The organism is Streptomyces sp. NPDC002888, assembly GCF_042888465.1.
GTDB lineage: Bacteria > Actinomycetota > Actinomycetes > Streptomycetales > Streptomycetaceae > Streptomyces.
Map to the genome: position 1 here is coordinate 261,195 of NZ_JBIAPU010000003.1, position 57,671 is coordinate 318,865.

Annotated in this window: 43 protein-coding genes; 20 read left to right on the forward strand and 23 right to left on the reverse strand. The window is 69.8% G+C overall.

All coding sequences use genetic code 11. The features are described 5' to 3' along the window. Positions 1-37 precede the first annotated feature (37 nt). The 4 genes from ACFYWX_RS06735 to ACFYWX_RS06750 all read right to left on the reverse strand — a co-directional run bounded on the left by ACFYWX_RS06735 (position 38) and on the right by ACFYWX_RS06750 (position 2,730). A complete protein-coding gene (locus tag ACFYWX_RS06735; protein ID WP_389422888.1) occupies positions 38-655 on the reverse strand; it encodes an RNA polymerase sigma factor in 618 nt (205 codons plus the stop codon). 143 nt (positions 656-798) lie between these two features. Beyond that, on the reverse strand, positions 799-1,671 hold the full coding sequence (locus ACFYWX_RS06740) for a hypothetical protein (RefSeq protein ID WP_389422889.1): 873 nt from the start codon (positions 1,669-1,671) through the stop codon (positions 799-801). Further along, positions 1,668-2,114, reverse strand: coding sequence for a hypothetical protein (locus tag ACFYWX_RS06745; RefSeq protein ID WP_389422890.1), 447 nt, complete (start codon positions 2,112-2,114; stop codon positions 1,668-1,670). Before ACFYWX_RS06745 ends, ACFYWX_RS06740 begins: the two co-directional genes overlap by 4 nt. Positions 2,115-2,331: 217 nt before the next feature. Then, positions 2,332-2,730: a hypothetical protein gene (locus ACFYWX_RS06750; protein ID WP_389422891.1), complete on the reverse strand. Its 399-nt coding sequence runs from the start codon at positions 2,728-2,730 to the stop codon at positions 2,332-2,334. A gap of 213 nt (positions 2,731-2,943) precedes the next feature. On the opposite strand from ACFYWX_RS06750, the gene ACFYWX_RS06755 reads away from it, so the two are divergent. Further along, positions 2,944-3,438, forward strand: a complete 495-nt coding sequence (locus ACFYWX_RS06755) for a DUF1877 family protein (RefSeq protein WP_389422892.1) — start codon at positions 2,944-2,946, stop codon at positions 3,436-3,438. Between the two features lie 138 nt (positions 3,439-3,576). Here ACFYWX_RS06755 and ACFYWX_RS06760 read toward each other — a convergent pair whose 3' ends face one another. Next, positions 3,577-4,131, reverse strand: a complete 555-nt coding sequence (locus ACFYWX_RS06760; protein ID WP_389422893.1) for a hypothetical protein — start codon at positions 4,129-4,131, stop codon at positions 3,577-3,579. A 110-nt stretch (positions 4,132-4,241) separates the two neighbouring features. Beyond that, positions 4,242-5,861 carry a glycoside hydrolase family 20 protein gene (locus tag ACFYWX_RS06765; RefSeq protein WP_389423066.1) on the reverse strand — a complete coding sequence of 540 codons (1,620 nt, stop codon included), beginning with the start codon at positions 5,859-5,861 and terminating at the stop codon, positions 4,242-4,244. Positions 5,862-6,054: 193 nt separating this feature from the next. Between ACFYWX_RS06765 and ACFYWX_RS06770 the strand changes: the two genes are divergently transcribed. The 6 genes from ACFYWX_RS06770 (at position 6,055) to ACFYWX_RS06795 (ending at position 11,019) form a co-directional block, all read left to right on the forward strand. After that, on the forward strand, positions 6,055-6,609 hold the full coding sequence (locus tag ACFYWX_RS06770) for a 2-oxo-4-hydroxy-4-carboxy-5-ureidoimidazoline decarboxylase (protein ID WP_389422894.1): 555 nt from the start codon (positions 6,055-6,057) through the stop codon (positions 6,607-6,609). Positions 6,610-6,858: 249 nt separating this feature from the next. Next, a complete protein-coding gene (gene sdhC / locus ACFYWX_RS06775; RefSeq protein ID WP_389422895.1) occupies positions 6,859-7,239 on the forward strand; it encodes a succinate dehydrogenase, cytochrome b556 subunit in 381 nt (126 codons plus the stop codon). Between the two features lie 5 nt (positions 7,240-7,244). Beyond that, positions 7,245-7,727 (forward strand): succinate dehydrogenase hydrophobic membrane anchor subunit, encoded by a 483-nt coding sequence (locus ACFYWX_RS06780; RefSeq protein WP_389422896.1) that lies wholly within the window; start codon positions 7,245-7,247, stop codon positions 7,725-7,727. A 19-nt stretch (positions 7,728-7,746) separates the two neighbouring features. After that, a complete protein-coding gene (gene sdhA / locus ACFYWX_RS06785; RefSeq protein ID WP_389422897.1) occupies positions 7,747-9,501 on the forward strand; it encodes a succinate dehydrogenase flavoprotein subunit in 1,755 nt (584 codons plus the stop codon). Beyond that, the gene (locus ACFYWX_RS06790) at positions 9,501-10,280 is read left to right on the forward strand and encodes a succinate dehydrogenase iron-sulfur subunit (RefSeq protein ID WP_389422898.1); all 780 of its coding nucleotides are present in this window, start codon (positions 9,501-9,503) and stop codon (positions 10,278-10,280) included. Before sdhA ends, ACFYWX_RS06790 begins: the two co-directional genes overlap by 1 nt. Before the next feature lie 142 nt (positions 10,281-10,422). Then, complete coding sequence (locus ACFYWX_RS06795; protein ID WP_389422899.1) at positions 10,423-11,019, forward strand: Uma2 family endonuclease; 597 nt, start codon at positions 10,423-10,425, stop codon at positions 11,017-11,019. A 21-nt stretch (positions 11,020-11,040) separates the two neighbouring features. Here ACFYWX_RS06795 and ACFYWX_RS06800 read toward each other — a convergent pair whose 3' ends face one another. The 3 genes from ACFYWX_RS06800 to ACFYWX_RS06810 all read right to left on the reverse strand — a co-directional run bounded on the left by ACFYWX_RS06800 (position 11,041) and on the right by ACFYWX_RS06810 (position 12,980). Next, positions 11,041-11,589 carry a Uma2 family endonuclease gene (locus ACFYWX_RS06800; protein WP_389422900.1) on the reverse strand — a complete coding sequence of 183 codons (549 nt, stop codon included), beginning with the start codon at positions 11,587-11,589 and terminating at the stop codon, positions 11,041-11,043. Positions 11,590-11,746: 157 nt separating this feature from the next. Continuing rightward, on the reverse strand, positions 11,747-12,364 hold the full coding sequence (locus tag ACFYWX_RS06805; RefSeq protein ID WP_389422901.1) for a Uma2 family endonuclease: 618 nt from the start codon (positions 12,362-12,364) through the stop codon (positions 11,747-11,749). Positions 12,365-12,428: 64 nt separating this feature from the next. Next, complete coding sequence (locus ACFYWX_RS06810) at positions 12,429-12,980, reverse strand: ATP-binding protein (RefSeq protein ID WP_389422902.1); 552 nt, start codon at positions 12,978-12,980, stop codon at positions 12,429-12,431. Positions 12,981-13,217: 237 nt separating this feature from the next. On the opposite strand from ACFYWX_RS06810, the gene ACFYWX_RS06815 reads away from it, so the two are divergent. Further along, complete coding sequence (locus ACFYWX_RS06815; protein ID WP_389422903.1) at positions 13,218-14,069, forward strand: helix-turn-helix domain-containing protein; 852 nt, start codon at positions 13,218-13,220, stop codon at positions 14,067-14,069. Between the two features lie 10 nt (positions 14,070-14,079). Further along, positions 14,080-14,268: a DUF397 domain-containing protein gene (locus ACFYWX_RS06820; RefSeq protein WP_389422904.1), complete on the forward strand. Its 189-nt coding sequence runs from the start codon at positions 14,080-14,082 to the stop codon at positions 14,266-14,268. Between the two features lie 290 nt (positions 14,269-14,558). Here ACFYWX_RS06820 and ACFYWX_RS06825 read toward each other — a convergent pair whose 3' ends face one another. From ACFYWX_RS06825 to ACFYWX_RS06835, 3 genes are all read right to left on the reverse strand, one after another. Further along, a complete protein-coding gene (locus ACFYWX_RS06825) occupies positions 14,559-14,972 on the reverse strand; it encodes a hypothetical protein (RefSeq protein ID WP_389422905.1) in 414 nt (137 codons plus the stop codon). Between the two features lie 133 nt (positions 14,973-15,105). Beyond that, a complete protein-coding gene (locus ACFYWX_RS06830; RefSeq protein ID WP_389422906.1) occupies positions 15,106-15,969 on the reverse strand; it encodes a hypothetical protein in 864 nt (287 codons plus the stop codon). Continuing rightward, complete coding sequence (locus ACFYWX_RS06835; RefSeq protein WP_389422907.1) at positions 15,966-23,159, reverse strand: polymorphic toxin-type HINT domain-containing protein; 7,194 nt, start codon at positions 23,157-23,159, stop codon at positions 15,966-15,968. The genes ACFYWX_RS06830 and ACFYWX_RS06835 overlap by 4 nt, the downstream gene beginning before the upstream one ends. Before the next feature lie 386 nt (positions 23,160-23,545). Between ACFYWX_RS06835 and ACFYWX_RS06840 the strand changes: the two genes are divergently transcribed. Further along, positions 23,546-27,004 carry a DNRLRE domain-containing protein gene (locus ACFYWX_RS06840; RefSeq protein WP_389422908.1) on the forward strand — a complete coding sequence of 1,153 codons (3,459 nt, stop codon included), beginning with the start codon at positions 23,546-23,548 and terminating at the stop codon, positions 27,002-27,004. A 242-nt stretch (positions 27,005-27,246) separates the two neighbouring features. Here ACFYWX_RS06840 and ACFYWX_RS06845 read toward each other — a convergent pair whose 3' ends face one another. Then, the gene (locus tag ACFYWX_RS06845; RefSeq protein ID WP_389422909.1) at positions 27,247-27,507 is read right to left on the reverse strand and encodes a hypothetical protein; all 261 of its coding nucleotides are present in this window, start codon (positions 27,505-27,507) and stop codon (positions 27,247-27,249) included. 13 nt (positions 27,508-27,520) lie between these two features. After that, positions 27,521-34,657 (reverse strand): polymorphic toxin-type HINT domain-containing protein, encoded by a 7,137-nt coding sequence (locus tag ACFYWX_RS06850; protein ID WP_389422910.1) that lies wholly within the window; start codon positions 34,655-34,657, stop codon positions 27,521-27,523. Positions 34,658-35,125: 468 nt separating this feature from the next. On the opposite strand from ACFYWX_RS06850, the gene ACFYWX_RS06855 reads away from it, so the two are divergent. From ACFYWX_RS06855 to ACFYWX_RS06875, 5 genes are all read left to right on the forward strand, one after another. Next, on the forward strand, positions 35,126-38,584 hold the full coding sequence (locus tag ACFYWX_RS06855) for a DNRLRE domain-containing protein (protein ID WP_389422911.1): 3,459 nt from the start codon (positions 35,126-35,128) through the stop codon (positions 38,582-38,584). Positions 38,585-38,691: 107 nt separating this feature from the next. Beyond that, positions 38,692-39,102 (forward strand): VOC family protein, encoded by a 411-nt coding sequence (locus tag ACFYWX_RS06860; RefSeq protein WP_389422912.1) that lies wholly within the window; start codon positions 38,692-38,694, stop codon positions 39,100-39,102. 96 nt (positions 39,103-39,198) lie between these two features. Further along, positions 39,199-39,603 (forward strand): hypothetical protein, encoded by a 405-nt coding sequence (locus tag ACFYWX_RS06865; protein ID WP_389422913.1) that lies wholly within the window; start codon positions 39,199-39,201, stop codon positions 39,601-39,603. After that, the gene (locus ACFYWX_RS06870) at positions 39,600-40,094 is read left to right on the forward strand and encodes a thiol-disulfide oxidoreductase DCC family protein (RefSeq protein ID WP_389422914.1); all 495 of its coding nucleotides are present in this window, start codon (positions 39,600-39,602) and stop codon (positions 40,092-40,094) included. The genes ACFYWX_RS06865 and ACFYWX_RS06870 overlap by 4 nt, the downstream gene beginning before the upstream one ends. A 9-nt stretch (positions 40,095-40,103) precedes the next feature. Beyond that, positions 40,104-40,844, forward strand: a complete 741-nt coding sequence (locus ACFYWX_RS06875) for a TetR/AcrR family transcriptional regulator (RefSeq protein WP_389422915.1) — start codon at positions 40,104-40,106, stop codon at positions 40,842-40,844. A 48-nt stretch (positions 40,845-40,892) separates the two neighbouring features. Here the strand turns inward: ACFYWX_RS06875 and ACFYWX_RS06880 are convergent, their stop codons facing one another. The 3 genes from ACFYWX_RS06880 to ACFYWX_RS06890 all read right to left on the reverse strand — a co-directional run bounded on the left by ACFYWX_RS06880 (position 40,893) and on the right by ACFYWX_RS06890 (position 44,193). Then, the gene (locus tag ACFYWX_RS06880) at positions 40,893-42,446 is read right to left on the reverse strand and encodes an ABC transporter substrate-binding protein (protein ID WP_389422916.1); all 1,554 of its coding nucleotides are present in this window, start codon (positions 42,444-42,446) and stop codon (positions 40,893-40,895) included. 222 nt (positions 42,447-42,668) lie between these two features. Continuing rightward, entirely contained in the window at positions 42,669-43,937 is a 1,269-nt protein-coding gene (locus ACFYWX_RS06885) for a metallophosphoesterase (RefSeq protein WP_389422917.1), read from the reverse strand. Positions 43,938-43,953: 16 nt separating this feature from the next. Then, complete coding sequence (locus tag ACFYWX_RS06890) at positions 43,954-44,193, reverse strand: SCO4848 family membrane protein (RefSeq protein ID WP_389422918.1); 240 nt, start codon at positions 44,191-44,193, stop codon at positions 43,954-43,956. 181 nt (positions 44,194-44,374) lie between these two features. On the opposite strand from ACFYWX_RS06890, the gene ACFYWX_RS06895 reads away from it, so the two are divergent. Then, the gene (locus ACFYWX_RS06895) at positions 44,375-45,691 is read left to right on the forward strand and encodes a D-alanyl-D-alanine carboxypeptidase family protein (RefSeq protein WP_389422919.1); all 1,317 of its coding nucleotides are present in this window, start codon (positions 44,375-44,377) and stop codon (positions 45,689-45,691) included. Here the strand turns inward: ACFYWX_RS06895 and ACFYWX_RS06900 are convergent. The 4 genes from ACFYWX_RS06900 to ACFYWX_RS06915 form a co-directional block, all read right to left on the reverse strand. Further along, positions 45,645-46,565: a YihY/virulence factor BrkB family protein gene (locus ACFYWX_RS06900; protein ID WP_389422920.1), complete on the reverse strand. Its 921-nt coding sequence runs from the start codon at positions 46,563-46,565 to the stop codon at positions 45,645-45,647. The genes ACFYWX_RS06895 and ACFYWX_RS06900 overlap by 47 nt on opposite strands. Beyond that, positions 46,553-46,987: a GtrA family protein gene (locus ACFYWX_RS06905; protein ID WP_389423067.1), complete on the reverse strand. Its 435-nt coding sequence runs from the start codon at positions 46,985-46,987 to the stop codon at positions 46,553-46,555. Before ACFYWX_RS06905 ends, ACFYWX_RS06900 begins: the two co-directional genes overlap by 13 nt. 179 nt (positions 46,988-47,166) lie before the next feature. Continuing rightward, a complete protein-coding gene (locus ACFYWX_RS06910; RefSeq protein ID WP_389422921.1) occupies positions 47,167-48,144 on the reverse strand; it encodes a decaprenyl-phosphate phosphoribosyltransferase in 978 nt (325 codons plus the stop codon). Further along, positions 48,137-48,664: a phosphatase PAP2 family protein gene (locus ACFYWX_RS06915; RefSeq protein WP_389422922.1), complete on the reverse strand. Its 528-nt coding sequence runs from the start codon at positions 48,662-48,664 to the stop codon at positions 48,137-48,139. Before ACFYWX_RS06915 ends, ACFYWX_RS06910 begins: the two co-directional genes overlap by 8 nt. A 133-nt stretch (positions 48,665-48,797) precedes the next feature. Between ACFYWX_RS06915 and ACFYWX_RS06920 the strand changes: the two genes are divergently transcribed. From ACFYWX_RS06920 to ACFYWX_RS06935, 4 genes are all read left to right on the forward strand, one after another. Continuing rightward, a complete protein-coding gene (locus ACFYWX_RS06920; protein ID WP_389422923.1) occupies positions 48,798-50,159 on the forward strand; it encodes an FAD-binding protein in 1,362 nt (453 codons plus the stop codon). Continuing rightward, on the forward strand, positions 50,156-50,911 hold the full coding sequence (locus ACFYWX_RS06925; RefSeq protein WP_389422924.1) for a decaprenylphospho-beta-D-erythro-pentofuranosid-2-ulose 2-reductase: 756 nt from the start codon (positions 50,156-50,158) through the stop codon (positions 50,909-50,911). Before ACFYWX_RS06920 ends, ACFYWX_RS06925 begins: the two co-directional genes overlap by 4 nt. A 138-nt stretch (positions 50,912-51,049) precedes the next feature. Further along, positions 51,050-51,466, forward strand: a complete 417-nt coding sequence (locus ACFYWX_RS06930) for a CU044_2847 family protein (RefSeq protein ID WP_389422925.1) — start codon at positions 51,050-51,052, stop codon at positions 51,464-51,466. Continuing rightward, positions 51,453-55,808 (forward strand): trypsin-like peptidase domain-containing protein, encoded by a 4,356-nt coding sequence (locus ACFYWX_RS06935; protein ID WP_389422926.1) that lies wholly within the window; start codon positions 51,453-51,455, stop codon positions 55,806-55,808. Before ACFYWX_RS06930 ends, ACFYWX_RS06935 begins: the two co-directional genes overlap by 14 nt. Positions 55,809-55,816: 8 nt before the next feature. On the opposite strand, the gene ACFYWX_RS06940 is transcribed toward ACFYWX_RS06935, so the two are convergent. Both ACFYWX_RS06940 and trpS read right to left on the reverse strand, forming a co-directional pair. After that, positions 55,817-56,398: a 2'-5' RNA ligase family protein gene (locus tag ACFYWX_RS06940; protein ID WP_389422927.1), complete on the reverse strand. Its 582-nt coding sequence runs from the start codon at positions 56,396-56,398 to the stop codon at positions 55,817-55,819. Positions 56,399-56,583: 185 nt separating this feature from the next. Continuing rightward, complete coding sequence (trpS, locus tag ACFYWX_RS06945) at positions 56,584-57,597, reverse strand: tryptophan--tRNA ligase (protein ID WP_389422928.1); 1,014 nt, start codon at positions 57,595-57,597, stop codon at positions 56,584-56,586. Between the last annotated feature and the right edge of the window lie 74 nt (positions 57,598-57,671).

A 57,671-nucleotide genomic window follows, 5' to 3' on the forward strand; every position in this document is an offset into this window, starting at 1 on the left:
GATCCCACTGATCCATACGGTCTGCCGCCGTCACCGTTCATTTCGACTCCCCCAGCGTCCGCGGGGCGTCATCCGTCACACTCTCGGCGCCCAGTTGGCGGGCGAGCCGCTTCAGGCCCCGGTGTGCGGCGGTGCGGACCGCGCCGGGGCGCTTGCCGAGCACGCGGGCGGCGGCGGGGCCGTCCAGGCCCACGACGACACGCAGCAGCACGGCCTCGGCCTGGTCGCGCGGCAGCCCGCGGACCAGGTCCAGGGCCCGCTCGGTGGAGAGGGACTCCAGCGCCTGGTCGTGGGTGCTGTGCGGGCCCGGCAGCTCCAGCAGGTCGGACTCCAGCGCCGACGCCCGGGGCCGTACCCGCTGGCGGCGCAGGTGGTCGAGCGCGCGGTGTCGGGCGATGGTCGCCGTCCAGCCGCGGAAACCGGCGCCGTCCCCCTTGAACCGCCCCAGGTCCCGGGATATCTCCAGCCAGGCGTCGGAGGCGACGTCCTCGGCGTCGTCCCCGACGAGACCGCGCAGATAGCCGAGCAGCCCCGGCTGCACGATCCGGTACGCGACGGCGAACGCCGACTCGTCGCCGTCCTGGGCTCGCTCGACCGCCGCGCCCAGTTCCCCGTCGTACGCCTGCGCGCGCCGGGGTTGCCCTCCCTGGCCCAAGACTGTCCTCGTTCGTGCGGTGGTCGGAGCGGGGTCGTGGCGAGTCGCCGGTCGTGCGACACGTTCCGGCCGTGTCCACGCCCCCACGGTCAACAGCGTCGGGCCCGTCCGAAGTGTCACAGCGCCTCAGCCTCCACTCCGCCTCATCCCCGCCCCACGCCGTCCAAAAGGGCGACTCCGCCGGCGTACGCCCCCTGGTTCCGCTCGGTCACCTCCTGGCTGTAGCGGATGCCTCCGCCGCCGTACGGGACGAGGAAGACGCACCGGAAGGTGTGCGAGGTGATCCGGTACGTGGAGGGGTCGAGGACCAGCGACTCCTCGGCGCTCTCCACGGTGATCCGGGCGTCCGGCGCGGCCACCCCGTTCGCGCGCAGCTGCTTCAGGGTGGGCGCGAGTTCGCGTACCGCCCTGCGGACGACGCCGCGCTCGCGCACCGCGGGCAGCGCGGCCTTCGCCGTACGCACGCGCAGTTCGACCCCGCCGCCCGAGGTGACCAGCGAGACCCCGCCGCCGGGCGTGTCGTCGCCGGTGTACGTCCGGAACGCGTCGAGTACGGCGACCGGGTCCTCGACCTTGTTCGCGTACTCGGGATCGGTGAGGGGCCCGTGCCGCCAGGTTCCGGTGCCGCCCTCCTTGACGTAGGCCGTGCCGTCGACGACGTAGATCTCCTCGGGGCTGTCCGTGCCCTCGCGGTGGGTGGTCCCGGTGGAGTGGAGCGCCCAGGGGCTGCGGGTGGTGCGGTGGACGGTGGCGGCGTAAGTGGCGGCGTTCTCCTGGCCCTGCGCGAGCAGTGCCTCGCGCCCCCGGACGGCGAAGGTCCAGCCCTTCTCGCCGGCCGTCGCCCGCTCGGCCCGGGCGAGGAAGTCCGCGGCGGTCCGGGGAGCGGCGCCGGGCCGTGTGCTCGCCTTGGCGGCCGTGGACCCGACGGGTGCGGCGGCCGCGTCCTCCTGCCCGCCTCCGGAGCATCCGGTCAGCGTGGCGAGGAGGAGGCCGGCCACGGCGACACGGGGTCTCATTCGACCACTCCCTGGGCCAGCGGCCGCCGGGGTCTGCCGTGCAGGGTGAGGTAGAAGGTCTGGAGGGAGTCCTCGGGTACGCCCGAGTCGAAGCGGTTGAGGACCCGGCCGAGCGGGTTCCAGACCCGGCCGTCGGGCATGCGGACGCCGACCGGCCGGCCGAAGTAGGCGCGCTGGTCGGCGTCGAAGTCCACCCACGCCGCCCCGGCCCGGCGGACGAGCACCTCACCGACGTACGCCCCGAGGCCGAAGAGCGTCTCGCGTGCCCGCTCCCGGTCCGCGTCGCCCTTGCGCAGCCCGTCGATCAGGAAGTCGACGACGCGCAGGCTGGCCACGGAGTAGTCGAGCGGAAGCCTGCTGCGGGCGGTGACCCGAGTGACGAACGCCGTCGCGAGACGGCGCATCTCCCTCGCGCACGTCACCCGTCCGTCCGCGTCGTCCATGCCGGACCCACCCCTCCACTCGGCACCGGGGGCCCGGTACGGCCTCCCCCCGCTGCCTAAGCGGATGCGGTCCCGCAAACATCACTCGTCACGGGCGTATCGAACGCCACACGGTGGCGCCCTGCGCCCCCGAGCCGCCGTCAGCCCCGCTCCGTGCTCGCCGCCGTCAGGCCGCACCGCGCTCGCCGCCGTCAGGCCCGCTCCGCGCTCGCTGCCGTCAGGCCCGCTCCGCGCTCGCCGCGTCCCGGCACATGAGCCGCAGCGAGCCGTGGCCGCCGAAGCAGCGGCGGGCCTCGTCGACGGGGTCCCACAGGCGGCCGTCCGGGGTGCGGACCCAGTGGTCGCCGCCGGTCGCCCACCACTCCGCGCCGGTCTCGCGGACGATCACCTCACCGGCGTACGCGCCGAAGCCGCGCAACACGTTCTGCAGGGCGGCGGCGGGCGTTCCCTCGTGCCGCAGCTGTTCGATCATCCGGTCGACGCGCCACAGACTCTGCGCCGAGTAGTCGAGGCGCACCCGCGCACCCTCGCGCATCGTCGCCACCGCGTCCGCCGCCCACCGCACCGGCTTCGTCGCCGCGTGGGGCCGGTTTGCCTGCGGGGCCCTCTCGCTCATCGTCCTCGTCGTCGCACTCGTCCCAGTGGTCATACCCGTGGTCATACAAGGAAAAGCGAGGTCAGCGCGGCTTGCGTCACGGGAATCCGGCCGTTGCCCGAGACCGGCGCAGGATTGCCCCACGTCCGCCGCACGACCGACACAAGACCCTTTCCAGCAACGGGGTTTGCCCTCGAAGTGATACTTCGGCGCTCCCGTGCGCTCCTTTCACCGATGAGCATGTACTTCCATCTCCGGGCCGTACCGCCACCGGCGCTCCGCAACAGCGCGCCCTGGTTGCAGAGGCTGTTCGAGGACGACTGGGGCACCGTGCGCGAGCGGGTCGGCCGGCACCGTGAGGAGGTGCTGGACAAGGGCTACCTCGACCACGAGCTCCTCTACGCGGGCGCTCCCCCGGACCACGTCCCCGACGGACCGCGCTCCCACGTCGTCCTCGGGGGCCGCTCGGTGCTCCACCCCGACCGGCAGCTCCCGCCGTTCCTCATGCTGACCGCGGCCCAGGTGGCCCGGGCCGCCGCGTTCCTCACCTCGGCCGACTTCGAGGAACTCTGGCGAGCAGCCCGCCCCGCCCTGGTCCCCCGCTACGGCGGCACCGACACCGAGGACCAGACCCACGGCCTCTTCGAGGGAGCGCACAGGGACCTGACGGCGTTCTACGCGCGGACGGCGCACTACGGGGACGCGGTGGTGAAGTGGCTGATGATCTGAGGTGAGTCGGGGTGGGTCGGAATGAGGGTTATTGGCAGATCTGTGCCACCCCGGGAGTAGAAACCCCAGGTGGGGGCGATCGGAGGCCGGCCCACATCCACCACTTCCCCCCCCGCCCCCCCGCTTCGCCCGAACGTCTCAGCCGCGGCCCCGTGCCCTGCGCGAGACGACCGCACGTAGGACTCGGCGGCCCTCCGTGGAGACCTCCAGGGCGCGGCGCAGGCCGGCTGCTCCGTGGCCTGCCAGGACTTCGAGGACGGTGACCTGGCGGCGGAGTTCGGCGGCGACGAGCGGGGGCATGCCCTCCGTGCGGCCCTCGCGGCAGGCGTCGACCGGGGAGGCGGTCCTGGCCGGGTCGAGCAGCCGGTGGATCTGGAGGGAGGCGACGGAGCAGGCGTCGGCCCACATCCGCACACCCTCGGCGGACCGGACGTCGGGCGCGGCGGCGAGCATCCGTCCGGCGAGCAGCGCGGCCTCGTCGGCGGTGCCCTCCACGGGGTCCAGCTTGCCGCGCACCTGCCGAAGGAGCTCTCCCCAGTCGGCCGTGTCGGATCCGTCCGCGAGGCTCCCCCAGAGCGGCCGCAGCACCTCGTCGTCCCCGCCCAGCAGGGGCACGCACCGATCGAGACAAGCCAACCCGCTCGCGGCCAGTCCACGGTCGTCAGCCTGAGCGATGAGATCCACCAGGCTCATCCACGCCTCCCTCACCGGGGCGCCGTCGGTTGCGGAGCCCGCACTTCCCCTTACTGCGTGCGACGGCTCCTCAATGTCACAGTACGTTTTCGGACAGCGCAGCGTTCAGTTCAGCCCAGCCTGTTCGCCAGTGCCTTGAAGTCCGCCCAGGGAAGCGGCGGCGTCCCGGAGTCCCACAGCTTCTGCACGGTCGCCCGGAGCGGCATCCGTATCCCGGCCGCCACCTGGTCATGGGTCTGCGAGTTCGCGAGGTCGCACCAGACCGAGAAGGACCCGCCGAGTATCTGGTCGTCGTAGCGGGACGACACGGCGACGTTCCCGCGCAGCACGCGCGGCGTCCACTGCTCGTAGATCCGCTGCCCCGTCGGATAGACGAAGGTCTGGGGCTCGCCGAGGACGTAGTACAGGTACTCGTCGTTGTAGTTGATCACCTGTCGGCCCGCGTCCAGGTACTCCACGGGCGGCCGCGCCCCGATCTCCTTGCCCGTCCAGTACGCGACCTTGAGGTCCTTCGCGGGCTGCACGGACGTCCCCCGGAAGAAGCCGTCGTTCCAGGCCCGTATCGAGCGGTCGTGGGCGCGGACGGTGTCGGCGCGGTCGTTGAGCCAGCCGGTGGTGAGGTCGGCGACGCCGGCACCGGAGCCGTACTTCTCCCGCGCGGCGGAGGCGAGCTGAGGGAAGGACGCCTCGGGGTTCGACACGACGAGCGCCTGGTACTCGTCGCCGCCCAGGTGCCACTGCCCGCCGGGGAAGAGACCGGCGAACTCGTTCAGCAGGTCGTCGACGATGTCGGCGGACGCGCCCTTGGAGATGTCGATCGCACCCTGCACCGCACCGCCCTGCACGTTGCGCAGTTGCAGGTCCGGGTGGGCGGCGATCACCGCACCCAGGTGACCCGGCGAGTCGATCTCCGGCACGACGGTGATGTGCCGGGCGGCCGCCAGCGCGACGATCTTCTTCACCTGCGCCTTGGTCAGGTGATCCCTGGACACGATCTCCGGGTGCGTGTCGGACTGGATCCGGAATCCCTGGTCGTCCGAGAAGTGCAGGCCGAGCTGGTTGAACTTCAGGTCGCCCAGCTCCCGGACCCGGTCCTCGATCCAGCCCGCCGTGAAGGGCTTGCGCGCGATGTCCAACGTGAAGGCCCGCTGCGGCTTCGCCGGCTGGTCGCGTACGACGCCCTCCGGGGCCGTACCGCCGCCGTGCACCTCCTGCTTCAGCGTGCGGGTGCCGTAGAAGACCCCGGCGTCGTCCGGCGCGCTGATGGCCACCCGCCCGCCGCGCACGGTCATGGAGTACGACTCCGGGTTCGCGCCCTCGTCGTCGTTCAGAGCCAGCCGTACGTCCCCGGCGCGCGCGTCGTCCTTCTCGCCCTCGTACTTCATCCCCAGCTCACCGGCGATGAGCCGCCCCTCGTCGGCGAGGTCCTTGTCGCTCACGACCACCCGGTGACCACTCGCCGGCCGCCACCCCGGCCCGCGCGCCGGGGTGTGGGCGCTGACGGCGGGTATGGTCCGGGGCGTCTTCGACAGCGCGTACGAGCGTGTGGGGCTCGGCGTCGGACTGGGCGCCGCCTCGGGCGGGGCGGCGGCCGAGGGAGCCGACGGAGCCTGCGAGGGCCGCGGTGCCGCCGAGCCCGCCGGCACGCCCTCGTCGCCCGAAGCCCACACTCCGAGGCCGACACCGAAGGCGGCGACTGCGGCCCCGATGACCAGCGCCCTCCGCTGCACGTTCTTCTCCGGCGCCCGGCGGCGCCTGTGCCGGCTCACCATGCCAACCTACGACCGAGTCGACCGAAGGGTGTCCACCGCACGTTCTGAAACTCTTCCGTTCGGGTGAAATTTGGATATCCGTCGGACACGACGTGACCATTCTCGATAACGTGACATCACACCTTTCACACTCTCCCCTGCCTAAACACACGTGACGCGAGGACCCACGCTGCCTGCGCACCTTCCCGGCCGAGTAGCCGTACCCGCGCTACCCGAGCAGAGCCGCTGCACACCGTCCCCGAAATCGCTGGACGCGTTCAACTCCGCACCCGCCGACGCGGCCGTGCGCACCCTCCTCACCTGCCTCCGCAGCCCGAGCTGGGCCCACCGCATCTCCGACCACCGCCCCTACCCCGACCCGGAGTCGCTCCTGGCCGCGTCGGACGAGGCGGCATACGACCTGACCTGGGGCGACCTGTCGGAGGCGTTGGCAGCCGAGACCCTGCCCCCGCTGCCGGACGACGCGTACGGCGCGGCCCACATGGCCCTGAACGCGGCCCAGGCGGCATACGAGGCCAGATTCGGCCACGCGTTCGTCATCTGCCTGCACGACCTCCCCCCGGACGAGGCCCTGGACCACATCCTCGGAGCCATCCGATCACGATTGGCAAACGATCCGGAGGAGGAGCGAGTGGTAGCGGCAGAGGAGCTCCGCCGCGCTGCAAGAGGACGCCTGCTGGACCTGCTCAGGGGCGCGGGGCTGTGACATGTGCGGCTCCGCCGCGGGGCGCGACCAGCCACAACGGCCCGCACTCGGCACATAACGGAACACCCCACCCCAGAAGCCGCCCCCACTCCCCCATCCGCGTGCCAGTTTGATCACACAGGTAGGCCCGCTGTAAGCGCTGCAGGCAACCGTCGCTACGATGCTGGGGGCCGGTGGACCGTACCCGGCCGGGCCCGACCGACAGCACAAGCCGGCGCGGCCCCAATCCCCGCTCCCGGAGGGACTTCCGTGCCGGCTGGAACGCTGTACCGCGGCCGGGAAGGAATGTGGTCCTGGGTGGCTCACCGAGTCACCGGCGTCCTCATCTTCTTCTTCCTGTTCGTACACGTGCTGGACACCGCTCTCGTGCGTGTCTCCCCCGAGGACTACGACAAGGTCGTAGCCACGTACAAGACGCCGATCGTGGCCGTGCTGGAGTACGGCCTCGTCGCCGCCATCCTCTTCCACGCACTCAACGGCCTGCGCGTCATCGCCGTCGACTTCTGGTCGAAGGGCCCGCGCTACCAGAAGCAGATGCTCTGGTCCGTCGTAGGCCTCTGGGTCGTGCTGATGATCGGGGCGATCTACCCCGTCCTCGGCCACGCCGCTCGTGAAGTGTTCGGGAGCTGAGACTGATGGCCACCACTGAAACCACCGCGTCCGGGATCGGCCCCGTCGAGGGCGGCACCGGCTACTCCGTCGACAACCCGGCGCCCTTCATCGAGGCCCCGCGCAAGCGGACCAAGAAGACGCCGAAGTCGACCCGGGGCAACTTCGAACTGGCCGCCTGGCTGTTCATGCGCCTGTCCGGTGTGGTGCTCGTCGTCCTGGTCATCGGCCACCTGCTGATCCAGCTGGTCCTGGACGGCGGCGTCTCCAAGATCGGCTTCGCCTTCGTGGCGGGCCGCTGGGCGTCCCCGTTCTGGCAGGTCTGGGACCTCCTGATGCTCTGGCTCGCGATGCTGCACGGCGCCAACGGCCTGCGCACGGTCATCAACGACTACGCGGAGCGCGCGAACACCCGGCTGTGGCTGAAGGGCCTGCTCTACACCGCCACGGTGTTCACCATCCTGCTGGGCACGCTGGTGATCTTCACCTTCGACCCGAACATCCGCTAGGCACGGGGTTGCGAGAATCATGAAGATCCACAAGTACGACACCGTCATCGTCGGCGCCGGTGGCGCCGGTATGCGCGCGGCCATCGAGTCCACGAAGCGCAGCCGCACCGCCGTGCTGACCAAGCTCTACCCCACCCGCTCCCACACGGGCGCCGCGCAGGGCGGCATGGCCGCCGCGCTGGCCAACGTGGAGGAGGACAACTGGGAGTGGCACACCTTCGACACGGTCAAGGGCGGTGACTACCTGGTCGACCAGGACGCCGCCGAGATCCTGGCGAAGGAGGCCATCGACTCGGTCCTCGACCTGGAGAAGATGGGCCTGCCGTTCAACCGCACCCCGAACGGCACGATCGACCAGCGCCGCTTCGGCGGCCACAGCCGTAATCACGGCGAAGCGCCCGTCCGCCGGTCCTGCTACGCGGCGGACCGCACCGGCCACATGATCCTCCAGACGCTGTACCAGAACTGCGTCAAGGAGGGCGTGGAGTTCTTCAACGAGTTCTACGTCCTCGACCAGCTGATCACCGAGGTCGACGGCGTCAAGAAGTCGGCCGGTGTCGTGGCGTACGAGCTCGCGACCGGCGAGATCCACGTCTTCCAGGCGAAGGCCGTGATCTACGCGTCCGGCGGCACCGGCAAGTTCTTCAAGGTGACGTCGAACGCGCACACGCTGACGGGCGACGGCCAGGCGGCGGTCTACCGTCGCGGGCTGCCGCTGGAGGACATGGAGTTCTTCCAGTTCCACCCGACCGGCATCTGGCGCATGGGCATCCTGCTGACGGAGGGCGCCCGCGGTGAGGGCGGCATCCTCCGCAACAAGGACGGCGAGCGCTTCATGGAGAAGTACGCGCCGGTCATGAAGGACCTCGCGTCCCGAGACGTGGTGTCCCGCTCCATCTACACGGAGATCCGCGAGGGCCGGGGCTGCGGCCCCGAGGGCGACCACGTCTACCTGGACCTCACGCACCTCCCGCCGGAGCAGCTGGACGCCAAGCTCCCGGACATCACCGAGTTCGCCCGCACGTACCTCGGCATCGAGCCGTACACGGACCCGATCCCGATCCAGCCCACCGCGCACTACGCGATGGGCGGCATCCCGACGAACGTCGAGGGTGAGGTCCTGTCCGACAACACGACCGTGGTCCCCGGCCTGTACGCGGCCGGCGAGGTCGCCTGCGTGTCGGTCCACGGCGCGAACCGCCTCGGCACGAACTCGCTCCTGGACATCAACGTGTTCGGCAAGCGGGCCGGCATCTCGGCGGCGGAGTACTCGCAGAAGGCGGACTTCGTCGAGCTGCCGGAGGACCCGGCGGAGCTCGTCGTCTCGCAGGTCGAGCACCTGCGCAGCTCGACGGGGACCGAGCGGGTGGCGGAGCTCCGTCGCGAGCTGCAGGAGACCATGGACGCGAACGTCATGGTGTTCCGCACCGAGCAGACGATCAAGACGGCGGTCGAGAAGATCGCCGAGCTGCGCGAGCGCTACAAGAACGTCGCGATCCAGGACAAGGGCAAGCGGTTCAACACCGACCTCCTGGAGGCGATCGAGCTGGGCAACCTGCTCGACCTGGCCGAGGTCATGGCGGTGTCCGCGCTGGCCCGCAAGGAGTCCCGCGGCGGTCACTACCGCGAGGACTACCCGAACCGCGACGACGTCAACTTCATGCGCCACACCATGGCGTACCGCGAGGTGGGCGACGACGGCAGCGAGACCGTCCGCCTGGACTACAAGCCGGTCGTCCAGACCCGCTACCAGCCGATGGAGCGTAAGTACTGATGGCAACCCCGACTCTGGACAAGGCGGACGCGGCCGGCGCACCCGAGCCCGGCTTCGCCGACTCCCCCTACATCACCGTCACCTTCCGGGTGCGCCGCTTCAACCCGGAGGTCTCGGCAGAGGCGACCTGGGAAGACTTCCAGCTGGAGATCGACCCCAAGGAGCGCGTCCTCGACGGCCTCCACAAGATCAAGTGGGACGTAGACGGCACGCTGACGTTCCGCCGCTCCTGCGCGCACGGCATCTGCGGCTCCGACGCGATGCGCATCAACGGCAAGAACCGCCTCGCGTGCAAGACGCTGATCAAGGACATCAACCCCGAGAAGCCGATCACGGTCGAGCCCATAAAGGGCCTCACGGTCCTGAAGGACCTGGTCGTGGACATGGAGCCGTTCTTCCAGGCGTACCGCGACGTCATGCCCTTCCTCATCACGAAGGACACGAACGAGCCCACGCGTGAGCGCCTGCAGACGGCCGAGGACCGCGAGCGCTTCGACGACACGACGAAGTGCATCCTCTGCGCCGCCTGCACGTCCTCGTGCCCGGTCTTCTGGAACGACGGCCAGTACTTCGGCCCCGCCGCCATCGTCAACGCCCACCGCTTCATCTTCGACTCGCGTGACGAGGCCGGCGAGCAGCGCCTGGAGATCCTCAACGACAAGGACGGCGTGTGGCGCTGCCGCACGACCTTCAACTGCACGGACGCCTGCCCGCGCGGCATCGAGGTGACGAAGGCGATCGCCGAGGTGAAGAGGGCGCTGATCACGCGCCGCTACTGAGGTCGTTCTCCTCGTACGTCCATGAGGGCCCCGTTTCCCGGTTTGTCACCGGGGGCGGGGCCCTCGGGCGTGCCGGTTCCCATTCGGGTGAGATGCCGTCGGCAGAGCCCTGCTCCAGACGGCCCGCAGGGAGGATGCCCCCATGCCGACACCGCGACCGGACCGCCCTCTCATCACCTGGGCCGACTGGCTCATGGAACGCAACCCGGGCCACCGCTTCGAGATCATCGACGGCGTGCTGGTGGTGACCCCACCGCCGGACGCCCCGCACGCAGAGGTTCTGACGGACGTGATGGTCGCGTATCTACGCGCTGAGATGGACGGCTCCAAGGCCGACGTCGTCCAGAAGGTCGCAGTCTGGCTCCCGACAGGTCCGGAGGACTACGCCATTCCCGACCTGTCGGTCGTGGACGCCGACATCAACGCCCACATGGTCGAGAACAACTGCTACGCCCCTTCCTGCTTCCGGCTGGTCCTGGAGGTCACCTCGGAGAACCCCGACCTGGACCTCCGACACAAGGCGCGCGCGTACGCGGTCGCCGCGATTCCGGTCTACGTGATCGTCGATCGCAAGGACGAACTCCTCCACATCCTCACAAGCCCCCTCACGGACCGGTACGACAGCCACCAGGTCTACGCCGCCGGCCAGTCCGTCTCCCTCCCCGACTCCATCGGCGCCAAGGTCACCCTGGACGTGGCCGAGATCCTCAAGACGGGTCGGCCGAAGACGAACGGCTGAGCCGTGGGCCGGCTTCGGGGCTCAGGCGGGGTCGTTCTCGCGGGCTTCGATGGCGAACTCAGACGTGTCGAGCTCGAAGTCAAAGGGGGCAGGGACGTGCAGGGGCCGCCCGAAGGGCACGTTGGTGCGGGAGCGGTACCCCTTGGGGGACGGATCCCAGAAGGCGGAGATCTCCTGGACCTTCATGTCGAGCAGAAGGTACACGGGCACGACACGGCCGTAGGTGTCGAGCTTGTCCAACCAGTCGACGTCCTTGGTGGAGTCGGAGGTCAACTCGGCGACGAGGGAGAGCGCCGCGCCGTCGGCGTGCCTGCCGTCGGTGTTGAAGGCGGCTTCGTCGGCGACGTGGAGATCGGGGCCGAACCCACGTTCGGACTGAGGGAAGGTGAAGAGAAACGGTGCCACGTCGACGTCGTGCCCGTCCGGAACATGGAACTCCAGCTGGCGCCGCAGCGACTTCATCACCCTCTTGCAGCGCAGCTTCGACCACGCCGACACGACGATCTTCCCTCGGATGAGCTCGGCCTTGTAGCCGGCTGGTGTGTCCATCTCCTCGACGATCCGGAGCATGTCCCCAAAGGCTCCGGGCTGAGCAGCCTCTATGACAGTCGGACGCTCGGCCATGACGGTCACCACGCTCCTCCACTGATTACAGAGCGTGTCGCGTTCCCACGATAGCGCCGGGCACGGACAGCCGCCCGGCTCCCAGGCCCCTCGCCGACGTGGTTCAGGACTCGGCTCCGCGCCGATTGATCGCTGTCAGGTCGACCTCGATGTCGAAGGGCACGGACACCTTGAGCTGATCGTGGAAGATCCCGGTGAGGCCGTAGGACTTGGTGGCCGGGTCCAGTTCGTAGACGTAGACGACGGGGAGACCGTTGTCGTCCTGCTCGACCCGCCAGAAGTGACGTACGTCGGCTGCCGCGTACTTGCGCGGTTTGACTTCCCGGTCGCGTTCTCGGGAGTCGGCCGAGACCACTTCGACGGCGAGGACGATGTGCTCGGGCTCGTACCAGGTCTGGTCGGGACCGGTGACCGCCCCCACGGAAAACACAACGATGCCCGGCTCAGGCCGGTTCTTGGCATCCAGCCTGACCGTCATTTCTCGGTCGACATCAAGATGGTCCGGAGCCTGCGCCAGGAGCGCGTTGTCCAGCAGGCGCAGGGTGCGCGAGTGGAACGCGGTCTGCGGACTCTTGAAGACGAGACTCCCGTCGATCAACTCCGTGTGCGGCGGGAGGCCCTGAATCCGGTCTAGGTCGTCCGCGGTCCAGCCCTCGGGAGGCGGAATCGGCCAACGGTACGCCAGCTCGTCGTCCAGCCCCTCGTCGGATCCCGCGCTCATCGGTGCTCCATGGGACGGAGTCTCGCCAGTCGGTTCGGCATACCCAGGGGAAATGACAGCCGCCTCACCTCAACGAGTGATCCGGCGACACGCCCCTCACGGCAGTGCGGTGGTGGACGGGGACGGGTACGGCGGCGAGGCCGTCCGCCAATCCGCCACCTGACCGCGACCCGACCTCGCACCACAGCAGCTTGCCGCCCCGCCCGAAGAGATCGCCGCCGAGCGGATAGCCACCCCATGCCTCCGCGTAGTGGCAGACGAGGAACAGCCCACGCCCACCGTCGGCTTCCGCCGGGACGGGGCGGAGAGGGCCGGACCTCTTGTCGAAGGGCGGCGGAATGTGCGGGTTGGAATCCCAGACGCTCACCCGTAGTCGGGTATGTGACAGTCCGCGCAGTCGGAGGGTCGCGGGACCGGTGGAGTACCGATAGGCGTTGGTGACCAGCTCGGAAGCCAACAACTCGGCCGTGTCCTGCACTTGGGACATGCCGTGTCCGGCAAGGACGGCTCTGAGGGTGACGCGGGCGATTCGGGCGGCCCGTGGATCGTGCGGGAGTTGGAGCGCGTATGCCCATGTTGAGCCCTCTTCGCACTCCGACGTGGATACGGTGACCATGAACGCCTCCTGCGGTGGGGGGACTTGGTTCGCTCGAGGGCCCGGACTGGTGGTGGCAGTGCCGCGCATGTGAGGTGTGGCGCGGTGCGCTTCCGGGGTGTCGGCGGGGCCAGTTGAGCGGCTTGGTCATCACCGTAGACTGGAATCACTGAAGGTTTTGCACCGATAAGCAAAAGGTTCAGGGATTTACCTCGTGCGGGTGACCGCCCCACCAGGTGTACGGAACGGAGCGAGGACATGGCGCCACGAAGCGTCCCCACCGCACGCCGCCTGCGCATCGGCATCGAGCTACGCCGGCTGCGGGAGCGGGCCGGCATGACCGCCGCCGAGGCCGCCCGCTCCCTGGGCACCACTCAGGCACAGGTCAGCAACATCGAGGCCAACCGCTTCGGCATCAGCGCGGAACGCGTGCGCACCCTGGCCCACATCTATGGCTGCACGGACGAACCGCTCGTCGACGCCCTCGCCGACATGGCAGCCGACCGGACACGCGGCTGGTGGGAGGAGTACCGGGACACCCTGCCACCCCGCCTCCTGGATCTGGCGGAGCTGGAGCACCACGCCACCGCCTTGCGCGTCACCCAGGTCATCAACATCCCCGGCCTGCTCCAGACCCCCGAGCACGCCCGCGCGCTGTTCCGCGGGGCCGTCCCGGCCCTGCGCCCACACGAGATCGAGTACCGCATCTCCCACCGCATCAAGCGCCAGGCCGTCCTCCACCGCGAGGCGCCACCGCCGTACGTCGCGATCGTGCATGAGGCTGCTCTGCGTATGCAGTTCGGCGGCCGCGAGGTGGCCAAAGCCCAGCTGGAGCACCTTGCCGAGGTCAGCGAGCAGACAAACGTCAGCGTCCGCGTGATTCCCTTCAACGGCACCTCGTTTCCCACCACGGGGCACGCTGTCGACTACTTCCACGGTCCGGTACCGACACTCGACACCGTCGAGGTCGACACCGCCCACGGCAGTGAACTGGTCGATGCGATCGGACAGTTGGAAAAGTACCGTCTGGTCCTGGACCGCATGGAGGCCGTCGCCCTGAAACCCTCCGCCTCCCGCGACCTCATCCATCACATCGCCCAGGACATCTGAGGAACGAGACATGACCAATCAGAACTGGCAGAAGTCGTCCTACAGCGAGGAGGGCTCCGCCTGCGTCTACCTGGCCTCCACCCCCACCGGGACAATCCTCCTGCGCGAGAGCGACTCCCCAGAAACCATCCTCACCACCAATCCCCGCCAGATAGCCACACTGATAGCCACACTGAGATCCGAACACCACGTTCACTAGCCCCGCAGAACGACTCACAGCCGCTCAGCACATCCCGCACCACTCGGTGAAAGTCTGCCACCTGGGGCGCTAGAGCACCTCGGGACCTGACGCGTTACCCGGGGCGTGCAGCGCGCTTCAGCGAACCCATCTCGCTCGCATCCCCTTAAACCATTTGCCTTCACTTCGATATCGACACCCTCGGCACCGCGCGCGGCAGCCGGGAGACCACCGAGACGGCACGCTCCGGCGGCGATGAACCGCCACCCTGCGCCGCACCCGTCCACTGACGTTGCCGTCAACTACTGCCGTCACCAGCCCCAGAAGCCCCGCCAGGCACAGCCTGGCGGGGCTTCAGATTTGCGTATGCAGGTGAGCCACTGACCCCCGATGGACTCGCGGAACCGTCGCACCTGAGAGGTGGTCGTAGACCACCCAGAAACTTTATTTCCGTCCTCGTCAACCAAACTCCGAGCTTCCACATAGCACCAAGGCTCTTGCGGATTGAACTGTTCTTCGAGGCCGTCCAGGAAGATGATCGAGTTTTGCACGTAGACATCTTCCCTTTCCCGGTAAATAGGCCAGCAGAAGATGAAGTTAGCGGTCTCCGGGTCCGTGATCGAGGAGATGAGGCACGAGGTCGAATACTTACTCGCCTCAAGCTCCTTCAGGGCTCTCTCCCAACTTCGAGAGTAGTCACCCACCGTCCAGAAGCTCAGGCCCATCGGGAACGATTCCGAGAAACCCCCGACTGTAACCCTACCGGCAGCCTCGGAAGCCGACGAGACGCCACCCTCCGACGCGGGATCACCGATCACTTCGATCGCGAATCGGTTATTCCTTGAGATAGCCCCCGCCTCACCCCTCGCCAGGGCTCTCCCACGCCGCTCTGACTACGCCGTCTGAATCCGGCACCACGGCGCACCACCCAGCCAAGACCACATCCGCCAGCATGAACGACAATCCCCTGTCCGTTACTTCGGCGAGACTACCGGCCCCCCCTGGGTGGGCGCGGTAAATGAGCTGGCCAGGCGTGAGCGGGGCTTCGAACGCAGTGAAATCTTCGTCCAATAGCCCCGCGTCGAGCCGCAGGTCCGGGTTTGCGACAACGCAGAGGAGCGAGCGAGGCCGTACAGCCTGCGCCACCTCCGCTACATTTCCCGCAGTCACCCGGAACCATCGGCAGCCGTAAGCACCGTGCGCCCAGCGCTCACACAAGAGCACTAGCCCATCGGCCGCCGCTCGAACCGAGCCCCAAAACTCGTCATCCACGACGTCATCGACAAGGCTTGGCTCCTCCTCAGGATCCGGTTCCGAGGCGCGCCACTCAAGAGACAGGTTGTCGCCAGCGAGCCCGGTAAGCGAATTGGCTACCGCTGGATCCATTGAGAGATGGATCGCCCCATCCCATCCCGACTCGACGCGAAGCCGCCCCGGTGTGACGAGTCGGCAGTACGGTCCGAACCCAGCCGCCATCCGCTCAGCGAGATCTATCGCCTCCGCCGGGTTGGCCTGCATCCCGTTGCGGAGCCTCCAGTACCGGTCAGGGAGCGGTTGGCTGACCAGCAACTCACTGACCTCAAGACGGTCAGCTCCGCATTCCTCGATCACCACGTTGAGCAACCTCCGCAAATCCACCGCGTAGGCACTCCAGGCCGGCGCCTCCGCCAGGGAGGCTCGCACATGCTGGTCGCTCGGGCTGACGACAAGCTCGGCTGTCATTTGGCTAGCCACTTGAGACCCAACACCTCTCCTGTCGGGGATACATCCAGCCCATACGTTCCGTCCCGAGCCGAGTCCTTCGTCGACTGGAAAGGATTACGGAAGCTGGCACCCTTGAATACCGCCTGCTTGTTATGCCCGGTCCGATCATAGGTGATATACCGAGGTTGACCACCTCCAACCTTCTTGTTCTCCCAAATTGGGGCCCCGCCTGCAGACTTCATTTTGGTCTTCGTGTACCCCAAAAAATTCGCAACATCGTCAGACTGCGCACGCGTGAGCGAGTTGCAGTTGCTGTTGTGAACGAGTACCGGCGTCTGACCAGCGAGTACATAGTACGTGTGCAGGTCGTCAACCGTGAGGTTGTACGTGCGGGCGTGCTTGGTGAACGAGCGGTTTGCCGTGACGATGACCGTCTCGCCGTCATCCGTTCGCAGGGTCATGCCCGGCTTGAGCTTTCCGGCCGGGACCCAGTCGTGTGCGGACGGGGACCAGAACGGATGCTCGTGGGTAGCCGTGAGTTTCTCGATGCCTTCGTCGGTGGCTATGGAGAGCTCGTTGAAGTGCTTGTCATCCTCGGTGATGATGAGGCGGGTGACCTTGCGGAGGCCGGTCTCACCGGTCTCCGGGTCGGTGGCGAGGACTTCGTCTCCCGGCTTGACGTCCTCGATGTCCTTGGTCTTTCGGTCGGCCATCAAGACGTCGGTGCCGGCCAGGAAGCACTGGGTGCATGAACCCCATTTGACTTTCCCAGCCCGACTCGCGCCGAGGCGAGCCAGTATTGCCTGGAATCCCACGTTTCCGCATATGGGGCAAGTGTCAACTGCGTCAATGCTGTCGACATGCTTCCAACCGCCGTAGAACTTGCGGAGTGCGCCGCACTCGTCAATCGCGCTGGTGCCTGAGGTGCATCGCTCGCGGAAATAGAGCTCCACCATGAGCTCATAGCTGAGATCGCTGAAGTAGACCTTGTTCGTCTGGAGCTGACCGATGCTTGGAAGTTTCTTCTGGTACTCCTGGTAGATCCTTTTCGGAGGCAAGGCAGGCTTACCGTCACCGAGGTCAACGACGACGGAGAGGCCTCCGCCACCACCACCGCCACCGCTCCCGCTCCCGCTCCCGCTCCCGCTCCCGCTGTTCGGTGTGCCGCGTACCGTGCCGTCGGAGTTCAGTCCCCCGTTGGGATCGCCTTGGGTGCCGCCGTCGGGGCGGGTCCAGCCCTGGCCGTCGTTGCAGCTGGAGCACCAGAGTCCGCTCGGGTCGCTATGGGCGACGGGACTGTTGTTGCTGTAGGCGTAACCGTTCATCTGCAGCGGGTCCGCGAAGTCGATGATCGGGTCGGCCGACAGGAAGTGGCCCCTTGCCTGGTCGTACTCGCGGGCGCCGATGTGGGTCAGGCCCGTAGCCGCATCGTCGATGCCTGTGCCCAGGTAGCTGCGCTTGTTCGGCCATGCTGTCGGCTTCGTGCCGCGGATCTCGCCGTACGGCTTGAAGGCGCGGCGGGTGACCGCCTGCCCGGAGGCGATGTCCACCGACGTGTTGGCCGTGCCGAGGTGGTCAGCGAGCAGGACGCTGAGCTTGTGGCCTGTCGTCGAAGCGTTGGTCGTCGTGCGGACGACCGTCGGGGCGCCCGCTTGGGCGTACGAGCGGGACGCCTTCGTGATGCTGCCCGTCGCGTTCGTCGTCAGTTCCGTCTCGCCCAGGTACAGGGTCGAGCCGGAGGGTGAGTTCTCCAGGAGGCGGTTGCCTTCGGCGTCGTAGACGTAGGTCGTCTTCGTGCCGGCGTTGGTGATCGTCTCGAGCTTGTTCTCGGGGGTCCAGGTCAGGTCCTGGGTGGTGCCCGGCAGGTTGCGGTCCGTCGTGTTGCCGGTGGCGTCGTACTTGTACGTGCTGCCCTTGCCCGTCGGCGACGAGGTGACCGAGGTCATCGTGTGCGGCTGGTGCGGCTGGGTCGTGCCGCCGTAGGCGTAGGTGTACTTGACGTTCTTCGTCGGGTCCGCCGTGTCGTGGTCCGTCGAAGTCGCCCGGTTGCCGATCCAGTCGAAGGTGAACGACTGGCGGTAGGCGGTCCCGCCGCTGGTGACGGTGGTGGAAGCCGGGGCAGCGGCGGACAGCGTCGAGGTCAGCCCGGAGTCTGGGGTCGCGGTGTCATCCGCCTCGTCCGGGGCCTCCGCCACCGGGCCCGAGGACGTCGCATAGTCCGTGCGATAGCCCCACGCCGTGCCGTTGGCCGCCTTGCAGCCCGTGCCCTTGCCCGTCGGCGTGATGTTCGACGTCCAGGCGTGGACCAGCTCACCCATGACGTCGTACGTGAAGCACTGGGTGTCCCAGGCCGCGTCCGAGAGTTGGCGGGCGTTGGACGTGATCGTGCCGGAGGCGTCGTAGGAGTAGTAGCTGTCGGTGATGCGGTGCGGGCCTGCCGTCTCGCGGTCCGTCACCGTGCGTTGCAGTGAACCCGTGTGCGGGTCGACGAAGTTCGTCGTCCAGACGCGATAGGGCTGTGAGCCCGACGCCGTGCGGAGCACCTCGCCGTAGGGCGAGTACGTTGCGTCCGCCGTGTACCAGGTCAGGCCGGACGTCGACTCCGCCAGCCCGTCGCCGTTGTAGCGCGTGACCACCTTCTCGCTCGCCAGCCCGCCCTTCGCCGGCAGCGTGACCGACTGCGGCTTGCCCGTCGGCGTGTAGGTGTAGGCGTAGGTGTACGTGCCGGACAGGCCCGTCGTCATCGAGTTCGCCGGGATGACGACCTCGGTGCCCGTGGCGTGGTACTCGGCGTCGTAGCCGGTGACGCGGCTGACGTAGTCACCGGTCGCGGTGTGCCGGATCGAGGCTGTCGGCTTGCCCAGGACGCCGGGCGCCTCGTCGTAGGTGAACTCCTTGACGGGGCTGGCGGTTGCGGAACCCTGCCGTACGTACCGCACGCGCCCGAGCACGTCGTACTCCGTGAACGTCTCCTGCTGGCGCGCGCTCCGCACGCGGTTGGGGCGGTCGGCCTCGTCGTACCAGGTGTCGGTGGTGCCGGTGTCGGGGTCGGTGGACGAGGTCACGCGGCCACGGGCGTCGTAGTCGTAGGACCAGACGTTGCCCGCCGGGTCGGTGACCCGGTTCCGGTAGCCGCGGGCGTCGTACTCGTACTTGGTGCCGCGGCCGTACGAGCTGGTGTCGTCCTTGCTGTAGTGCTTCAGCAGCGTGACGCGGCCGAGGGCGTCGAAGTAGGTGCGGGTGCGCGGGGCCGTGGAGCCTGCCGGGTCGACGTACGTGCTCGTGTCGTTGTACGTCGTGGAGGTCGTGTACTTGGCCTTGTCGCCGTGGTAGGTGGTGGCCGCGATCTCACGCTCGAGGCCGTCGTAGCGGTGCTTGACCGAGCTGGGGATCAGCGACTTGGAACGGGGCGCGAACAGCTCGGTGCTCGGCTCGCCCTTCGCCAGATAGGCGCCGGTCTGCTCGTCCACCAGACCGTGGTCGTCGTGCTTGGTGTCCACGACGATCCGGCCGGGGCCGTGAGCCTCGGCCTGCTTCTGGACCTCGCGCTGCAGACCGTCGTAGAGGGTGATCTCGCGGGCGTAGGAGCCGTCGTCCTTGAGGGACTGAACCGTCACCGCGGCCGGGCGGTTGACGTCGGGAGTGGCCACCGCCGACTGGTAGGAGATCTGTACGGTCGGCGACTGGCCGACGGACTGGCGCGACGGCGACCAGCCCTTCACCAGGCGGCCCAGGGCGTCGTACTCGTTGCGGGTGACCCGGCCGTTGGGGTCGGCGGTCGACAGGGCCAGGCCGCGTCCGGGGTCGTAGGTCGTGGTGGTGGTGTGGCCCTTGGCGTTGATCGACTTGGTCTGGGTGACCGGGCCGCCCGTGTCAGCCGGGGTGTACTGGGTTTCCGTGGTGCCCGCCCCGGGAGCCGTGACGGTGCGCACCCGGCCCAGCGGGTCGTAGGTCGTTTTGACGACGGAGGAATACGCGGTGCCGGCCCCGTCGATCCCGGCCATCGACGTGACCAGGCCCCTGGTGGGCGTGGCGCCGTAGGCCAGGTTGTCGTAGGTGTTCTGTACGGCCGTCTTCAGCTGGGTGGCGGGGGCGGCGTCGGCCTGGGTGGCACAGGTGGTTGCGGTGGTGCGCTGTTCCTTGGGCAGGCCGATCAGCCACTGCGACGTGTTGTGCACGTACGACGTGGTGGTGCACGTCTGGTCGGAGAGGACCTCGGAGCTGCCGCTGGGCTTGACGACGGCCGTCTCCACCTGGAGGGGCAGGCCGTAGGTGTCGTCGACCGTGGTGAGGGTGCGCACGCCCTGCCAGGTGGAGTCCGCCGTCTGGATCTCGTCCGTCCGCTTCACGCCGACGCGGTGGGCGAGCAGCGGCTCGCCGGCCGTCCCGTCCTCGTTCTCCCGGGCGCGGGAGGCGGTCTGCTTGGAGTACGGGAAGGTCAGGTTGCGCTTCTGGACCTTGCCGTCGGAGTTCACGTAGGTGATGACCTCCGCCGTCATGCCCGCGAACTGCGGTGCGTCGTCCGCGAGGAGGGTGTAGTCGCCGGTGGAGTCCTTGACCTCGCCACCCGTGCCCTGGAAGTAGCGTGTGACGGTGTACGTCTGGGAGTTGACCTCGCTCTTCGCGGAGCTGGTCTTGCTGCCCTTGCGGACGGAGACCTGCCGGTAGCCCTTCCAGTCGCTGTAGGTGCGCAGTGCCGGACGCGTGAACTCGTCGTCGCTCTTGGCCCAGGCGGAGCCCGTGTACCTGTACGTGGTGGTGACCGGCTTGCCGTGTGAGGTGACCTTGTCCCTCTCGGTGACCGAGTCGACGACGTACTTGTTGAACCAGGCCTTGGCGGGTGTCTTCTCGTCGCCGTCGGGGGACCAGCGCAACGGGTAGCAGGTGCCGTTGCTGCGGCCCTTGTCCGCGGACGGCTCGCTCGCGCAGCCGCCGGTGTACTCGACCTCGATGTCGCCGCCGTACTCGGTGGAGACGGTGCCGATGCGGGGGCGGGTGAAGGCGGGGCGCTGGTCGTTCTTGCCGGTGAGGACCAGGTTGGGGAGTTGACGGTCCTTGAGCCGGGTGTGCAGCGGTGAGGTGGAGCCGACGGTGTACGCGGAGAAGCTGACGCCGTCCTTGGACTGGACGGTGCCGGTGCTGTCACCGGGTGCGTAGCCGGTGCGGGTGATGGAGTTCAGCCACAGGCCGGGCGCGGTGTCGTACCAGTCCTCCGGGAAGGACTGGTGGAGCGTGTACCTGTCGACCGGGTCCAGGCCGGACTGGCCGGCGCGTGCCGCCTTGGTGGTCACCGTGTCCAGGCGCATCTGCGTCCAGAACGACGGGAAGGCCGGGCAGAGCTTGGAGGTGGACTTGCAGTTGAGGTTGCCGGGGGTGTCCCACCAGGGCCGGTAGGCGCCCGGGTCGTCCGTCTTGGCGAAGTTGGCGGGGTCGCAGGCGGTCGCGGACTTCAGGCAGCGCTGCTCGACGCCGAACTCGACCTTCGCGGACGGCTTGGTGAGGTCGCTGCGCATGCCGTACTCGATGACGGTCGGGTAGGCGGCGCGGTCGTACTGCTCGGGCGTCTTGAACTTCTTGCGGACGGCGTAGTAGTTCGACTCCTGCTTCCAGGTGACGACCATCGTGTTGCCGTGGACGTCGACGACCCTGTCCAGACCCCAGCGCCAGCCCTGCTGCTTTCCGGTGCCGCAGCGGGAGTCGGCGAAGGCGGTGGCGCGACACGGCTCGCCCGGGTGGTTGCCGAACACCGGCACCGTGGAGACGGAGTCGGTGTCCGCGTGCCCGCCGCCGACCTGGTTCTGGCCGAAGAAGAACCTGGTGCCGTCGGGGGTCCTGACGATCCAGTACTCGCCGTTGTTGTCGTCGTTGGTGGCGCCGACCCTGTGCTCGACGCGGGTCCCGTCGTCCAGCTTGGGACGGTAGATCTCCGTGTCGGTCTCGGGGTCGCTGTCGGAGGCGGCGGCGCGGACCAGTTCGGTGGTCTTCCCGTTGAGGGACATCACCGCGTTGTACGACACCCAGCACAGGTCGGACGTCTTGTCCTTCTTCGCCGTGTTGTTGGGCGTGCCGGAGTCGAGCGTCTTGGTGTCGTCCTTGCAGGTGCGGTAGCGGCGCTCGATGTAGCCGGGGTCGTAGGTCCAGCCCTCGCCGATCCAGGAGGCCTGGGGCGAGGAGACGGCCGTACGGCCGTCCACGGTCTGCGAGCTGTACTCGAAGGAGACCTTGGGAGCGGGGCCGGCCGGCGCGGAGGGCACGTTCAGCGGGTACGACCAGGTGAAGGCACCTGACGAACCGCCCGCCTCCCACTTGCCGTCGGAGGTGAGCGGGGTCGCCTTGAAGGCGCCGCCCTTGCCGGCTCCGGAGTCGACGGTGCCGAGGACGGCAGTGTCGCCGGTGGCGGTCACGGGGGTCACGGAGGTCGAGCCGCCGTAGGCCGCCTGGGACACGCCGGAGGACGAAGAGGACGAGGAAGAGGGTGCCGAGGCCGGCGTGACCGTGCCGTCGGCGGCCGGGTCGACGGTGGCGATGAGGGACTTCGTCGCCTCGTCGTTGGTGGTCTCCAGCTCCTCGTACGTCTGGCACGCCTCGTCGTCCGGCGTGGTCAGGTAGCACTCGGGGAACTGCACGAAGCGCAGCCGGGAGGCCCAGTCGGCGCCGTAGAGGCTCTCGAACTTCGTGTAGTCGAGCTTCACGGAGACGGGGACCGCGCCGGTGGCCGGGGCCTGCACCTTGAGGACGGCACCGTCGACTCCCTGGCTGACGGCGGAGGCGCGGTCCGGGATGGTGACCTGCCAGGTCCCGGTGGGCACCGGTTGGCCGGGGGCCTGGCCGAGGCTGACGGGGAGGGTTCCCACGGGGCTCAGGGCGACCTGCTGGGCCGAGGCCGAGGCGGAGGAGCGCAGGGCCGTCGGTGTCGTGGCCGGTGCGCCGAAGGTCACCGAGCCCGCCAGGTTGGACGGCGGGGAGATCGTGTTGGTCGGTGCCGCCAGCAGGTCCTTGGGTATGTCGCCCTTCAGGGTCTCAAGGTGACGGGAGAACGGCGCACCCTCGACGGGCACTTCGCTCTCCAGCTGTTCCAACTGGACCGGCTCCCGGCCGCTCTCGTCGTACGACGGGTTGGGATCGGGCGGCAGCGCGAGCGACTGCGTGGGCAGCAGAGCCACCAGCAGGGCGGCTGCCACGGTCGGTATGGCAATGCGTGCGGACACGACGAGGTTCCCCCGGACCACTCGAAGCGGGACCGGTGACGGACCACGCGCGATGAGTAACAGACAGTGCAGATTCTGTGGTCATGTTGTGAACGAATGCCATACGTAAAGTGTTCATGTGAACACGATCACAGTGCGTAACGGATCATCACTCCGCATTAACACTTCTTACGAAGAACTTACTTTCAAGTGGTCAAACCCACCCGTCAGTTGCTCTTTCTGACGGTGAATCACCTGATTTCCGACCGAGGCCCCCTCCGGTCGCCCACTCGGGCCGAGCGGTCACCACCGTTCTTTCACAGGGTGACGACAACATCTCCATGAGTCATCATCAGCTGCCCGGTGGGATCCGCCGGTAGCTCTCTGAGGGAAGGGGAACCCGCCCGATGACGCGCAACTGGCGCCGTAGACCCGGCCGTCGGGCCACCGCGGCGCTGCTCGCGAGCGCCATCGCCGCGACCGGCATCGCCTACGCCGGATTCGAACTGTCCGGCGACGCACCGCACGACACGGCCCGTGACGACCACCGGACGAAGACGGTCAGCGAGTCCAGCGCCCTCACCCAGGCCGCCCGCACGCGCCGGAGCGTCGAGGTCACAGCGGCGCGCACCGCGTCCTCGACCACGTGGGCACGGCCGGACGGCCTGATGACGAAGCGGCTGTACTCCTCCCCGATCAGGGCCAGGGTGGACGGCGAGTGGCGGAAGATCGACCCGAGCCTGCACCGCACCGAGGAGGGCTGGGAGCCCAAGGCCACCAACACCCGAATGGTGTTCTCCGCCGGGGCCGAAGGCCGGAGCGAGCAGCGCTCCTCCCGCTCGGCCGTGCGGCGCGTCTCCCTCGTCGGGACGGTCGCCGCCGACACGGGGACACCGCTGGCCACGCTGTACGTGGGCGGCGGTGACTACGCGATCCAGCTGACCTGGCCGGGCGCCGTGCCCACGCCCGTCGTCGACGGCAACCGGATCCTGTACCCGGAGATCATCCCCGGCGGCGACCTGGTGCTCACCGCGGATGACGACGGTTTCGGCCAGGTCTTCGTCGTGAAGAACCGTCAGGCGGCCGCGGACCCGCGCGTACAGCAGCTCACCTACGGTCTGCACTCGGCCGACCTGACGTTTCGGCTCGATCCGCTCACCGGCATGGTCAGCGCCGAGAGCGCGGACGGCGACGAGGTCGCGGTGTCCCCCACTCCGCTGATGTGGGACAGCAGCGGCACCCCGGCCGTCACCGACGGCAAGGTCGGCGCCACCGCCCAGCCGACTGAGCCGGAGTCCCCGAATGCGACGGACTCCACGAGCGAGTCGCCCTCGGACACCGCGAGCCCCTCCGAGGAGGCGGTCGAGTCCGACGAGCAGAGCGACACCGACATCGAGGTGCTGCCCTCGGCGACGGACGAACCGGGGCCCGCGGTGTCGGAATCCCCGCTGCCCTCAGCTCCGGCGGAGGCGGCACCCGCCCCCTCGCAGACCGGTTCATCCGCCACCCTGAGCCTGCCCTCGCTGGACGGCCCGTCCCCCGACTCACGCGGCGAACTGGTCGAGGCGGACCTGGCCTCGGGCACGTGGACCCTCACCCCCAACCAGGAGTTTCTGGACGACCCGGCCACCACCTACCCGGTCTTCATCGACCCGTCGATCAAGAAGCACACCCAGAACTGGACCACCGCCTACAACCGCCACCCCAACGCCACCTTCTACAACGGCAAGGGCTTCAACAAGGGCGGCACCCACGAGGCCCGCGTCGGCTTCGAATCCGACACCTGGGGGACGTCGCGGTCGTACTTCAACATCTCCTTCGACAAGGGCCTCAGGGGCGCCAAGATCACCAGCGCCAAGCTGCGGATGCTGGAGACCTACTCCTGGTCGTGCCAGTCCCGCTCGATGAGCGTGCACCTCACCGGCGGGATCGACGCGCACACCAACTGGAAGAACGCGCCCAAGCTGCACGACGGCAACAAGCTCGCCACCAAGAGCTTCGCGCACGGCTACAAGTCCGGCTGCCGGGACGCCTTCGAGACCTTCGACGTGAAGAAGGGCGCCCAGAAGGCCGCCGACAAGGGTCAGACCATGATCACCTTCGGGGCGCGCGCCCGGGACGAGCACGCCCAGTACGCGTGGAAGAAGTTCCAGGCCGACGGTGACTACGCCCCGACGCTGGAGCTCGTCTACAACCGCAAGCCCACCATCACCTCCAACTCCCTCGACCTCGGCCCGGACGGCAAGTGCACCACCGCCAAGCCGTACGTCCGCATGGGCTCCGGCGACCTGACCTTCACGGCCAAGGGCAGCGACAAGGACAAGAACCTCGACTACTTCGACTTCGACCTTTGGCAGACCGGCCAGTGGGACACCACCGGCGACCTGCTGAAGTCGACCGGCAAGGTGTCCGCGGGCGGCGACACCGACACAGCACTACGGACCACTCAAGGGTTCTCCACCAGCCGCCTCACGAGCGGCGCCACGTACTCATGGCGTGTCCGGGCCGTAGACGACGCGGGCAGCACCTCCGACTGGTATCCCAAGACGCCCTGCCGGTTCGTGCTGGACACCACCGCTCCCCGGCCGCCGAAGGTGTCCTCCACGGACTACCCCAACGCCGACGGCAGCGAGAACGGCTTCGGCAACGACGGGGAGGACGCCAACTGGTCCACCAAGAAGTTCGGCACGCCCGGGTCGTTCACGGTGCGCGCCCTGAACACCGACGTCGTGCGCTACGAGTACGGCTTCAACTCGGCCAGCTACACCGGCAGTCTCACCCGCACCAACGGGACGGCCGCCACCGTCAGTGCCGTCATCGCGGGCGCCAAGCCGCCGACGGCCGGCCCGAACGTGCTCTACGTCCGTGCCGTCGACGGCGCGGGCAACATCTCCGAGCCCACGAGGTACTTCTTCTACGTCTCCCCGCGCGACCAGGCCGACACCCCCGGCGACTTCACCGGCGACAAGCTGCCCGACATGATGGTCGTCACCGAGGGCGGCAACCTCGCCCTCTACCCGTCGCAGGCCACCCCGTCCGACCCCAACACCGGCTCCGGCGACCTCGACTACTCCATGTCCGGTGCCTACCGGGCCAACCCGGACAAGGACCCCAACGGCGACGACCTGCCGCCGTACGTGGCCGCACCCAACGGGCACTTCAAGGGCGCGCTGATCACGCACAACGGTGACATCTACGGCGGCGACGGCCTCCAGGACCTCGTGGTCCGGGTCGGAGGCAGGCTCTGGGTGTACCCCGGCGACGGCTACGGCGCGGTCGACATCGACAAGCGCCGGGAGATCCTGCTGCCGGCGGGTGCTCCGAGCCCTTCCGCCCTCACCCGGATCGTGGCCGCGGGCGACATCACCGGCGACGGCCGCACCGACTTCCTCGCGACCGTCGGCGACGAGTTGTGGGCGTTCACCGGGTATCACGGGGCGACGGTCGAACAGGCGATCCGTCTCTCCGGCTCCGCCTGGACCGACCGTGACCTGGTCACCGTCATGGACGTCAGCGGCGACGGCGTCGCCGACATGGTCTATCGCAGCGACACTTCCGCGCGCTTGCTGCTGCGCAGGGGCATCGCCGCGAGCAGCGGAGGAACCGACCTGAACTCCCTGGCGGCGGCCGCGAACTCCGCCGACGGCGAGGACAGCGTGTACGGCTCCTCCGGCTGGTCGGCCACCAGCGTCCCGCTCATCATGGGCACGCCTGACGTCAACGGCGACTCCGTCCCCGACGTGTGGACCGTGCGCTCGGACGGGTCCGTGCGGTTCTACGCCGGCGGCAAGACCGTTCTGCCCGGCGGAGGCACGGAGGTCGTCGCGGCGGCGAGTTCCTGGGCGACGCGCATCGCGATCGGATAGCTGGAGGGCTTCCCGCCGAGGGCCGCTGGACCCCGTCCGGCGGCCCTCGGCCTGTGTCTGCCCGGCATCGCCGTCTCACCCACCTGATCTGATGGCATGTCAGGTCAGGTCAGGGGTCGTACGAGCCGGGGAGGCCATCTGGGTGGCCCGCATGCTCGCTGTACGAGTAAGGCCCCGCTCCCCGATTATCCGGGGAGCGGGGCCTCGGCCGTTCGCTCAAAACGCTCGCTCAGAACGCTCGCTCAGAACTCTCCGCGTTCGAGGATCAGGTCGTGCTCCCCCTCGATCTCCTGGTCCGCCGTCAGGTGGAGGTGGGCGCCGTCGGTGACGCCGTCCTGGGCGAGGGTCAGGAGGTGGCGGGCGAGGGAGACCAGGCCGGCGGGGTTCGCCTTGATGGCGACCTCCGTCGCGCTGACCTTCAGCTCGATCTCGAAACCGTCCTCCCAGGCGAAGCGGAGGGCCTCGCCGGGGCGGTGGTCGGGGACATCGATCGTGCGATCCATCAGTTCATCGTTTCTATTCGAGGTAGATGTGGCGGTTCTCGACGATCATCATCTTGCCGGGCTTCCTCGGGTTCGGTACCAGCCGCTCGAAGTTCATGTGCGGTCCGCCGCCGTGCTGGCCGGTGATGTCCGTCTCTCCCATGCGGGCGACACGGGTTCCGTCCGCGGAGACGTACCGTCCGCTGCCGGCCACCGGCTCGGTGTAGCCCGGGCCGAGCCACCGCTCCGCCGCGTCGAGGACCTCATCGGTCGGCATCCGCGTGTTGTTCACGGGGTGGCCGTCCTCGTCGACCTTGCGGTACGAGGTCCACGGGTCACAGGGCGTGGAGTTGTGGACCAGCACCGGGGTCGAGCCGGCCAGCACGTAGTACGTGTGCAGGTCGTCGACCGTCAGGTTGTACGTCCGGGTGTGCCCGGTGAACGGGCGGTTGCCCGTCACGACGACGGTGTCGCCCTTGTCGGTGCGCAGGCTCATGCCCGGCTTGAGGTCCCTCGCGGCCACCCAGTTCTTCGCGGACGGCGACCAGAACGGGTGCTCGTGCGTGGCGGTGAGCTTCTCGATGCCGTCCCGTGTGGCGATGGACAGCTCGTTGAAGTACTTGTCGCCGTCCGTGCGGATGAGGCGGGTGACCTTCCGGGCGGCCGTCTTTCCGGTCTCCGGGTCGGTCGCCAGGACCTGGTCGCCGAGTTCGACGTCCTCGATGTCCTTGGTGGAGCCGTCGGCCATGAGCACGTCGGTGCCGGCCAGGAAGCAGTTGTTGCACCTGGGGGTCTTCCCGGCGTCGGTGGCCGCGTCGACGACGTCGTCCGCCTTCTTGGCCTTGCCCAGCTTCAGGAGCTTGAAGACCTTGCCCCACGGCAGGTCCGCGGCCATGGGCCCGCAGTTGCCCCAGGACACGTCGTCCTTGCACTGACCGGCCTGCTCGGTGTCGAAGACGAAGAAGTTGAACAGGTCCTTGGCCTGCTGCTTCCTCCGGTTCTCGCCGAGCGGGGCGATGCCGTTGTAGATGCCGTACTTGCCGACCGAGACGTACGTCTTGGCCTTCAGGCGCCCGGCGGTGTGGGTGTAGGTGAACAGCGTGGAGCCGTCGGAGCGGGACGTCATGTCCTGCTGCACCATGTGCTGGACCCAGTGGCCCTTGCTGTCCTGGGTGAACCACTCCCTGGTGCCGGGCGGGCAGCCGCCGCCCCCCTCGCACACGCCGACGGGACGCAGGCCGTCCGGGTCGGAGGTCGAGATCGGGCTGTTGCGGGAGTACGCGTAGCCGTTGATCTGGAGCGGGTCGGCGAAATCGATGACCGGGTCCGCGGAGAGGAAGCGGCCGGAGGTCTGGTCGTACTCGCGGGCGCCGATGTGGGTGAGGCCGGTGGCCGCGTCGTCGATGCCGGTGCCCAGGTAGCCGCGCTTGTTGGGCCAGCTCGCCGGCTTGGTGCCGCGGTTCTCGCCGTACGGCTTGAAGGCGCGGCGGGTGACGGCTTGGCCGGAGGCGATGTCCACCGAGGTGTCGGAGGTGCCGAGGTGGTCGGCGAGCAGGACGCCGAGCTTGTGGCCGGTCGTCGCCCCGTTGGTGGTGGTGCGGACGACGGTGGGCGCGCCGGCCTGGGCGTAGGACCTGGACGCGCGGGTGATGGTGCCCGCCGTGTCCGTGGTCAGCTCCGTGTCACCCAGGTACAGGGTGGATCCGGAGGGGGAGTTCTCCAGGATGCGGTTGCCGTCGGCGTCGTAGACGTAGGTCGTCTTCTTGCCGTCGTCGGTGATCGACTCCAGCTTGTTCTCGGAGGACCAGACGAGGTCCTGCGTGGTGGTGGACAGGTCGCGGACGGTGGTGTTGCCCGTCGCGTCGTAGGTGTAGGCGCTGCCCTTGCCGGAAGGGGTGGAGGTGATCCACGTCATCGTGTGCGGCTGCGTCGAGTTCTTGCCGTAGCCGTAGGAGTACGTGACGTTCTTCGTCGCGTCCGCCGTGTCGTGGTCCGTCGAAGTCGCCCGGTTGCCGATCCAGTCGAAGGTGAACGACTGGCGGTAGGCGGCGGTGCCGGTGGCGACGGTGGTGGCGTCCGGGGCGGCGGCCGCGAGCGTCGACGTCAGCACCGAGTCGGGGCTCAGGGCGTCCGTGCCCTCGTCGGGGGCGTCGGCGACCGGGCCGGAGGAGGGCGCGTAGTCGGTGCGGTGGCCCCACGCCGTGCCGTTGGCCGTCTTGCAGCCGGTGCCGGTGCCGGTCGGGGTGATCTTCGACGTCCAGGCGTGCACCAGCTCGCCCATGACGTCGTAGGTGAAGCACTGGGTGTCCCAGGCCGCGTCCGACAGCTGGCGGGCGTTGGAGGTGATGGTGCCGGAGGCGTCGTAGGAGTAGTAGCCGTCGGTGATGCGGTGCGGGCCCGAGGTCTCGCGGTCGGTCACCGTGCGCTGGAGGCGGCCGGTGTGCGGGTCGACGAAGTTCGTCGTCCACACCCGGTAGGGCTGTGAGCCGGAGACCGTGCGCAGCACCTCGCCGTAGGGCGAGTAGGTGGCGTCGGCCGTGTACCAGGTGAGACCGGAGGTCGACTCGGCGAGGCCGTCACGGTTGTAGCGGGTGACGACCTTCTCGCTCTTCAGGCCGCCCTTCGCGGGCAGGGTGACGGACTGGGGCTTGCCGGTGGGCGTGTAGGTGTAGGCGTAGGCGTACGTGCCGGACAGGCCGGTGGTCAGGGAGTTGGCCGGGACGACCGTCTCGCTGCCGGTGACGCGGTATTCGGAGTCGTAGCCGGTGACGCGGTTGACGTAGTCGCCGCCGTCGGTGTGGCGGATCGCGGCGGTCTGCTTGCCGAGCCCGCCGGGCGACTCGTCGTAGGTGTACTCCTTGGCCGGGGTCGCCGTGGCGGAGCCCCGCCGCACGTACCGCGCCCGGCCCAGCACGTCGTACTCGGTGAACGTCTCCTGCTGTCGCGCGTTCTTCACTCGGTTCGCGCGGTCGGCGGCGTCGTACCAGGTGTCCGTGGTGCCGGTGTCGGGGTCGGTGGCGGACGTGACCCGGCCGCGGGCGTCGTACACGTAGGACCAGACGTTGCCCGCCGGGTCGGTGACCTTGCTGCGCAGGCCGCGGGCGTCGTAGTCGTACGTCGTGGTGCGGCCGTTGGTGGAGTCGGAGTCGCCCTTGCTGTAGTGCTTGATCGAGGTGACCCGGCCGAGGGCGTCGTAGTAGGTCCGGGTGCGCGGGGTCGTGGAGCCCACCGGGTCCACGTAGGTGCTGGTGTCGCTGTAGCTGGTGTAGGTGGCGTGCTTGTAGTCGCCGCCGTGGTAGGTCGAGGCGCGGACCTCGCGCTCGAGGCCGTCGTAGCGGTGCTTGACGTAGCTGGGGATCAGCGTCTTGGACCGGGGCGCGAACAGCTCGGTGCTCGGCTCGCCCTTGGCCAGGTAGGAGGCGGTCTTCTCGTCGACCAGGCCGTGGTCGTTGTAGGAGGTGTCCACGACGATCCGGCCGGGGCCGTGGGCCTCGGTCTGCTTCTGGACCTCGCGCTGGAGACCGTCGTAGAGGGTGATGTCGCGGGCGTAGGTGCCGTCGTCCTTGAGCCTCTGGACGGTGACCGCGGCCGGGCGGTTCTGGTCGGGGGTGGCCACCGCCATCTGGTAGGTGATCTGCACGGACGGCGACTGGCCGACGGACTGACGCGAGGGCGACCAGCCCTTCACCAGCCGGCCGAGGGCGTCGTACTCGTTGCGGGTGACGCGGCCGTTGGGGTCGGTGAGCGTCAGGGCCAGGCCGCGTCCGGGGTCGTAGGTCGTGGTGGTGGTGTGGCCCTTGGCGTTGATCGACTTGACCTCGGTGACGGGGCCGCCCGCGTCGGCGGGGGTGTACTGGGTCTCCGTGGTGCCGGTGCCGGGGGCCGTGACGGTGCGCACCCGGCCGAGCGGGTCGTACACCGTCTTCACCAGGAACGACTGCGCCGTGCCGGCCCCGTCGTTCTCGGCCTTGGAGGTGACCAGGCCCTTGGTGGGCGCGTCGCCGTAGGTGAGGTTGTCGTAGGTGTTCTGCTCGATCGACTTGACCCGGGTGGCCGGGTCGGCCGCGGCCTGGGTGGCGCAGCTGGTGCCGGTGACGCGCTGCTCCTTGGCCAGGCCGATCAGCCAGGCCGAGGTGTTGTGCACGTACGACGTGGTGGTGCAGGTCTGGTCGGAGAGGGTCTCGGAGCTGCCGTTGGGCTTGACGACGGCCGTCTCCACCTGGAGGGGCAGGCCGTAGGTGTCGTCGACCGTGGTGGTCCTGCGCACGGCACGCCAGGTCGGGTCCGCCGTCTGGATCTCGTCGGTGCGCTTGACGCCGACGCGGTGGGCGAGCAGCGGCTCGCCGGCCGTCCCGTCCTCGTTCTCCCGGGCGCGGGAGGCGGTCTGCTTGGAGTAGGGGAAGGTCAGGGCGCGCTTTTGGACCTTGCCGTCGGAGTTCAGGTAGGTGATGACCTCGGCGGTCATGCCCCCGAACTGCGGTGCGTCGTCGGCGAGGAGGGTGTGGGCGCCGGTGGAGTCCTTGACCTCGCCGCCGACGCCCTGGAAGTAGCGCGTGACGGTGTACGACTGGGCGTTGACGTCGCCCTGTTCCGAGACGGTCTTGCCGCCCTTGCGGACGGAGACCTGCCGGTAGCCCTTCCAGTCGCTGTAGGTGCGCAGTGCCGGGCGGGTGAACTCGTCGTCGCTCTTGGCCCAGGCGGAACCGGAGTACTTGTACGTGGTGACGACGGGCTTGCCGTGCGAGGTGACCTTGTCGGTCTCGGTGACGGAGGAGACGACGTACTTGTTGAACCAGGACTTCGCGGGTGTCTTCTCGTCGCCGTCGGGGGACCAGCGCACCGGGTAGCAGGTGCCGTTGCTGCGGCCCTTGTCCTCGGACGGCTCGCTCGCGCAGCCGCCGGTGTACTCGACCTCGATGTCGCCGCCGTACTCGGTGGAGACGGTGCCGATGCGGGGGCGGGTGAAGCCGGGGCGCTGGTCGCTCTTGCCGGTGAGGACCAGGTTGGGCAGCTGGCGGTCCTTCAGCCGGGTGTGCAGCGGCGAGGTGGAGCCGACGGTGTACGCGGAGAAGCTGACGCCGTCCTTGGACTGCTGGGTGCCGGTGCTGTCACCGGGTGCGTAGCCGGTGCGGGTGATGGAGTTCAGCCACAGGCCGGGCGCGGTGTCGTACCAGTCCTCCGGGAAGGACTGGTGGAGCGTGTACCTGTCGACGGATCCCAGGCCGGTCTGTCCCGCCCGCGCCGCCTTGGTGGTCACCGTGTCCAGGCGCATCTGCGTCCAGAACGACGGGAAGGCCGGGCAGAGCTTGGAGGTGGACTTGCAGTTGAGGTTGCCGGGGGTGTCCCACCAGGGCCGGTAGGCGCCCGGGTCGTCCGTCTTGGCGAAGTTGGCCGAGTCGCAGGCGGTCGCGGACTTCAGGCAGCGCTGCTCGACGCCGAACTCGACCTTCGCGGACGGCTTGGTGAGGTCGCTGCGCATGCCGTACTCGATGACGGTCGGGTAGGCGGCGCGGTCGTACTGCTCGGGCGTCTTGAACTTCTTGCGGACGGCGTAGTAGTTCGACTCCTGCTTCCAGGTGACGACCATCATGTTGCCGTGGATGTCGACGACCTTGTCCAGGCCCCAGCGCCAGGCCTGCTGCTTGCCGGCGCCGCAGCGGGAGTCGGTGAAGGCGTCGGCGTGGCAGGGCTCCTTCGGGTGGTTGCCGAATACGGGCACGGTGGAGACGGAGTTGGTGTCGGCGTGGCCACCGCCGACCTGGTTCTGGCCGTAGTAGTACTTCGTGCCGTCCCGGGTCGTGACGACCCAGTACTCACCGTTGTTGTCGTCGTTGGTGGCGCCGACCTTGTGCTCGACGCGTGTGCCGTCGTCCTGCATCAGGCGGTAGGTCTCGGTGTCCGACTCGGGGTCGCTGCCCGAGGCGGCGGCGCGGACCAGCTCGGTGGTCTTCCCGTTGAGGGACATCACCGCGTTGTACGACACCCAGCACAGGTCGGACGTCTTGTCCTTCTTCGCCGTGTTGTTGGGCGTGCCGGAGTCGAGCGTCTTGCGGTCGTCCTTGCAGGTGCGGTAGCGGCGCTCGATGTAGCCGGCGTCGTAGGTCCAGCCCTCGCCGAGCCAGGACGCCTGGGGCGAGGAGACCGCGGTGCGGCCGTCCACGGTCTGCGAGTTGTACTCGAAGGAGACCTTGGGGGCGGGGCCCGCGGGCGCCGGCGGGATGGTCAGCGGGTAGGACCAGGTGAACGCGCCCGACGATCCGGCCACCTCCCACTTGCCGTCGGAGGCGAGCGGGGTCGCCTTGAAGGTGCCGCCGTTGCCGGTGCCGGAGTCGACGGCGCCGACGACGGCGGTGTCGCCGGTGGCGGCGACCGGGGTCGCGGAGGTCGAGTCACGGTAGGCGGCCTGGAACGCACCGGAGCCGGTGGACGAGGCGGCCGACGGTGCCGAGGCGGGCGTGACCGTGCCGTCGGCGGCCGGGTCGACGGTGGCGGTGAGGGAGTTGGACGCCGTGTCGTTGGTGGTCTCCAGCTCCTCGTACGTCTGGCACGCCTCGTCGTCCGGCGTGGTCAGGTAGCACTCGGGGAACTGCACGAAGCGCAGCCGGGAGGCCCAGTCGGCACCATAGAGGCTCTCGAACTTCGTGTAGTCGAGCTTCACGGAGACGGGGACCGCGCCGGTGGCCGGGGCCTGCACCTTGAGGACGGCGCCGTCGACTCCCTGGCTGACGGCGGAGGTGCGGTCCGGGATGGTGACCTGCCAGGTCCCGGTGGGCACCGGCTGGTCGGGGGCCTGGCCGAGGCTGACGGGGAGGGTTCCCACGGGGCTCAGGGCGACCTGCTGGGCCGAGGCCGAGGCGGAGGAGCGCAGGGCCGTCGGTGTCGTGGCCGGTGCGCCGAAGGTCACCGAGCCCGCCAGGTTGGACGGCGGGGTCGTGGTGTTGGTCGGTGCCGCGAGCAGGTCGTCGGGTATCGCGCCCTTGAGGGTGTCGAGGTGACGGGAGAACACCTTGCCCTCGACGGGCACCTCGTTCTCCAGCTGCTCCAGCGGAACCGTTTCCCGGCCGCTCTCGTCGTACGACGGGTTGGGATCGGGCGGCAGCGCCAGCGACTGGGTGGGCAACAGCCCCACCAGCAGGGCGGCTGCCACGGTCGGTATGGCGGTGCGTGCCACGCTGCGGCGGGCATGCGGAAGGCGGCGGCCGAACACGAAGAGGTTCCCCCGGAACACTCGAAGCGGGGCCGGTGACGGACCACGCGCGATGACTTTCAGACAGCGCAGATTCTGTGGTCACTTTGTGAACGAACGCCAGCGCGATCGTGTTCATGTGAACACGATCACAGTCCGTAACGGTTCATCACGCCGCATTCGCACTTCTTACTGAAAACTTACCTCCAAGGGGCCAAAACCGGCCAGCGACTGCCCCTTCTGACGGAAAATCAGCCGCTTTCGAACCGGTATCACCGGCCGGTCGCCCTCCGTGGCGCACACGCCTCCGTGGCGCCCCGCGCGATGGCCGCGGATCTTCACAGGGTGACGACAGCACCTTCATGAGTCATCATCAGCCGTCCGGTGGGGGCATGTCCGGTGGGGGCACTGCGTACGGTCCGCCGGCTCTCAGGGGGAAGGGGAACCCGCCCGATGACGCGCAACTGGCGTCGCAGACCCGGCCGTCGGGCCACCGCGGCACTGCTCGCGAGCGCCATCGCCGCGACCGGCATCGCCTACGCCGGATTCGAACTGTCCGGCGACGCACCGCACGACAAGGCCGGCGGCGACCGCCGGACCAAAACAGTCGGCGAGTCCACCGCCCTCACGCAGGCCGCCCGCACGGGCCGGAGCGTCGAGGTCACGACGGCGCGCACCGCGTCCTCGACCACGTGGGCACGGCCGGACGGCCTGATGACGAAGCGGCTGTACTCCTCCCCGGTCCGGGCCAAGGTGGACGGCGAGTGGCGGAAGATCGACCCGAGCCTGCACCGCACCGAGGAGGGCTGGGAGCCCAAGGCCACCAACACCCGGATGGTGTTCTCCGCCGGGGCCGAAGGCCGCGGCGAGCAGCGCTCCTCCCGCTCGGCCGTGCGGCGCGTCTCCCTCGTGAAGACCGCCGCCACCGCCGACACCGGAACACCGCTGGTCACGCTGTACGTGGGCGGCGGTGACTACGCGATCCAGCTGACCTGGCCTGGAGCCGTGCCCACGCCCGTCGTCGACGGCAACCGGATCCTGTACCCGGAGATCTTCCCCGGCGGTGACCTGGTGCTGGTCGCCGACGACGACGGGTTCGGCCAGGTCGTCGTGGTGAAGAACCGTCAGGCGGCCGCCGATCCGCACGTACAGCAGCTCGCCTACGGCCTGCACTCGGCCGACCTGACCTTCCGGCTCGACCCGGTCAGCGGCGTGGTCAGCGCCGAGAGCGCCTACGGCGACGAGGTCGCTGTCTCCCCCACTCCGCTGATGTGGGACAGCAGCGGAGCCCCGGCCGTCACCGACGGCACCGTCGGCGCGACCGCCCAGCCGACCACGTCCGAGTCCCCGGACCCGACGGACTCCACGAGCGAGTCGCCCTCGGACACCGCGAGCCCCTCCGAGGAGGCGGTCGAGTCCGACGAGCAGAGCGACACCGACATCGAGGTGCTGCCGTCGGCGAGCGACGGACCCGAGCCGACGGTGGCGGAGTCCCCGCTGCCCTCAGCTCCGGCCGAGCCGACCCCCGATGCCTCGCAGACCGGTTCCTCCGCGACCCTGAGCCTGCCCTCCCTGGAGGGTCCGTCCCCCGACTCGCGCGGCGACCTCGTGGAGGCGGACCTCTCCGGGGGCCAGTGGACGCTCACCCCCGACCAGGACTTCCTGAACGACCCGGCCACCACTTACCCGGTCTTCATCGACCCGTCGGTCAAGAAGCACACGCAGAACTGGACCACCGCCTACAACCGGCACCCCAACGCCACCTTCTACAACGGCAAGGGCTTCAACAAGGGCGGCACCCACGAGGCCCGCGTCGGCTTCGAATCCGACACCTGGGGCACCTCGCGCTCCTTCTTCAACATCTCCTTCGACAAGGGCCTCAAGGGCACCAAGATCACCAGCGCCAAGCTGCGGATGCTGGAGACCTATTCCTGGTCGTGCCAGTCCCGCTCGATGAGCGTGCACCTCACCGGCGAGATCGACGCGCACACCAACTGGAAGAACGCGCCCAAGCTGCACGACGGCAACAAGCTCGCCACCAAGAGCTTCGCGCACGGCTACAAGTCCGGCTGCCGGGACGCCTTCGAGACCTTCGACGTGAAGAAGGGCGCCCAGAAGGCCGCCGACAAGGGCGAGGACATGATCACCTTCGGGCTGCGCGCCCGGGACGAGCACGCCCAGTACGCGTGGAAGAAGTTCCAGGCCAACGGCGACTTCGCGCCCGTGCTCGACCTGGTCTACAACCGCAAGCCGTCGATCGTCTCCAACTCCCTCGACCTCGGCCCGGACGGCAAGTGCACCACCACCACGCCGTACGTCCGCATGGGCTCCGGTGACCTCACCTTCACCGCCAAGGCCGCCGACAAGGACAAGAACCTCGACTACTTCGACTTCGACCTGTGGCAGACCGGCCAGTGGGACACCACCGGCGACCTGCTGAAGTCGACCGGCAAGGTGTCCGCGGGCGGCGACGGCGACACCGCGCTGCGCACGACGTCCAAGTTCTCCACGAGCGGCCTGAAGAGCGGTGCCACGTACTCCTGGCGGGTGCGGGCGGTCGACGACGCGGGCACCACCTCCGGCTGGTACCCGAAGACGCCGTGCCGGTTCGTGCTGGACACCACCGCTCCCCGGCCGCCGAAGGTGTCCTCCACGGACTACCCCAACGCCGACGGGAGCGAGAACGGCTTCGGCAACGACGGGGAGGACGCCAACTGGTCCACCAAGAAGTTCGGCACGCCCGGGTCGTTCACGGTGCGCGCCCTGAACACCGACGTCGTGCGCTACGAGTACGGCTTCAACTCGGCCAGCTACACCGGCAGCCTCGCCCGCACCAACGGCACGGCCACGAGCGTCAGCGGCACCATCTCGGGCGCCAAGCCGCCGACCGCCGGCCCGAACGTGCTGTACGTCCGTGCCGTCGACAGCGCGGGCAACGTCTCCGAGGCCACGAAGTACTTCTTCTACGTCACCCCGCGCGACCAGGCCGACACCCCCGGCGACTTCACCGGCGACAAGCTGCCCGACATGATGGTCGTCACCGAGGGCGGCAACCTCGCCCTCTACCCCTCCCAGGCGACGACCGACCTGACCAAGGGCTCCGGGGACCTGGACTACTCGATGCCGGGCGCCTACCGGGCCAACCCCGAGAAGGACCCCAACGGCGACGACCTGCCGCCGTACGTGGCCGCACCCAACGGGCACTTCAAGGGCGCCCTGATCACCCACAACGGCGACATCTACGGCGGCGACGGACTCCAGGACCTCGTGGTCCGGGTCGAGGGCAAGCTCTTCGTCTACCCCGGCGACGGCTACGGCGCGGTCGACATCGACCGCCGCCAGGAGATCCTGCTGCCCGCGGGCGCGCCCAGCCCGTCGACCCTCACCCAGATCGTCGCCGCGGGCGACATGACCGGTGACGGCCGCACCGACTTCCTCGCCACCGTGGGAGACGCCCTGTGGGCGTTCACCGGCTACCACGGCGCCACCATCGACCAGGCCATCCGCCTGTCCTCCTCCCCGTGGACCGAGCGCGACCTGGTGACCGTCATGGACGTCAGCGGCGACGGCGTCACCGACGTCGTCTACCGCACCGACGCCTCCTCCCGGCTGCTGCTGCGCAAGGGCATCGCCGCGAGCGGGGGCGGGGTCGACCTCAACTCCCTGGCGGCAGGCGCGAACTCCGCCGGCGGCGCGGACACCGAGTACGGCGCGGCCGGCTGGTCCAGCGCCAGCATCCCGCTGCTGATGGGCACGCCCGACGCCAACGGCGACGCCGTACCCGACATCTGGACCGTCCGCTCCGACGGGTCCGTCCGCTTCTACTCCGGCAGCAAGACCGTCCTGTCGGGCTCCGGAACGGAGATCGTCGGCGCGGCGAGCTACTGGAAGACCCGCATCGCCATCGGTTAGCCCACCGGGCCACCCGCAGCACCAGATCGAGGGCCGTCGGACTCCACGTCCGGCGGCCCTCGGCCTGTCTGCCCCGGCACGGCCGCCCGTCCACCTAATCTGATGGCATGTCAGATGAAGAGTCGTACGAGCTGCTCGGCTTCGACAACGTGCTGTTGCCGGTCGGGGACATCGGCGAAGCCGTGAGGTTCTATGAGCGCGCCGGGTTCGCCCTCGGCTTCCGGTTCGACGAGGCCGGGATCGCGCAGCTGAAGGTCGGGGGTGAGACGCCGGGCATCCTGTTGCGCGAGGAGCCAGAGTTGGGGCACCGGCCGCCGCCGTGGCCGTCTCCGCAGGTGTGGCTGGAGGTTCCGGACGCGAAGGTGGCGGCGCGGAGGCTGGCCGAGGCGGGGATCCCGGCGTACGACGGGCCCTTTTCCGTCGCCACCGGGTGGACCGTCGAGGTCGCCGATCCCTGGGGCAACGTCATCGGCTTCACGGACTACTCCAAGCGGCCGGAGTTGGGCCGCAGGAGCTGACATCACCCCCGGCCTCGAAGTCTGTTGAACGTGTTCAAAAACAGGTCTAGAGTCTCCCCTGTCAGCGTTTTGAACGCGTTCAAGAAGGGGTGGGGCATGGACCGCACCGTCATCGCCTACGTCATCTACCTGGTCGTCAGCATCGGGCTGACCATCTGGGTGGCCCGCACGCTCAGCCGCAACGGGCGGATCTTCCTGGCCGACGTCCTGCACGGCAACGAGAAGCTCGCCGACGCCGTCAACCACCTCCTGGTGGTCGGCTTCTACCTCGTCAACCTCGGCTTCGTGGCGCTGTACCTGAGCGGCGACGACACCATCACGGACACGCGCCAGATCTTCGAGGCCCTGTCGACCAAGCTGGGTGTGGTGCTGCTGGTGCTCGGCGTGATGCACCTGGGCAACGTGTACGTGCTCAACCGGATCCGGCGGCGGGGCGTGATGGAGCGGGAGCAGCTGCCGCCCGTGGCTCCGCAGGGCTGGGTCGGGACGCAGGGGGCGTGAGCACCGTGACGACCACCGAGGACCGGGGCGCCGCTCGCGTCCCGGTCCGCCGGCTCACCGTTCTGTACGACGCCGAGTGCGGCCTGTGCACCCATCTGCGTGACTGGCTCGTACGACAACCCCAGCTGGTGCCGCTGGAGATGGTACCCGCGGGCTCGGCGGAGGCCCGGCGGCGCTTCCCGGACCTCGACCACCGGGCCACCCTCGACGAGGTCACCGTCGTCGGCGACTCCGGACAGGTCTACCGGGACGCCGCCGCCTGGATCGTCACCCTGTGGGCGCTGCGCGAACACCGGCCGCTCGCCCACCGGTTGAGCACCCCGGCCGGGGCCAGGCTCGCCAGGGGCGCGGTGCTCGCCGCCGCCAAGTGGCGCGGGACGCAGTGGGGCGGTCAGGTGTACCGCCGGGCGGACGGGTGGACGTACCACCCGAGCGCGGGCTGGAGCTACTCCGCGCCGGGCTGCGACAGCGGCGGCTGCGTCACTCGTTAGGCTCCTTACGTGCCTGCGAACCACGACGGCCCCGACCAGGGCCCCGCCCAGACCAAGTCCGAGCAGACCCGTGCGCTGATCCTCGAGACCGCGATGCGGCTGTTCCAGGAACGGGGGTACGACAAGACGACCATGCGGGCCATCGCCAAGGAGGCGGGGGTCTCCGTCGGCAACGCGTACTACTACTTCGAGGGCAAGGAACACCTGATCCAGGGCTTCTACGACCGCCTAGCCGCCGAGCACCGGGCGGCGGTCCGGGAGGTCCTGGAACGGGAGACCGACCTGGAGGCGCGGCTCGCGGGGGTTCTCAGGGTCTGGCTGGACGTCGCCACGCCGTACCACGAGTTCGCCGTGCAGTTCTTCAAGAACGCCGCCGACCCCGACAGCCCGCTCAGCCCCTTCTCCCCCGAGTCGGAGCACGCGCGCGTGGAGGCGATCAGCGTCCACCGGGAGGTTCTGGCCGGTGCGAAGACCAAGGTGCCGGAGGAGCTGCGGGACATCCTGCCCGAGCTGATGTGGCTCTCCCAGATGGGGCTCGTCCTGTACTGGATCTTCGATCGGACCGAGGGCCGCGAGCGGAGTTACCGGCTGGCCGAGAGGGGCGCCCGGCTCACCGCGCGCGGTGTCGTACTGGCCCGCTTCCGGGTGCTGCGGCCGCTCGTGCGGGAGGTGCACGAGCTGTTCAGGGACTTCCTGCCGGGGATGACGAAGGTGCTGCCGGATCCGGGGGGCCGGGGGCGGGGCGAGTGATCCACAGGGTGCCGCGCGGGGCCCCCTCGCCGGTCCCCGCAGCCAAGCTCAGATCCAGTCCAGCTTCCACAGCCGGAACACCCCGTCGCCGTCCGCGAGGTACTGGCCGCCGCCGACGTCGTCGTTGGTGACGACGTACTCCTTGCGTTGCCACAGCGGGATGACCGGCACGTCGGTGGCGACCGTCAGCTGGAGGTCGCGGAAGACTTCGGAGACCTGGCCGCGGTCGGCGTACTGTCGGCTGTCCCTGATGAGGTGGTCGACGGTCTTGTTGCTGTAGCCGGTGTTCATGGTGCCGTCGGTGCCGACGAGCGGGGCGGTGAAGGTGTCCGCGTCGGGGTAGTCGGCGACCCAGCCGACGGCGTACGCGTCGAGTTTGCCGGTCGCCCAGCGCTTCTGGAAGTCGGTCCACTCGTAGCCCTTGACCGTGACCTTGAACAGGCCGGTCGCCTCCAGCTGCCGCTTGATCTCCTTGGCCTCGTCGGCGGCGGAGCCGCTGCCCAGGCCGTAGCCGTAGGTGAAGCGGACGGGCAGACTCACGCCGGCCTCGGTGAGGAGTTTGCGGGCCTTCTCCGGGTCCTGCTTGGGATAGGCGTCGAAGAAGGATGTGGTGTGGCCGGTGATGCCGGTCGGGATGAGGGAGTACAGGGGGTCGACGGTGCCGTCGTAGACGGTCGCGGCGAGCTGGTCGCGGTCGATCAGCCAGGCCATGGCCCGGCGGACGCGGACGTCGTGCAGGGGTGAGCCCTTGCGGGTGTTGAAGTAGAGGTTGCGGGTCTCGGAGCTGTCGGCCTCGGAGACCCGCCTGCCGGGGTCGCCGGGGTTGAGATCGGCGAGGACCTTGGGCGGCAGCTGGCGGGTGGCGACCTCGACCTGCTTGGCGTTCCAGGCCTTGTTCAGGGCCTCGCCGTCGGCGTAGTAGCGCAGCTCGACGGGCGGGCCGGGCTTCACGGCGCCCTGGTAGTCGCCGTAGGGCTTGAGGACGGCCTTGCGGCCCTTCGTATACGCGCTCAGCTCGTACGGTCCGGTGCCGTCGACGGCGCTGCCGGTGCGCAGGGAGGCCGACGGGTAGCGGGTGTGGTCGACGATCGAACCGGCGCCGGTGGCCACCTTGAACGGGAAGGTGGCGTCGGCGGAGGTGAGGTGGAAGGTGACGGTCATGCCGTCGGCGTCCACCGAGCTGAGGGTGGAGAGGAGGGAGGCCGGGCCGACGTCGGAGTTGATCTTCTTGACCCGGTCGAAGGAGTACTTCACGTCCTCGGCCGTCATCTCGCGGCCGCTGGGGAACTTCAGTCCGGCGCGCAGTTCGCAGCGGTAGGTGCGCAGGCCGCTGCCCTGGAAGCGGCAGCTCTTCGCGGCGTCCGGCACGGGGGCGGCGCCGCCCGGCTCGAACGTCACGAGGGTCTGGAAGACGTTGCTGAAGAGGGCCCAGGAGCCGGCGTCGTAGGCGCCGGCCGGGTCGAGCGAGGTGACGGTGTCCGTCGTGCCGACCCTGATGCTCTTGCCCGAGTCCTCCTGCGACGGCAGCAGTTGCCAGCCGCCGATTCCCGCGGCCGCCAGTACCAGCAGTCCCGCGAGGATCCGCATGCGAACCGATCGCATGGTGGCGCCTCCCCAAGATGCCACTCCCCTAAGTGGCGCGGCTCACCTAACCACACGGGTTTCAGCCGGGGGAAGGGGATTCTGACGAGATGAGAAAGATCTTACCTACGGGTGTTTCGGGGGCATTTCACAGCGTCCCCACAGGGTTCACGGGGGTGTCGGCGGAACCCGTCGGTCCCGGCATCACGTCGACGCCCATCGCGTCCCTTCCCCTCGTGCGGGTCACGCCTGCTTCGAGGCCAGTTCGATCACCGTGATGTCCGACGGGGCGCCCACGCGGGTCGGCGGGCCCCAGGCGCCGGCGCCTCGGGAGACGTAGAGCTGGGTGTCGCCGTAGCGTTCCAGGCCGGCCACGGTGGGGTTCGCGGCGGCGGCGATGAGGTTGCCGGGCCAGAGCTGGCCGCCGTGGGTGTGGCCGGAGAGCTGGAGGTCGACGCCGTGCTCGACGGCGTCGTGGATCTGCACCGGCTGGTGGGCGAGCAGGACGCACGCGCGCGTGGTGTCACGGTCGCCGAGGGCGCGGGCGAAGTCGGGGCCCTGGCCCTCGCTCTCGCCCGCCACGTCGTTGACGCCGGCGAGGTCGAAGTGGGGCAGCTCGGTGCGGGCGTTCTCCAGCGGGCGCAGGCCCAGCCGGCGTACCTCCTCGACCCACTGCTCGGCGCCGGAGAAGTACTCGTGGTTGCCGGTGACGAAGAACGCGCCGTGTCGCGCCTCGAGTTGAGCCAGGGGTGCGGCGGCCGGACCCAGGTCCTTGACGCTGCCGTCGACCAGGTCGCCGACGACCGCGATCATGTCGGGCCGGGTCGCGTTGATGGTGTCGACGACCTTCTGGGCGAAGCCGCGTCCGAGGACCGGGCCCAGGTGGATGTCGCTGACGACGGCGATCCGGAATCCGTGCGCCGCGCGCGGCAGCTTGGCCAGCGGGACGGTGACCCGCTTGACCTTCGGGCCGCTCAGGACGCCGTACGTGCCGTAGCCGACCGTGCCGACGGCGGCCGCGGCCGCCGCACCGCCGATCACGCGGGAGACGAAGAGGCGGCGGGAGGGGGCAGCCACCAGTACTTCTCGGGGTGCCTCGGTGACTTCTGTCTTTTCCTGCGGTGCATCCTGTGGTGCTTCCTGTGCCGCACCCGACCGCACCGGCTCCGGTCGCGGTACGGCGATCACGGCGGCCGGGGCCCGTCTCTCCAGGTAGCGCCGCAGCAGCGGTCGTACGACCTCGCCCGCCGCCACCGCCAGCAGCAGGTATATCGACAGCGCCAGCCACAGGAAGCCCGGCCAGGCCATGACCTGCTGGAGCCAGAACGGGGCTCCCGTGCGTTCGCCGACGAGTGCGCCGACCGCGAGGACCCAGCCTCCCGTGATCACCGCCGCGCCGGTACGGCGCGCCCAGCCCGGCCCCCGGGTCGTGTCGCGGAACAGGCGGCGCCACAGGTACCAGTTGCCCGTCACCAGGACGGCCAGGGCGAGCAGCAGGAAAACGATGACCACGGTGTGGATGCCCCCGTTATGACGTTCGGCGCAGTGCGCGCACTCCGCGCAACCCGATGACCCCGACGACCGTCCCCAATACGAAGGAAACGACGGCCAGCAGCAGGTGCACCCAGAAGTACGCCGTGGGCTTGCCGTCGTCGAAGGCGAGTCCGCTGCTGTCCTTGATCAGGTTCTTGACGAAAGTGACCCAGATGACCCAGCTCCACACCCCGAAGGCGAGCAGGAACCAGGAGACCGGGCGGCTGAGTTTCACAAGAGCCAACCTTTCATGGCTACGCCGGGCTCCCGCAGCCGACCCGACCGGCCGGGGGTCCGGGGGTCGTCCCCCGGGTGAGCACAGCATGGGTTCAGTATCGCCGCCCGGTGTCCGGTTCCGTGACCGGGGTGGGGAGGGCGGCGGGACTTCCCGGCGGGCGGCAGGTACGTTCTCCGTCGTGCCCGCACCCAAGAAGACCGTCAGGGGATCCCTGCTGGTCACCTCCACCCTCGTGTCCCTCGCGCTGACCGCGCCCGTCGCCGTGGCGGCCCCGAAGCCGTCGCCGAAACCGTCGCCGAAACCGTCGACGAGCCCCTCGGCGAGTCCATCCGCCACTCCCCCGGCGAACATGTCGCCCGTCGGCGGCGCCCGCCTCGGGCAGCCGGGGACGCAGGTCAACCTGGGCGCCGGCGCGCCGGTGCTGCCGAAGGACCTCACCGCCCGGTCGTGGATCGTCACGGACGCGGAGTCCGGCGAGGTGCTCGCCTCGCACAACTCCCACTGGCGGCTGCCCCCGGCGAGCACATTGAAGATGCTGTTCGCGGACACGGTGCTGCCGAAGTTCCCCAAGGACACCAAGCACAAGGTGACCCAGGAGGACCTGGAGGGCATCGGGGCCGGCTCCAGCATGGTCGGGATAAAGGAGGGCGAGACCTACACGGTCCACGACCTGTGGCTGGGTGTGTTCCTGATGTCCGGCAACGACGCCGTGCACGTGCTGTCGAAGATGAACGACGGCATCGACAACACGGTGCGGGAGATGAACGAGCACGCCGAAGAGCTCCAGGCCCTCGACACGCACGTGGTCAGCCCCGACGGCTACGACGCGGCGGGGCAGGTGTCGTCGGCGTACGACCTGACGCTGTTCGCCCGCTCCGGACTGCAGAAGAAGGACTTCCGCGAGTACTGCTCGACCGTGCGGACCAAGTTCCCGGGCGAGACGAAGAAGGACAAGAAGGGCAAGTTGACCCGCGGGACGTACGAGATCCAGAACACCAACCGGCTGTTGCGCGGCGACTACGACATCTCGCAGTACCCGGGCATCGCGGGCGTCAAGAACGGCAACACCACCAACGCGGGCGCCACCTTCACCGGGGTCGCCGAGCGTGACGGCCGGGTGCTGCTGGTCACGGTGATGAACCCGGAGAAGAATGACCACAACGAGGTCTACAAGGAGACCGCCGCCCTCTTCGACTGGGGCTTCAAGGCGGCCGGCAAGGTCACGCCGGTGGGCGAGCTGGTGGCTCCCAAGGGTGCCGTGCAGTCCGCCCCGCCCGGCTCGAAGGACGAGGGACAGGCCGGCGGGGAAACCGGCGGCGCCGGGGGCAACGCCTCCGGCAAGCCCGTCGCCGCGGCCGCCTCGGCGGAGCACGGCGCCGGCGGCGTCGGGACAGCGCTGGGTATCGCGGGAGGGGTGCTGGTGCTGCTCGCGGGCGGGGTGTTCCTGGTCAACCGCCGGTGGCCGCTGCCGGATCTGGTACGCCGCCGCCGCTGAGGGGCTCGCGTGTGACGCCCTCCTCCTGCTTGCTGCCGGTCGCCGTCCAGGAGGCGCAGTACAGCACCAGCTTCGAGGTGAAGTTGATCCACAGCAGCAGGGCGACGGGCACGCCGAACGCGCCGTACATGCTCTTCGTGGCGACGCCCTGCATGTAGCCGCTCAGCAGCAGCTTCAGCAGTTCGAAGCCGACCGCGCCGACGAGGGCGGCGACGAAGAGGCGGTGGCGGGTCGGCTCGACGCCGGGCAGCAGGGTGAGGGCGTAGAGCAGAAGCAGGAAGTCGGCGAGTACGGCGACGGCGAACGCGGCGATCCGCAGCAGGACGCTGCCCCAGCCGTGCTCGTCGATGCCGAGCTGCCCGGCCGCCCAGCCGACGGCGGCGGAGGCGAAGGTGGAGGCACCGAGCGTGACCAGCACGGCGCCGCCGAGGCCGACGAGGACGCCGGCGTCCTTGGCCTTGCGCACGAGGGGGTTCTCGTCGCTGTCGTCCAGCTCCCAGACCGCGCGCAGGCACTCCCGCACCTGGCCGACCCAGTTGATGCCGGTGAACAGCAGGACGGCGCCCGCGATGAGGCCGATGGCGCCCGCGTTCTGGACGAGGGAACCGATGTCCAGCTGCTCGGATATGCCGGGCACCTGGTCGGTGATCTTGTCCTCCAGCCTCTGCTGCGCGCCGCTGCTGAGCGTGGCGGCGGCGACCGCGGCGGCCACCGTCAGCAGCGGGAAGAGCGCGACGAAGCTGACGAACGTCATCGCGGCGGCCAGTCGCGTCCACTTCACCCGGTCCAGTCGCTCGTACGACCGCCACGCGTGTGTGGTCATCAGGCGTGTGATGTACGGCCCGATCCCGGGGAGCCTTTTCAGCCAGTCCATGATCCGACCCTGCCCTCGTCGCGGAACACCCATGTACGGGTACCCCAGAACCGCAGGACCGTGGCCAGTGCCATGCCGATTCCCGCGCCGGAGACCGTGTCCGCGCGCTGCGAGGTGAGGCCGAGGCCGTAGTGGCTGACGGTGAGACAGAGGAGCTGTACGAGGGCGCCGGCGACGTTCACCGCGAAGAAGACGGCATACGGTCGCAGGCCCGGCACGCGCGCGTGCCGGTAGGTGCCGAGCGCGTTGCCCAGATACGCGACCGTGCAGCCGGCGACGAAGGACAGGGCCTTGGCGGCGAGCGGGCCGAGGCCGGCGGGGCCGCGCAGCCAGGCGAAGAGGGCGAGGTCGGCGGCGTAGGCGATCAGGCCGACGGCGGCGAAGCCCAGCAGCTCGCTGCGCCGGGGGCCTGTCGTTTGGATCAGGTCGCAGGGTAGTGACGGTGCTGCTTGGTGCCGGTGAGCGGGGTCTGGTGCGTGCCTCTGCAAGGCGGAGGAGGGCGTCGACGCGGAGCGTCGAGAACCGACGACAACGCGGCAGAGGTGCGTGCCAGACCCCGCGTCTGCGGCATGACCCAAACGACAGGTCCTAGGCTCCGGGTTCACCAATTGGCCACCGCCAGCCCGTACATCGCGATCCACACCAGGCCGATGAGGGCGAGCGCGCGGTCGCGCAGGACGACCTCCTCGGGTTCGCCGGCGGTGCCGCGGTCGGCGAAGACGGCGTAGCGGAGGACGGCCAGGATGAAGGCGACCATGGAGAGCTGGCGCCAGGGCAGCACGCTCGTGTGCGGGACACCGCCCTCCTCCACGGCCCACAGGCAGTAGCCGAGGACGGCGACACCGGCGGCGAGCTGCCAGACGAAGCGGAGGTAGCCGGTGGTGTACTCGGTGAGCAACGCGCGCGTGGCGCCCGCCTTTCCCGCCATCTGGACCGCCTCGGAGTAGCGCTTGGCCGCCACCATGAACAGCGCGCCGAAGCCGGTGGTGATCAGGAACCAGCGCGAGAGCGGGATGCCGAGCGCGAGCCCGCCGATCATGGCCCGCATGAGGAAGCCGGTGGTGACGACGGCGAGGTCGACCACGAGGACGTGCTTGAGGCTGACGCAGTACGCCAGCTGCATGCCGATGTAGGCGGTCAGCAGGGCCGCCACGACGGGCGAGGTCAGCCAGGCCGCGGCGGCGGGTGCGAGGACCGCGAGGGCCCCTCCTACGGCGTACGCGACGGGGACCGGGACCTGTCCGGCGGCGACCGGGCGGCGTCGTTTGGTGGGGTGGGCGCGGTCGGCGTCGGCGTCGCGGGCGTCGTTGACCAGGTAGACGGCGGCGGCGCAGGTGGTGAACAGGGCGAAGACGAGCGCGAGTTGGGTGAGGGCGTGGAGGGAGAAGAGCTGTCCGGCGGCGGCCGGGGCGGCCACGACCAGGGTGTTCTTGACCCACTGCTTGGGCCGGGCCGTTCTGAGGAGGCCGAGCAGGAGGCTGCCGCGGTCTCGGCGCGGGGGCGCGGGGTGCCGCTCGGGCCTGGTGTGCTGCTCGGGGAGGGCGGCGGCGGTGCCTTGCAGGGGCGCGGTCTCAGTCATGCGTGCTGCCCCCCGCCGTGTGTGTCCTCCTCATCCAGCGGGCTCCGGCGCGCGCGGTGAGCGCCCCGAGGGCCGCGCCCGCCGCGACGTCCGAGGGGTAGTGGACGCCGACGACCAGGCGGGAGAGGCACATCGCGGCGGCGAGCGGCGGGACGACGTGGGCCCCCAGCGCCCCGAAGGCGACGGCGGCCGCCGCGGCGGAGGCGGCGTGGGAGCTCGGGAAGGAGTGGCGTCCGGCGGTGCGCACCAGGGGCTCGACGTGTGCGGGGCGCGGTCGGCGCACGATCCGCTTCACCCCCATGCTGGCGAGGTGCGCGCCCGCGGTGAGCGCCGTCGCGCGCAGCCAGGCGCCGCGCCGGGAGCGGTCCACGGCGGCTCCGGTCAGGCCCGCCGCGAGCCACAGCGCACCGTGTTCACCGGCCCGGGACAGGGCGCGCGCGGCGCCCGCGATCCTCGGGTCGGTGCCGCAGGCGCGCAGCGCCGAAAGGATTCGGTGGTCCATGTCGTCGAGGTCGTCCATGTGGACTCACTGTTCACGTCAACACCGCTGGAACTCCGGCAATATTGAGCGACATCCCATTAATCACCCATTTCGGGGAGGGAGATGATGTTTCCCGTCCAATCGCCCATAGCGGGGCGATACGGTCACCGACATGTCTGCCGAGACCGTTTCCGTCACGGGATGGGGCCGCACCGCCCCCTCCGCCGCCCGTCTGATCCGCCCTCGCACCTACGAGGAGGCCCGGGCCGCCCTCCGGGACTGCGGGGCACGCGGCGGCATCCCCCGGGGCCTGGGACGGGCGTACGGGGACGCGGCGCAGAACGCCGGCGGGACGGTGTTCGACATGACGGGCCTGGACCGGATCCACACGATCGACGCCGACGCCGGCACCGTGCGGTGCGACGCGGGCGTCTCGCTGCACCGGCTGATGGAGGCGCTGCTGCCGCTCGGCTGGTTCGTCCCGGTCACCCCCGGCACCCGACAGGTGACGGTCGGCGGCGCGATCGGCGCGGACATCCACGGCAAGAACCACCACGTCTCGGGCGCCTTCTCGCGCCACGTCCGCTCCCTGGACCTGCTGACGGCCGACGGATCGATCCGCACGGTGACCCCGGGCACCCCCCTCTTCGACGCGACCGCGGGCGGTATGGGCCTCACCGGGGTGATCCTCGCGGCCACCCTCCAGCTCCTGCCGGTCGAGACCTCGCTGATGTCCGTCGACACCGAGCGCGCGAGCGACCTCGACGACCTGATGGCCCGGCTGACCGCCACCGACCACCGCTACCGCTACTCGGTCGCCTGGATCGACCTCCTCGCCCGCGGCGCGGCGACGGGCCGCGCGGTGCTGACCCGCGGCGACCACGCCCCGCTCGACGCGCTCCCCACCCGAGCGCGCAGGACGCCGTTGGCCTTCCGCCCTGGCCGGCTCCCCGCCGCCCCCTCCTTCCTCCCCGAAGGACTGCTCACTCGTAGAACCGTCGGTTTGTTCAACGAACTCTGGTACCGCAAGGCCCCCCGCGCGCGCACCGGTGAACTGCAGAAGATCTCCACCTTCTTCCACCCCCTGGACGGCGTCCCCCACTGGAACCGGATCTACGGCCGCGGCGGCTTCGTGCAGTACCAGTTCGTCGTCCGACACGGCCAGGAGGGCGCCCTGCGCCGGATCGTGCGGCGCATCTCCGAGCGCCGGTGCCCGTCCTTCCTCGCCGTCCTCAAACGGTTCGGGGAGGCCGACCCGGGCTGGCTCTCCTTCCCCCTGCCCGGCTGGACCCTGGCCCTGGACATCCCGGCCGGCCTGCCCGGCCTCGGCGTCCTCCTCGACGAGCTGGACGAGGAGGTCGCCGCCGCCGGTGGCCGCGTCTACCTGGCCAAGGACTCCCGGCTGCGACCGGAACTGCTCACCGCGATGTACCCCCGCCTCGCCGACTTCCGCGCCCTGCGGGCGGAGCTCGACCCGCGCGGGGTGTTCGTGTCCGACCTCGCCCGTCGCCTCAACCTCCAGGAGCTGTCGTGAAGGACGCCTTCGGCCTCCCCCAGTCCCTCCTCGTCCTCGGCGGTACGTCCGAGATCGCGCTGGCCACCGCGCGCCGCCTGATCATCCGCCGCACCCGCACGGTGTGGCTGGCGGGACGCCCGTCCCTCGCCCTGGAACAGGCCGCCGAGGGCCTGCGCGACCTGGGCGCCGACGTCCACACCGTCGCCTTCGACGCGCTCGAACCCGACTCCCACGAGGCGGTCCTCGACAAGGTCTTCACCGAGGGCGACATCGACATGGTGCTGCTCGCCTTCGGCGTCCTCGGCGACCAGGCCCGCGACGAACGCGAACCGGTGTCGGCCGTGCGCGTCGCGCAGACCAACTACACCGGTGCCGTCTCGGCGGGCCTTATCTCCGCCCGCGCCCTCCAGGCCCAGGGCCACGGCTCCCTCGTCGTCCTCTCCTCCGTCGCCGGCGAACGGGCCCGCCGCGCGAACTTCATCTACGGCTCCAGCAAGGCCGGCCTGGACACCTTCACCCAGGGCCTCGGCGACGCCCTGCACGGCACGGGCGTCCACGTGATGGTCGTACGCCCCGGCTTCGTCCGTACGAGGATGACGGCCGACCTCCCGGAGACCCCCCTCGCGACCACCCCCGAGGCGGTGGCGACCGCCGTCGAACTGGGGCTCCGGCGCCGCTCGGAGACGGTGTGGGTGCCGGGTGCGTTGCGCATTGTGATGTCGGCGCTGCGACACGTGCCACGGGCGGTGTTCCGCCGACTGCCGCTCTAGGGCTCTGTCGTCGACCGCTCCATCAACTCATCGCAGTCGTGGCCTCGTTGAAGTCCGTAGGCAGTTCTGCGTACATTGCGTAATCTCCTGCACCCGATCGGACGTAGTGCCGAATGGAAGCGACGGGCGAGCGACGCGATGGCAGACATAACGGAGTTCCAGGCGAGCGACGGCACGGTGCTGCGGGTGGAGGTCGACGGGTCTTTGCCGTCGCACGGCGACGGCGCCTACGAACCGGTGCGGCGGCGGCGTGAGGGTGGCGGCGCCGCGGCCGCCGCCGCGGACACCCTGCGGCAGGCCGTGGACCGTGTGCGCCCGGCGGCGCAGGACGTGCTGGACTCGCTGCGCGCGATGCCGCAGAGCCCCGACCGGGTCGCGCTGGAGTTCGGGGTGAAGCTGAGCGCGGACGCCGGAGTCGTGCTCGCGCGTGCCGCCGGTGAGGCCCACTTCAAGGTCCTGCTGGAGTGGGAACGGCAGCCGCGCCGCACGGCCGACGCGGAGGCGGACGACGAGCCGTCGTCCCCGGACGCGGGGCCCGCCGGTGACGCCGGCTGACGCACACCGTCCCGCACCCGCCGCGACGCTCCCCGCGTTCGAGCGGGGGCTCGCCCGGATCCTGGACGCGGACGGCGAGCCGGTGGGCGCCGGTTTCCTGCTCACCCGCGACCTGGTGTGCACCTGCGCGCACCTGCTGGCCGACCTCACCGACACCCGGGCGCCCCGCCCGGACGAACCGGTCCTGGTGGACTTCCCCCTGCTCACCGAGGGCCGCTCGACGCCGGTACCGGCCGACATCGCGGGCTGGCACCCCGACGACGACATCGCGCTGCTCCGGCTGACCCACGAGGTGACCGGGTCCACGCCGCTCCCCCTGGCCGACCCCGACGCACCGCTGTACGGACGCGAGGCACGGCTGTACGGCTTCCCCGAGGACACCCGCACGGGCGTGAACGCGCACGGAACACTGCGCGGCGGCCAGGGCGCGGGCCGCATCCAGCTGGACGCCGGTCACGGCAGCGTGCCGATCCTGCCCGGGTTCAGCGGCAGCCCCGTCTGGGACGTCGAGGCCGGGCACGTGGTCGGGTTGCTCGCGACGCGCGGCCGCGGCGGCATCGCGGGCACGGCGTACCTGATACCCGCCCGGCGACTGGCCCCGGCCGTCCCCGACCCGCCGGACGGCACCGGACCGTTCAAGGGCCTGCTGCGCTTCGAGGAGGGCGACGCGCACCTCTTCCTCGGCCGCGAGCCGGAGACGGACACGCTCCTCTCGGCGGTGCGGGAGCGCCCGCTGACCCTGCTGACGGGGCAGTCGGGCACGGGCAAGTCGTCGCTGCTGCGGGCCGGTCTGCTGCCCCGGCTGCGGGGCGCGCAGGCCGTCGTCGTGGTGCGGACGCCCCGGGAGGCGGACGACCCGGCCGAGTTCCTCGGCGAGGCCCTGCTCGCGCTGTGGGAGGCCGCCGAGCCCGCGGCGGACGCCGCCACGCACCGCACGACCGTACGGGCGGCGCTCGCGGGTGACGGACTCGCCCTGACCCAGCTGCGCGAGCGGCTTCGCGGCGCGACGGGGGACCGACTGGGCGTCCTGGTGCTCGACCAGTTCGAGGAGTACGCGGCCGCCGCACCGCTCGCGGCCCGCCGGGTGGTGACCTGGCTGCGGGACATCACGTCGGTCGGTACGGATTCCCGGCCGGGCCGGGGGCCGCGGGCCGTGCTGTCCGCCCGGCACGCCACGCTGGACGTCCTGGCGGCCGCGCTGCCGGCCGCCGAACGGCCGCACGCGCTCGTGCACCTCGATCCGCTCACCGACGAGGCCCTGGCCCGGGTGATCGCCGAGCCGCTGCGCCCGATCCCCGGCGCCGGACTGGATCCGGGCCTCGCCGATCTGCTGCTGCGCGACGCCCGCGCGGCCCAGGACACACGCGGGGAGACCAACTCGCTGCCCCTGCTGGAGTTCACCCTGGCCGAGCTGTGGCGACGGCGCTCCGGGGGACGCCTCACGCTGGCCGCGTACCAGGAACTGGGCAGCCTGTCGGGCGCGTTGGCACAGCACGCGGAGCGCACCCTGCGCGAAGCGGTCGACGAGGGCCTCGCCGACGAGCAGGCGGCCCGGCGCCTGTTCCAGCGGCTGGCCCGCCCCGACAATTTCGGCCGGTTCCTGCCGGACACCGTGCCGGCCGCCGAACTGGACGCCGCGCAGCTGCGGTTGGCGCAGCGCATGACACGCGAGAAGCTGCTCGTCTGGACCCGGCAGCGGCCGGGCGAGGGGCCGGGGGACGCGACCGGGGAAGCGCTGCGGATGGCGCACGAGGCGCTGCTGCGCGAGTGGGAGTGGCTGCGCACGTGTCTGCGCGAGGGCGAGGAGTTCCGCGCCTGGCAGGCCGACGTGGCGGAACACGCCCGCATCTGGCGGGAGGAGGGCGGCCGCCCCTTCGCCTTCGCGCCCCGGCGACTGCTGTCGGCGGCGGACCGCTGGCTGTCGGAGCGGGGCCGGGACATCACCGACCTGGAGCGGGCCTACCTGGCGGCGGGCCGCCGCCACGCCCGACGGGGCGCGTACGCACTGCGCGCCTTCGCCGCCACCGTCACCGTCCTGACCCTGCTGGCCGGCTGGCTGGCCTGGGACGCCTCCCGCAGCCGGGACACGATCGAGGCCAAGCTGCGCGACGTGGCGTCCCGGCAGCTGGCGGACCTGTCGCAGGAGCGGTCGGCCACCGACGTCGGCCTGGCGGTGCAGATGGCCATGGGCGCCTGGGCCACGGACCACACCGACAAGGCGGGGGCGGCACTGTTCCGCCAGTACATGCGGATGCGGGACGTGGAGGAGGTCCACCCCGCCCTGTGGTCGGGCGCGGTGCAGCACATGACGTCGGCTCCGGACCGGGACGTGCTGGCAGTGGTCACGGCCCCCGATGAGAACCACCGGGAGGTGAGCATCGTGACGGACGCCACCTCCGGACATCCCCGGGCCCGCCGCCTGGAAGGGGTCCCCGCGGGTGATTTCCAGGACGCGCTCAGCGACGACGGGCGCTGGTACACGATGACCACCACGGACGGCTCGGTCCGGCTGTGGCAGGTCGACGCCAAGGACACCGAGCCTCGGCTGCTCACCGGCGCCCGGCAGCCGCAGCCCGACGACGTGTACACGCCGTCGCTGGACTTCTCCGACGACGGCTCCCGCCTGCTGCGCCTGTACAAGTACGGGGAGAAGCAGGGCAGAACCACTGCGGAGCGAGCCGCGCTGGACGTCTGGGAGGTGTCCTCCGGCAAAGCCGTCCCAGGGGCAGGACGGCTGGTCGCCGACCGAGGGGGCGCCGACGCGGCCTTCGCGGACGAGGGCCGACGGGTGGTGCTCGACTGGATGCGCAGGACCCCGGCCTCGTATGCGTCGTCGGTGGGTGTCTTCACGCTGTCCGACGGCAAGGAGCAGCGGCGGCTGATCACGGACAGCAAGGCGACACTCGACTTGACGGCCCGGGGAAAGCTGTTGTTCTCCTATGCGAGCGGCGACAGCAAGGTCCTCAGCGTGGACGGCAGCCGGCCGGACCTCGGCATTCCGGACGACTTCAGCGGCACCGACGCATCACAGCTTTACCGCTCGCATGTCCGTAGAGCCGAGAACTCCAAGTACTACGGCGTGGAGTACGGAGTCCTCTCTCTGTTCGGCCTGAGGGACGGCGCCACCTGGACGGCGGTGGTGCCCACCGACGACACCTCGAGCGACGATGTGGGAGTCGCGGTCTGGGCGGGGCGGGGCAGGGCCGAAGGGCCCGAGGCGGTGGCGGCGGTCGGCGACGGCCTGATGCGGCTGAGACTGACCGAGAGCGCCCCTCCTCTCACGGGCGGTGCCACCTACGACCAGCTGATGGAGCTGGCGCCGGACGCCGACCGGTTCGCCACCACGTACGCGGGCAAGCTGTACCTGCGCGCTCCCGGAGCCCCGACCCGCTCGGTCACGTTGCCGGGCGACCCGGAGAACACCGCGTGGCAGTTGACCTGGGCGCGTGCGCAGGGCTGGGAAGGCGTGGCCGCCTGGGACGCTGAGGGCCTCACCCTCCTCCTGTACGCGGCCGACGACCCGGCGAGCCGACTCGAAGTCGATCTCCGCTCGCAGATCAAGAAGGGCTCCGAGACCGCCACCATCGAATCGGTGGCTCAGCTGGGCAACGGCGACCTGGCCGTTCTGGTGTCCACCAACGAGGTGCTGCGCGTCGATGCACGCACCGGGACGCCCGTCGCGCCCCCGCTGCGGGTGACACAGCCCGAGCACCACCCGCCCCTCTTCTACGCCACCCCGGGCCAGCTCGTCCCCCGCCCGGGCCACCCCACCCAGGCACTGATCGTCACCCGGTCCCGTCACAAGTACGGCAGGCTGGAGCTGTGGGACTTCGCCAAGGGCACCCGTCTCACCGGCTGGACCGCGCCGATGGGCGTGAAGGGGATGCTCGGCGACGACATGACACAGACCACCATGCAGTTCAGCTCCGACGGAAATCTGCTGGCCGTCGCTCACAGTGACAACAAGGTGCGGTTCTGGGACGTGGGGACCGGTCACAGGACGGGAGGCACGGTGCCCTTCGCCTCCGGCTCGGGACTGATCGCCTTCATCGGCACCTCGACGCTGGTCTCGCTGGGCGGGAACAACACCTTCCGGCTCCATGAGGTGCCGACCGGCCGGGAGCTGGGCGAGAGCCTGTCCTCGGTGAGCATCGACCCGTACTCGGCGGTGACGGCCGGCACGGTCGTCCGGCTGGTCGCCGGATCCCAGCTCCAGAGCTTCGACGTGGACCCCGAGGCCTGGTGGCGGCAGCTCTGCCGGAGCGCGGACCGCTCCTACACCGAAGCCGAGGGCAAGCAGCTCCCGCTCGGCGCGCACACCGGCCGCCCGTGCGCGGACTGACCTCCGGGTCAGTGGGCCGGCAGCCTGCCCTGTTCGGCGGGCGCAGACGCCTGCGGGGGCACCAGCGGCCCGCCGAAGGGGTACTCGCGCAGCTTGCGCCAGATGCCGTCGGGGCCCTGTTCGTAGAGGGCGAAGCCGGTGCAGGGCCACTGGGCCTCGTAGTCGGCGAGTTCCTCGTAGGCGCGGTCCATCGCCGCTTCGTCGATGCCGTGCGCCACCGTGACGTGCGGGTGGTACGGGAACTGCAGTTCGCGTGCCATCGGCCCGGAGGGGTCCCGGACCTGCTTCTGCAACCAGGTGCACGCCTCGGCGCCCTCGGCGATCCGCACGTACACGACCGGCGAGAGCGGCCGGAACGTGCCGGTGCCGGACAGCCGCATCGGGAACGGGCGGCCGGCGCCCGCCACCTCGGTCAGGTGCGCGTCGACGGCGGCCAGGTCGGTGTCCTCGACCTCGGTCGGCGGCAGCAGGGTGACATGCGTGGGGATGCCGTGAGCCGCGGCGTCGCCGAAGCCCGCGCGCCGCTCCTGGAGCAGGCTGCCGTGAGGCTCCGGGACCGCGATCGACACACCGATCGTTACGGTCCCCACGTCGTCTCCTGTCGTCGTGTCGGCTGCGTTGTCAGGCTCGGGCTCGGGCTCGGTCTCGGGCTCGGTCTCAGCCTTCCGGCTATCGACTGTACGGCCACGGCCGGGTTGCGGGCAGGCGCAGCCGGAGTGATGTGCAGCGCTCTGTCCGGTGGTACGCCCGTGAATGCGACGGGCGTACGCGCGTGTCAGTGCTTGGCGGGCAGGAAGCCCACCCTGTCGTACGCCTGGGAGAGGGTCTCCGCGGCGACGGCACGCGCCTTCTCCGCGCCCTTGGCCAGGATCGAGTCGAGCGTCTCCGGGTCGTCCAGGTACTGCTCGGTCCGCTCCCGGAACGGCGTCGCGAACTCGACCATGACCTCGGCGAGGTCCGTCTTGAGCGCACCGTAGCCCTTGCCGACGTACTTCTCCTCCAGTTCGGTGACACCGGCACCGGTGAGCGTCGAATAGATGGAGAGCAGGTTGCTGACGCCGGGCTTGGCCTCCGGGTCGAAGCGGATCACCGTGTCCGTGTCGGTGACGGCGCTCTTGACCTTCTTCGCCGTCGCCTTCGGGTCGTCGAGCAGGTTGATGAGGCCCTTCGGCGTGGACGCCGACTTGCTCATCTTGATCGACGGCTCCTGAAGGTCGTAGATCTTCGCCGTCTCCTTGAGGATGTACGGCTTCGGGACGGTGAAGGTCGGGCCGAACCGGCCGTTGAAGCGCTCGGCGAGGTCACGGGTCAGCTCGACGTGCTGGCGCTGGTCCTCGCCCACGGGGACCTCGTTGGCCTGGTAGAGCAGGATGTCGGCGACCTGGAGGACCGGGTAGGTGAACAGGCCGACCGAGGCGCGGTCGGCGCCCTGCCTGGCGGCCTTGTCCTTGAACTGCGTCATGCGGCTCGCCTCGCCGAAGCCGGTGAGGCAGTTCATGATCCAGGCGAGCTGGGCGTGCTCGGGGACGTGGCTCTGGACGAAGAGGGTGCAGCGGTCCGGGTCGAGACCGGCGGCGAGGAGCTGGGCGACGGCGAGGCGGGTGTTCGCGCGCAGTTCCTTCGGGTCCTGCGGGACCGTGATCGCGTGCAGGTCGACGACCATGTAGAACGCGTCGTGGGTCTCCTGCAGGGCTACCCACTGGCGGACGGCGCCGAGGTAGTTGCCGAGGTGGAACGAGCCTGCGGTGGGCTGGATTCCGGAGAGCACGCGGGGTCGGTCAGAGGCCATGCTTCGTATTGTCGCAGAGGGTCGGGAGTGGTTTCGGTGCGCGGGGAGCTCCGGGCCGGTGGGGGCCGTTTGCG

What these genes read in the sequence shown, in the direction of transcription:
- ACFYWX_RS06800 (WP_389422900.1), bottom strand. Translation starts at nt 11,589, where the DNA reads ATGCTCCGGATCGTCGAGGAGATGGACACACCAGCCGGCTACAAGGCC.
- ACFYWX_RS06920 (WP_389422923.1), top strand. Translation starts at nt 48,798, where the DNA reads ATGTCTGCCGAGACCGTTTCCGTCACGGGATGGGGCCGCACCGCCCCC.
- ACFYWX_RS06880 (WP_389422916.1), bottom strand. Translation starts at nt 42,446, where the DNA reads ATGCGATCGGTTCGCATGCGGATCCTCGCGGGACTGCTGGTACTGGCG.
- ACFYWX_RS06845 (WP_389422909.1), bottom strand. Translation starts at nt 27,507, where the DNA reads ATGGATCGCACGATCGATGTCCCCGACCACCGCCCCGGCGAGGCCCTC.
- sdhA (WP_389422897.1), top strand. Translation starts at nt 7,747, where the DNA reads ATGAAGATCCACAAGTACGACACCGTCATCGTCGGCGCCGGTGGCGCC.
- ACFYWX_RS06855 (WP_389422911.1), top strand. Translation starts at nt 35,126, where the DNA reads ATGACGCGCAACTGGCGTCGCAGACCCGGCCGTCGGGCCACCGCGGCA.
- ACFYWX_RS06840 (WP_389422908.1), top strand. Translation starts at nt 23,546, where the DNA reads ATGACGCGCAACTGGCGCCGTAGACCCGGCCGTCGGGCCACCGCGGCG.
- ACFYWX_RS06745 (WP_389422890.1), bottom strand. Translation starts at nt 2,114, where the DNA reads ATGGACGACGCGGACGGACGGGTGACGTGCGCGAGGGAGATGCGCCGT.
- ACFYWX_RS06865 (WP_389422913.1), top strand. Translation starts at nt 39,199, where the DNA reads ATGGACCGCACCGTCATCGCCTACGTCATCTACCTGGTCGTCAGCATC.
- ACFYWX_RS06810 (WP_389422902.1), bottom strand. Translation starts at nt 12,980, where the DNA reads ATGGTCACCGTATCCACGTCGGAGTGCGAAGAGGGCTCAACATGGGCA.
- ACFYWX_RS06780 (WP_389422896.1), top strand. Translation starts at nt 7,245, where the DNA reads ATGGCCACCACTGAAACCACCGCGTCCGGGATCGGCCCCGTCGAGGGC.
- ACFYWX_RS06830 (WP_389422906.1), bottom strand. Translation starts at nt 15,969, where the DNA reads ATGACAGCCGAGCTTGTCGTCAGCCCGAGCGACCAGCATGTGCGAGCC.
- ACFYWX_RS06915 (WP_389422922.1), bottom strand. Translation starts at nt 48,664, where the DNA reads ATGGACGACCTCGACGACATGGACCACCGAATCCTTTCGGCGCTGCGC.
- ACFYWX_RS06815 (WP_389422903.1), top strand. Translation starts at nt 13,218, where the DNA reads ATGGCGCCACGAAGCGTCCCCACCGCACGCCGCCTGCGCATCGGCATC.
- ACFYWX_RS06825 (WP_389422905.1), bottom strand. Translation starts at nt 14,972, where the DNA reads ATGGGCCTGAGCTTCTGGACGGTGGGTGACTACTCTCGAAGTTGGGAG.
- ACFYWX_RS06750 (WP_389422891.1), bottom strand. Translation starts at nt 2,730, where the DNA reads ATGAGCGAGAGGGCCCCGCAGGCAAACCGGCCCCACGCGGCGACGAAG.
- ACFYWX_RS06900 (WP_389422920.1), bottom strand. Translation starts at nt 46,565, where the DNA reads ATGGACTGGCTGAAAAGGCTCCCCGGGATCGGGCCGTACATCACACGC.
- ACFYWX_RS06930 (WP_389422925.1), top strand. Translation starts at nt 51,050, where the DNA reads ATGGCAGACATAACGGAGTTCCAGGCGAGCGACGGCACGGTGCTGCGG.
- ACFYWX_RS06910 (WP_389422921.1), bottom strand. Translation starts at nt 48,144, where the DNA reads ATGACTGAGACCGCGCCCCTGCAAGGCACCGCCGCCGCCCTCCCCGAG.
- ACFYWX_RS06760 (WP_389422893.1), bottom strand. Translation starts at nt 4,131, where the DNA reads ATGAGCCTGGTGGATCTCATCGCTCAGGCTGACGACCGTGGACTGGCC.
- ACFYWX_RS06755 (WP_389422892.1), top strand. Translation starts at nt 2,944, where the DNA reads ATGAGCATGTACTTCCATCTCCGGGCCGTACCGCCACCGGCGCTCCGC.
- ACFYWX_RS06790 (WP_389422898.1), top strand. Translation starts at nt 9,501, where the DNA reads ATGGCAACCCCGACTCTGGACAAGGCGGACGCGGCCGGCGCACCCGAG.
- ACFYWX_RS06740 (WP_389422889.1), bottom strand. Translation starts at nt 1,671, where the DNA reads ATGAGACCCCGTGTCGCCGTGGCCGGCCTCCTCCTCGCCACGCTGACC.
- ACFYWX_RS06805 (WP_389422901.1), bottom strand. Translation starts at nt 12,364, where the DNA reads ATGAGCGCGGGATCCGACGAGGGGCTGGACGACGAGCTGGCGTACCGT.
- trpS (WP_389422928.1), bottom strand. Translation starts at nt 57,597, where the DNA reads ATGGCCTCTGACCGACCCCGCGTGCTCTCCGGAATCCAGCCCACCGCA.
- ACFYWX_RS06795 (WP_389422899.1), top strand. Translation starts at nt 10,423, where the DNA reads ATGCCGACACCGCGACCGGACCGCCCTCTCATCACCTGGGCCGACTGG.
- ACFYWX_RS06820 (WP_389422904.1), top strand. Translation starts at nt 14,080, where the DNA reads ATGACCAATCAGAACTGGCAGAAGTCGTCCTACAGCGAGGAGGGCTCC.
- ACFYWX_RS06860 (WP_389422912.1), top strand. Translation starts at nt 38,692, where the DNA reads ATGTCAGATGAAGAGTCGTACGAGCTGCTCGGCTTCGACAACGTGCTG.